Source organism: Lutibacter oricola (assembly GCF_900106565.1).
Lineage (GTDB): Bacteria > Bacteroidota > Bacteroidia > Flavobacteriales > Flavobacteriaceae > Lutibacter > Lutibacter oricola.
Genome location: NZ_FNNJ01000003.1, coordinates 115,343 through 173,013 on the forward strand (window position 1 = coordinate 115,343; position 57,671 = coordinate 173,013).

Consider the following 57,671-nt stretch of genomic DNA (forward strand, 5'->3'; position numbering starts at 1 on the left):
TCCTTTAGCGCCATGCCTTCCTTCCATAGCAAACATAGGTTCAGTTCTATCCCAAATAAATGGTCCGTACAACATATTTGCATTAATATCTGTTAAACCAGAAGTTTGCCAACCTGTCCAACGTGCTCCTTGCGATGCTGTTAATCTAGTTGGATCTTCTTGTTTAATTGTGTTATGAACTCTAGGCACATAACCTCTATGGTTTACACCTGCTCCCCACATTACAATTGAAGGGTGGTTTCTATGATTTCTAACTAAAATTCTAGCAGCTTCTTCTAGATTATCCCACCAAGCACCATCTTGCGACATTGACACCCAAGTTGGAGCTTCTTCATAAGCCAAAATACCTAATTCATCACAAGCATCAAGTAAAGCATTATCATGTGGATAATGTGCTGTTCTAACAATATTAAAGCCGAATTCTTTAAACTGTAACATATCTTTATAATGAAGTGCATTTGGAACAGCATCGCCAATATAAGGAAACTGTTGGTGACGATTTGCCCCAATAAGTTTAATTGGTTTATTGTTTAATACAAAACCTCTAACAGGATCCAATTCAAACTTTCTAAGTCCAATTTTGTTTTCAACAAAATCAATTTCTTGATTATTAATTTTTACAACACTATTTACTCTGTATAAGTAAGGATTATCAATGTCCCAAAAATGTACATTGTCTTCAATACTTCCAATTTGGTTGAATTGAAACTCTTGTCCGCTTTTTATTTCAGAAGTATTTACTAATTTTAAAACTACCAATCCTTCTTTATCAATTAATCGAGTAACTAATTCACAATTAACAGCTGTAGAATTTTCATTTTTTACTGAAGTTTTTATATCAATTACAGCATTTTTATTAACTACATCAATTGTTGGTGTAGTTATGTTTACACCAGAATTTAAGGTTTCCCAATTAAAAGTTACGTGTACTGGATTTGTTTCAACTAAGTAAACATCTCTATATAAACCACTAAATTTTACATAATCAAAAGGTCCTGGATCTGGAGGAATAATTTCATTTCTTCTGTTATCAACCAATAATGTTACTTGGTTTGTTCCTTTTTTTACAAAATTTGAAATATCGAAATGAAAAGGAGAATAACCACCAACAGCAAACTGTCCAACATGTTTTCCATTTACCCATAAGTCTGTAACTTGATGAGCGCCTTCAAACTCTAAAAATATTTTTTTTGAAGTATTATTAACTTCAATATTTCTTCTGTACCAACCTACTTCTCTATGAAAAACTAATTGTGTTTTTTCATCTTGTAAACCATCTAATGTAAGTGATGTTAGTTTTAGAGTGTGAGGTACTGTAACAGATTCCCATTTAGAATCATCTACCGAAATCTCATAATTTTTAGCTTCTGGATTTCCTAAGTGAAATTTCCAATCTTGATTTAAGTTTAACTTTGTTCTATCGGTTTTAGGAAAACCATAGGGCAAATCTTGAGCTGACATTTTTAAAGTTAATGAAACCAAAAAAACGATTAATACAGATATTTTAATCTTGTAATTCATAAGTTAATGTTTAAACTTTTATGTTTTATTTGAGCCTCAAAAATAATTCTCTTTGATACAATTTAGCTACCACAAATGTTTTATTGTTTAAGTGTATTGGTTTATTAAATGAAAAAAGACTATTTCAAATGAAATAGCCTTTTTATAAATGGTTATGGTATGTTGTTTTGAAAATCGTTATTCTGAATGATATTGACGAATTTCAAGTATTAATGAGCACAAAGATTCTTCATTTCCGTTACACTTCGTTCAGAATAACAAGTACCGAATGTCATTCTGAGCGAAAGTGAAGAATCTCACATTGTATTCTTTGTTTAGATTCTTAATCTTATAAAGAAACCACTGTAGAAATTGTTTTTGAAGCTCCTAAATCTTCACTTCTTTGAGAAGGCAAAGAACCACCAACATAAACTTTATAATCTCCTTTTCTTAATACCTTTTTTCCTTCAGTATTAAATTGGTTGAAAGTTTCTTTTGTTAAATTAAATGTAACTTTTTTAGTTTCTCCAGCTTTAATAAACTCACGTTTAAACGATTTTAAATCGTAAATAGGATCTTTTGTTCCAGCAAAAGGAGAACTAATATATAATTGAATTACTTCTTCAGAATCTATTTTTCCAGTGTTTGTAATATCTGCAGTTACTTTGAAATTGTCATCAATTACTAAATTTTTATATTCAAATGAAGTATATGATAGTCCAAATCCAAATGGATATAAAGGCTCTTTACTCATATACTTGTATGTTCTACCTGTCATATTATAATCAATAAATGGAGGTAATTGATCTACAGATTTAGGGAACGTAATTGGTAATTTTCCTGAAGGAGGAACATCTCCAAATAATACATCTGCAACGGCATTTCCACCTTCTTCACCCGGATACCAAACAAAAAGAATTGCATCTACTAAATCGTGTAATTCTGGAATTGCAATTGGGCTCCCACCAGTTAACACCAATACAATTGGATTTTTTGTTTTGGCTCTAATTTTTTTAACGTAATCAATTTGATTTTGAGGTAACTTTATATGTTCTCTATCTCCACGAGCATCAGAAGCAATTGCTTCACCTTCTTCACCTTCTAATAAACCAGAAATTCCCATTACTGCAATACAAACTTCTGATTGCCCTGCCTCTCCAGTAGACCAGTCAATTGGGTTTACATTATCTCTAAATGGTAAAACACCAGATTTATAATTTATTGTTGTTCCTGGGCTCACATGGCTTACAATTCCATCTAAAATTGTTTGAGTACTACTAGTTAATCCATAATAGTTACCTAATAAAACCTCTTCGTTTGAAGCATTTGGACCAACTACGTACATAGTTCTTGCATCCTTTTTTAATGGTAATATGTTGTTCTTGTTTTTTAATAACACAATCGATTTTTGAGCAACTTCTTTCGCAAGTTGTCTGTGTTTATCAGAATCAATTACTTCGGCAGAAATATTGTCGTAAGGATTTGTTCCAATTGGATCGAACATTCCAAGCTTAAATCTAGTTAATAAACTTTCCTTTAATCTTTGATTGATTAATTCTACAGTTATTAATTTTTGATCCAGAGCACTTTTTAAAACTTTATAAACATTTCCACAGTTAATTGTTGTTCCACTTTTTAAAGCTAGCGCAGCAGATTCTTCTGGAGTTTGAGTTACTTTATGAAAAGCATGAAAATCGTTAATAGCTCCACAATCAGAAACTATGTAACCACCAAATCCCCAATCTTTTCTCAATACTTCTTGCAATAAAAATGGACTACCACAACAAGGAACTCCTAAGGTTCTATTATAAGCCCCCATAACACCTTCCACCTTAGCTTCTTTTACTAAAGCTTCAAAAGCAGGTAAATATGTTTCGAATAAATCTTTATTGTTTACTACTGCGTCGAATTCGTGTCTAAATTCTTCAGGACCAGAATGCACAGCATAATGTTTAGCACAAGCAGCAGCTTTCATGTATTTTGAATCTGTGCCTTGTAATCCTTTTACAAAGTTTACACCAATTCTACTAGTAAGATATGGATCTTCACCATAAGTTTCTTGTCCACGACCCCAACGAGCATCTCTAAAAATGTTTACATTAGGAGACCAAAAAGTTAAGCCAGCATATCGAGCTCTATTTCCTATTTTTATAGACTCATTATATTTTGCTCTAGCTTCATCTGAAATTGCAGTTCCAACCCTTAAAATTAACTCTTCGTCGAAAGTAGCACCAAATGCAATTGCTTGTGGAAATACTGTTGCTCTACCATTTCTGGCAACTCCGTGTAAGGCTTCGTTCCACCAATTGTATTCAGGAATATCTAAACGCTCAATAGGAGGGCAGACATCTAATAATTGAGATGTTTTTTCTTCTAAAGTCATTTCTGCAATTAGTAAATCAACTCTTTCTTCATTTGAAAGTGAGAGATTATCCCATTTGTGTTTTAGCTCTTGGGCAACTTGTTTAGAAGCTTCATTGTTTTGATCGTTCTTACAGCTGTAAAAAGAAATAGTTGCAATAAATGCAACCATAAAGTAACTAGTAATTTGTTTAAATTTCATATCTAATTTATAAAAAATAAGGGGTACATTAATAAAGCATAAATGTACCCCTTTTATATTAATTCAAAAAATATTATTCAAGTAATATACTAACTGTATACGCGTGTTCACAAGGCTTAACTGAAGGCATTGTAACTATTAATCCTTCATTTGTTTGTTCCCATTTTATTTTTTCTTCACTACCTAAAACACTAATATCTTTAATTGAGATATTTTTAGCATATTTAGATTCTTTAGCTAATGTTGTAATATTAACTTTTCCATCTTCTGGCCAAGCTAAAGCAATTGCATATAAGTTTTTACCTTTATGAGTAAAACGAATATCTTTTGCAGATAAATCTTGATTGTTTCCTTCTGAATGATGCCCTTTCTTTACTTCAGTTGGTCCTTCACCAAAAGTCTCCCAATATTTAGTATCATAAATAGCCTCTCCATTAGTTTCTAACCAATCTCCCATCTCTAATAATATTTCTTTTTGATCTTCTGGAATTGTTCCATCGGCTTTAGGCCCTACGTTTAGTAATAAACATCCATTTTTAGAAACAATATCTACTAAGTCATCTACTAATTGATTTGTTGTTTTAGATTCCCAGTTTGTAACATGACTCCATGAGTTTTTACCAATTGAAGTATCTGTTTGCCAAGGTAATTTTCTAATACCAGGTAATTTTCCTCTTTCTAAATCATAAATTACAGTTCCTTCTGGAAATGCCTCGTGTGAAAAGTTTTTGTCTTGTAACACAACTTCTTTATTCCACTCTATACCTTTATTGTAATAATAAGCAGCTAATTTTGGGCGCATATCTGCAAAGTCTGGAATGTCTAAATAAAAGTCGAACCATAAAATATCTGGTTGGTAATTGTCAATTACATCCTTAGTTCTTTCCCACCAACGTTTTTTAAACTTTTCAGAAACAGGTTCTCTTAAATCTTTTCCTTTTGAAGAATATAAATCTGCGTATTCTGGATCCGTTGTATCGAAATGATCTTTTTTATTATAGAAAGACCAGTTAAATGCAAAATGAGAAGATGTTCCCATTATCATACCTTTTTCTCTACCTGCTTTAAATAATTCTCCTAACACATCACGTTTTGGACCCATGTCATAGGCATTCCAACGAGTTGTATTTGATTTATACATTGCAAAACCATCATGGTGATCAGCTACAGGAATTACATATTTAGCTCCAGCTTCTTTAAATAGATCAATCCATTCGTTAGCATTAAATTTTTCAGCTTTAAACATTGGAATAAAATCTTTGTAACCAAATGTTTTATGATCTCCCCAGTTTTTTTTATGATGCTTAAACTCTTTTGTTGGACCAGGATGTCCAGTTCCAAGCTGAGCATTGAAATTTGCTGTATCCATATACATTTGTCTTGGATACCATTCAGAACCATATGCAGGAACGGTGTATGCGCCCCAATGAATGAAAATTCCGAATTTTGTTTTATTAAACCATTCTGGGTCTTTATAATTCTCTTTTATAGATTTCCAGTTGGCTTCGTATTTTGGTTTTTGAGTTACTGGTTCTTTTTTACTTGTGTTGCAAGAAACAAGAAGTGTAAGAATGGTTATTGCACTTAGCACTATAGCTCTAGTTACTTTCATTTGATCAATTTTAAAGTTTTAGTTTATGATAGTGTAAATATCGTGATATTTAGTAATTGAAATTGAAACGATTGAATTAAAAATTGTAACAATTGTGTTATTATGTTGTTTTTTGTAGTAATTAAAATAAAAAGCCTAAAACTTGTGTTTTAGGCTTTTATCTAATAAATAGCATAGCTATTTACTATCCTTAAATCAAAATAAACTTAGTTTTTGATAATTTTACGTCTTAAACCATTATCTGTTTGTAAAAAATAGACACCTTTTGAAAGATTTGAAATATCAATAGATTTTTGAGCTTTTACACTTAATACTTGTTTTCCTAAAATGTTAGAAACTGTAATAGTATTAATATTAGTTAAATCTGAAATGTAAATTTTATCTGCAGTTGGATTTGGGTAAACTTTAATGTGGCTTAACGCTTCGTCTTCTACAGAGGCTGTATTTGCTGTAATAACTGCGGGTGTTAAAATTTGAGTTATAGAATAATCATCACTAGTATCTGCATCAAGTATTCTAAATTGCCAATAATGAATAGATCCAGCGCCAGGGTAGTCTGCTTCACCACTATTTACCTGATTAGCGTTAATTTCATCAGTTGTCATTATAGTCCCACCAGTAGTTCCTTCATTAGTAATGGCTGAATTAAAATTACCAATTGTTATTGATCCAGACAAGTTTTCTCCAGCTGGAAGTGTTTCTGAGGTTACCGCAGTTCCTCTCCATTGATCACAGAAAGAAGGTACATCAATAGTAGTCCAATATGTTATTCTAATTCCTCCAGCAGGAATTTCAGTATCGGAAGTATAAATAAAGTTAATTGTTAAAGATGTATCAGCAGAATAACTTGGGTTTGCAGGATCAAAAGCGATACTGTCTGCAACAGGTGCAGGAGTTAGGTCAATAACTTGTTCGAAAGGAGTGCCAAACCAAGAACCATCTGAATGTGTATAAGTTACACGAATAAACCAGTCTAAAGTGTCATCTACAGTGGTAGGTATTGTAAAATTTGTTACTGTAACAGTACCTGAGGTAGCATTCGGTTCAATTAAAGGTTGTTTCCCATAGGTCCAAGCTGGTGCTGGGTCTGTTACACCTGGAGTTCCTTGATACAATGTTATATAAGCTTTGTTAGCTTCTTTAACCCCATCAGTAGTAAAATCAAAGGAAATAGTTATTGTTTCACCAAGTTCGGCTGTAGCAGGTACAACAGCATTTGTTAAAGTTTGCCCAAAAGTTATACTTGTAGCAAAAAATGTAATAAGTAAAAGTAATTTTTTCATCATAATATTATTTTTAAATGTTAAACAATATTACTCACAAACAGTTATTTTTTTATAAACGATTGGTTTAAAAAGTAGTACAATTATGTTTTTAATGGTTTAAGAATTTTTTATTTTAAAAAAAGCCCAATTGGAATATTCCAATTGGGCTTTTAAATAAACTCAATTTACTGATTAAGGTCTTTCTTCTTTTTCTTGAAGTTTAAAGTTGTCATAATAAACTGTCACATTAGTATTTAAATTGTTATCTAATATTCTTAAATACAATCCTGTTACATTAGATGCACTATATTCACCAGTAACGGTTACCCACTCTCCTTTAGGTTTATTAGCTAAGCTTACCCAAGTTTGAGCCCAAGAAGGGAATCTAAATAATCCCATAGCTTTTCCTGCAGTATCAGAATCTGGAGTAATATACATTTCCCAACTAACAACAAACTTTTCTCCTGTTATATTTTTGATTTCAGGGAATTGGTACGTTCCTGAAGTAGGAGTGCTAATCGCAGCCTCTTTTTGTCCTGGAACTAATCCTAGTTTTATACTATAGTCACCTTCATATGCCATTTCGGTTGTAAATTCAACAGTACCATTTGCACTCCAATGTTTTGCCCACCAAGATCCACCGCCATCTTCAAATCCGAATAGTTCATCGTTTAATAGGTTAACATCGTGCATAATTACAGGCTCATCTGCAAAAGAAACAGGTGTACGTGTATCAGTAGATTCAATTCCACTACCTTCTAATAACGTTACTGTTAATACATCTGGTCGATAAATAGGTTCAGCTAATACAATATCTAATATAGTACTATCAGTACTGTTAATTGTTACTGATTCAATTGCCAATTCTGTTGGTGTACCATTATCATCTAAAATAACTTTAAAGAAAGCTTCCTTATTTAGGAAAGAAGCAAACTCACCATTGAATGGCACTTGTATTGTTTCATTTTCTAATTCTTTGATAGTACCAGTAAGTACGAAAGGTTTCGATGAAGGAACTACTTTAAACGGTGCAGGTATAATATATGTGTCAGAATCTGCAGGAATATTTTGCCCTGATCTGTTTGCAGTAATTCTTGCAGTAAAGTTTCCTAGTTTTTTAAATACTAAATCTGCTGTTTGGTTACCACTTGAAGCAACTACATCATCATCAGAAGCAACAGCTCCTTCAGCTAATGTTTTACGAACAGACCAATATCTACCAGTTGGTTCACCAATAGTTGTTTTGTCAATAAATTGAACAACATCTCCAGCTTCAACATATACAGTATCTAAACTTGTATGGTCAATAACATCACCGAACTGTCTAACTTCAATATCTGCTATAATTGTATCATAAACTTTTACAACAAAAGTTGTATCTATTACCCAATAATCACCTTCTTTAACAGACGGTAAAATATAATCACCTAAATCATATGAATTTCCTCTAAAAGCAACAGAGTCTTTAAATAGATTGCGAAGTCTAACCTCTTGATTACCAGATTTATTGAATTGTACGTGGATAGTTTTATCTTGCACAATTGTTTGACCTGGATAAATTTGAGTAAATACAGAGTCTCTACTTGCAATTGGTCCATCTAAAAAGAAGTTACCTTCTCCAATTGACCAAGTATGTTCAACTTCTCCTTGAGATACGTCTACAAAAGTTATATAATCATATATATTCAGTAGCATTTCATCTTGCTGAGCTGTGCTGGAATAGAAACCAACATCAGAGAATGTATTAGGTTCATCATAGTCGTTATCATCACATCCTACAAAGATCCCAACTATTGCTAATATTAATAAAAATTTGTTTTTCATTTTTTAAAATTTTATTTAATTTACTTTTTAATAAATAAATCTAATCACCTAGATTACTCATCTCCACCGCCTACAGAAGGGTTTGTAATTAACTCACTAGTTGGTATTTTCCAATAAGCATGTTCACTTTCTTGGTAGTTTAATGCTGCACTTTCAAATTCAGTAACATTAGGGTCAGCATCAGGACTACTTGGATCAACTTCTACAAAAATAGAACTCCATTTTGTTTTATTTACACCTTCTGAATCAGTAAATGTATAATGTGTTGCATCATATCTTCTTTCAGATAACTCTTGAAAACGTTGTTTTTTAACACCCCATCTTCTTAAGTCAATACTTCTACCATTACCATTTCCTTCACAAGATAATTCTAAAGGATATTCTTTGTAACGTAAATGTTCCATTAAACTTGAAGCATCATATGTAAGGTTATCATGGTCATTTAAAGGATACTCACCAGAACCTACAGGTCCTAATAATTGTAATGCAGAACGTCTACGAACTTTATTTATATATAATAAAGCTTCATCAACATCTCCCATTTCAATTTTACACTCAGCATATTGTAAGTATATCTCAGCTAAACGAAGTAATCTATCATTTACACCACTTCTTACTTTACCTGGAGAAAGTGCTTCTTCACTTTCAAATCCTAGATCCCAGTTAGTGTGTTTTCTCCAAAAACATGTCATTAATACATTAAAGTTTGCTGCTTCTGCAGGATTAACGTGTCCGTAGTATTCTAAATCTCTATCATCTACAATGGCAACAGAGTAAGAAGTACGTAAGCTAAAATCACGGTATCTTTCAAAATTACCATCTTCATCGTAGACTTCATTTCTTGGATCTGAATAATCAATTGCGTCATTTCTATATTCTTGAATTAACCAGTTAGCTGCAACAGCTCCCCACCAACCACCGATCGGTGTTAATCTTTTTTGAATTGATGTAGCACCAGTATCTCTCCAGTCCCATTGATTTAAATCACTATTAAAATCTGTAGAACGTACAACTTCTAAAATAGATTCTTCATTTAGTTCATCCATAGTAGTAAAGTTACTACCTATGTTAGGTGTTAGTGAATATCCGTAGTTGTTAATTACATTTTCAAAGTAACCAGCAGCAACTTCAAAGTTGTTATCATATAAATAAGATTGTCCTAAAATAGCTTCAGCCGCTCCAGAAGTAGCTCTACCTTTTTCAGTAGCTTCCCAAGTTGCAGGAAGATTAGCCATTGCAAATTCTAAATCTGCACGGTAGTAAGCTTTTACGTCTTCAGAAGAAGAAACATTATTATAAAATTCTGATTCTTCAACTGGAATACCATCCATTATAATTACATCTCCGTTATTGAAACTTGTATTTAAAATAAAATACATATATGCTCTTAAAAATTTAGCCTGAGCATAAATTTCTAAAGCTTCTTCTTCATTATTAGGGCTTAGTGAACCTGTTAATCGTTCGTAAGCATCTATAACCTGATTGGCATAGAAAATAGTTGTATATAATTGCGCCCATTTTTTTGATGGGGTAGAACTAGCCTCGTTAAAAGTTTGTAAATAATACTCGTTGGTATTAAATGGTCTTTGATAACCACTACTCCAAGCTAAGTCAGTTCTTGCAAGTTCATCAACAATGCTAAAGTTATTAGAATTGCTAAACGCTTTATAGGTAGCAACTAATCCAAGATTTAAATCTGTAACATTTGTCCAGAAGCTATCTGTTGAAAGTTCATTCGGATTGGTTTCTTCTAAAAAATCTTCCGAGCAACTCATCACTGTTAATGCTAGTAGCAAGAACAATGTAAATTTTCCTATTAATAAGTTTTTCATATTTAAATATTTTTCTGAATTTTTATATCTAATTTTCATAATATAAGCATTTTAGATTAAAATTCCAATTGAACACCAGCTCTAACTTGAGATGTAACAGGGTAAGTTCCTTTGTCAATACCTCTAGTACTAAATCCGTTATTACCAACCTCAGGGTCATACCCAGTATAATCTGTTATCGTGATTAAGTTTTGTCCAGCAACATATAATCTAAGTTTAGATAAGCTTAATTTTTCTAAAACTTTTTTAGGTAAACTGTACCCTAATGTTATGTTTCTTAATCTTACGTAATCTCCATCTTCCATATAGTAATCATTTCTACCTCTCACGTTGTTATGTGTAGCGATACCTCTAAATACTGGAATTTCAGATGTTGGATTTTGTGGAGACCATTGGTATGCAAAATCTTGGTGATTTCCATACTGGTAAGCATATGCTTTACTACCATTCATAATTTTTCCTCCAAAAGCACCAAATACTTGTGCTGATAAGTCAAAATTACTGTAACGTACAGATGCATTGAAACCTAATTCCCATTCTGGAGTACCACTACCCATATATTGTCTATCATTAATGTCAATAACACCATCACCAGCATCAGCAACACCATCACCATCAGTATCTTCAGTTAATGCGTCTAGTAATCTTAAATCACCTAAAGCAGCACCACTAGTTGGGTATTCAGCTAAATAAGAGTCTAATTCTTCTTGAGTTTGAATAACACCGTCTGTTTTAATTAAGAAGAAAGAACCAACACCGTAACCTTCAGCTAAAACTGATACATCATCTTGATCATTATTATGTCCTGATATTTCACTATCAAAATAAATAATATCGTTAGTACCACTCATTTTAGTAACTTCATTTGTGTTTTTAGAGAAGTTTAAACCAGCATTCCATTTAACTTTTCCTTTTCTATCTTTATAGTTAACAGCTAATTCCATACCTTTATTTTCCATATTTCCAACATTCAATACGATATCGGAATTATTTCCAAGTCCTACACCAGTTGATGGAGGTAGGAATACAGAAAATAACATATCTTCTTTTTCAGTACTATATAAATCTCCAGATATTGTTAAGCTGTTATTTAATAAGCTTAAATCAAAACCAACGTTTTGAGAGATTGATGTTTCCCACTTTACTAACTCATTTGCATAATCAATTTGAGTAGCCCCTAAATTATAAGTTTGATTTCCTTCTGCTCCAAAAACATAATCATGTTCTAAAACAATTGTAGAAGAATAAAAATAATCTTCAATACCTTGGTTACCTGTAGTACCATAACTACCTCTTAATTTAAATGAAGAAACTACATTTTTAATAGGCTCCCAGAAAGGTTCGTCACTAACATTCCAACCTGCAGAGAATGAAGGGAAGTTACCCCATTTATTTCCATCTCCAAATCTAGAAGATCCATCACGACGAACACTTGCACTTAATAAGTATTTTCCTTTATAGTTGTACTGTAAACGAGCTAACATACCAATTAAAGTATTAACTCTGTCTTGTCCCCATTGTCCAGTTCCAGAACCAGCTTGAGCATCACCAGTAGCACCATTTAATGTTGTAATATCATTATTAAAGATATCAAACTTTGCTCCGTAGAAAGAAGAATAACTATATTTTTCTGCAGAATAAACACCCGTTAAATTCACATTATGATCTCCAAATGATTTTTTCCAGTTTATAATGTTCTCCCAAGAATACTTTTCACTAGTTGTACTTTGGTTGTATATTTTAGATTGCTCTGTTGGAATAGGATCTCCTTCCCAGTCATACGCAACAAATTCTGGATTGATAGTAATTCTTCCTCCATCAGTCCAACCTGCAGATGCACGAGTTGTTAACCTTAAGTTTGGATTTACTTCATATGCAATACTTATTCTACCATCAAAGAAATGTCCAGTACCAGTATCATTTTGAATTAATTTTCGTCCTACGTTAGAAAGGTTATTAAAAGCACTATCAGTTGCACCATTACCAGCATCAGCAATATCTTCTAAGCTTTCTGATAAATCAGTTTGTAATGCAGAGTATCTATAAGCGTCTCTTAAAATTCCCCAAGGAGCATATTTTCTGTCTTCAACTCTAAATGAAATACCAGAATCAATAGTCCAGTTATCTTTTTTCATTCTAGTGTTTGCTCTTACATTAAATCTCTCATAATTTGAGTTTAATACCGTACCTTCTTGTTTGAAGAAGTTACCTGCAACACTGTATGTTAAACCTGCTTTACCACCTGATAACATTAAGTTGTAGTTTTCAACTGGAGCACCATCATTTAAGATGTAGTTCATCAAATTAGTGTCATTTGTTAATTGTGTTGGGTTTTGCTCAGCACTGTGCCATGTGTTACCATAATAAGTTGGAGAAGAATCATTAGCAGCCATTAAAAAGTGAAGGTATATTTTATCTTCTCTATTTAATAAATAAGTGCTAGAAGTAATGTTTTGAACACCATAATATCCGTTTGCACTTACTTTTAATGAACCTTCTTTACCTTTTTTAGTAGTAATTAAAATTACCCCGGCAGAACCACGCGTACCATAAATTGCAGCAGAAGCGGCATCTTTTAATACATCAATACTTTCAATTTCATTTACACTTAATTTAGGGTCATCCTCAAAAGGAATTCCATCAACTACGTATAATGGTTTGTTAGAACCGTAAACAGAAGATACACCACGAATTAAAATATTCGCTTCAGCTCCAGGTTCACCTGAACTTGCTACTACACTTACCCCGGCAACTTGACCTTGTAATGCAGAACCAACATCTGATGTTGCTGTTTTTGCTAATTCATCAGCTTCAACTTTAACAACAGCACCTGTAACTTCTTTCTTTCTTTGAGTACCATAACCAATTACAACTACTTCGTCTAGAGCAGCTACATCAGTTTTTAATACAACATTTAACGTTGTTTTTCCGTTAATTTTAATTTCTCTGGCAGCAAAACCAATATAGCTAAATAATAGCACATCTGTTGATTTTGCTTTAATTTCGTAGTTACCATCAAAATCGGTAACTGTACCATTGGAAGTTCCTTTAACAAGAACACTAACACCTGGTAGAGGTTGATCTTCACCAGTAACTGTACCTTTAACGGTAACCGTTTGCGCTTGCATTGTACTAAAACCAAATACTAGCATTATTGCTAATAAAAATGTTTTGAGTTTCCAATTAACAAGTAAATTGAATTTCATATTATTATTGTTTTAAGTTTAGATGCTACAAATTTTAACTTTATTTAACATATTAAGGGAAACAATCGTCCTAATAAAAGTAACATTTGGATGATTTTAGTAAATCAATAGTATATAAGTAGTTGATATTATATTTTTTATGTTGTAAGTGTTGTGGTATGTGGTTATTTACTTAGTATGCTGTTGAAAAAGTTAATTTTAGTTAAAAATTGTATGAATTCAGTTATAATCTAGTTTTTTAAAGTGGCTTTTTACTCTATATTTGACAAAAAGTTATGGAAAAAGAAAATCAATTTTCAATAAAATCTTGGGCTGAAGATGATAGACCAAGAGAAAAATTAATGAGGAAAGGAAAAAGTGCTTTATCGGATTCGGAACTTATTGCAATTTTAATAGGTTCTGGAAATAGAACTGAAACTGCTGTAGACTTAGCAAAACGAATTTTAATTTCTGTAGATAATAATTTAAATAAACTTAGTAAATTAACTTTAATAGATCTTCAAAAATTTAAAGGTATTGGAGAAGCTAAAGCTATTTCAATAATTACTGCTTTAGAATTAGGTAGACGAAGAAGACTTGAAGAAGCCTTAATTGTGCCAAAAATAACAAGTAGTAAAGCAGTTTTTGAAATAATGCAACCAATTTTAGGTGAATTACAACATGAAGAGTTTTGGATTATTTATTTAAATAATTCAAATAAGGTTATTTATAAAGAGCAATCTAGTAAAGGTGGTTTAACAGGTACATTAGTAGATGTTAGATTGGTATTTAAAAAAGCTATTGAAGTTTCTGCAACTGCTATTATTTTATGTCATAATCATCCATCAGGAAAACTACAACCAAGTAATGCTGATAAAAATATTACTAAAAAAATTAGTTTGGCAGGAGAAACCATAGACATTAAAGTTCTAGACCATGTAATTATTACTGAAAATGCTTACTTTAGCTTTGCAGATGAAAGTTTGCTATAAAAAATGTTAATATGCTTCTGGTTTTTACCAATAAAATTACCCCTAGATTAAATTTTATATTCAAACATTATTTTGTTAGAATATTAAACATACCTGTTAGTTTTACTACTAAGGTAGAAGAATTTGTAGCGCATAATGGGCCAAAAATAACCTATGCTAAAAACCCTTTAGGAACTGAGTTTTTTATTAGGAGTAATGATTTACTTTTTGAGCAAGGTATAAATGATATTGATATTAATGTGAGTAAATGGGATGATGTGCCTTGTTTTTTTTCTACTGGAGAAACTTCAACAATACCTTTTGATATTTTTGCTGCTGGATTTTATTTAATAAGTAGGTACGAAGAGTATTTACCTCACGTACAAGATAAGCATGAAAGGTTTCCAGCAACTGAAAGTATTGCATTTAAAAACAATTTTTTAGAAAAGCCAGTTGTAGATATATGGGCTTATAAGTTTTTAAATTTGTTGAAAGAAAAATTTCCAAATTACAAATACACTAAAAGAGAATTTAAATTAATATCAACTTTTGATATAGATAATGCTTTTGCTTTTAAGCATAAAGGTTTGGTTCGAAATTTTGGAGGTTTAATAAAAGACATTGCAAACTTACGTTTTTTAAATATTTGGGCTCGGTTTAGAACAATTTTAAATTTTCAGAAGGATCCATATGATACTTATCAAAAAATTTTAGATTTCAAAAAAAATAAAAATGTAGAAACTTTAATTTTTATATTAATAGGTGATTATACTACATTTGATAAAAACATATCTTCAACTAATAGCAAGTTTATATCGTTAATAAAATCGTTAGGCGATTATGTAAAAATAGGATTACATCCATCTTACTTTACATTAAAAAATGATGAAATGTTGAAAAAGGAGAAATCTAGATTGGAAAATATAACCAATACTCCGGTATTATTTTCTCGTCAACATTATTTGAGATTTACAATTCCAGAAACCTTTCATAATTTAATTGATTTGGATATTGAAGAAGATCATTCAATGGGTTATGCTAATAATATTGGTTTTAGAGCAAGTACTTGTACTCCTTTTTATTTTTACGATTTAGATTTTGAGATTCAAACACCTTTAAAAATTTATCCGTTTGCTTTTATGGACACTACTTTAAATGTTCATTTAAAACTTGACACTAAAAAAAGTTTGAATAAAATATTAGAATTAAAAGAAGAAGTTAAAAAAGTAGATGGTACATTTATTTCTTTAATGCATAATGAAGTGTTAAGTGAAACTGGTAATTGGAGAGGTTGGAGTAATGTTTATGCTGAAATGATAAAGGATTAGCATGATTAAGTATTATAAATACTCGGAAATAGATTTCGAAAAGTATGATAACTGTATCTCTAATGCAATTAATAATAGAGTTTATGCTTACAGTTGGTATTTAAATTCTGTTGCAGACAATTGGGATGTATTGGTGTTGAATGATTATGAAGCTGTAATGCCATTACCTTGGCGAAGTAAATATTTTATAAAGTACGTGTATTTACCTATTTGGACCCAACAATTAGGTCTTTTTTCATGTAGTGCAGTTTCTGAAGAGCTAATTCAGAAATTTAGAAGAGCTATTCCAAAGAAGTTTAAAAAGCTTACAATTCAATTTAATTCTAATAATAAGTTTAACTCTAAAAATTCTTCAGAAAAAATAAATTATATTTTACCTTTAAATAAAAGCTATGTTGAAATTTTAGCAGGGTTTAACTCTAATAGAAAAAGAGCATTAAAAAAAGCTAAAAATGATAAAGTAATTGTAGATGAACACCTATCTGTAATTGATTTTTTGAATTTTTATTCTGAATATTCCAAATTTCCACCAAGTGACCACAAAACAATAAAATTGAAAAAATTATTGGAATTAAAACAAAGTCGGTTAATTGGAATTAGGTACAAAGGTAAGTTAGAGAGTATTCTATTATATTTTATTTCTAATGATCGAATAATCTACCTACTACCAGTTTCATCTGAAAAAGGGAAGTTAAATGGATTGCCAACATTGGTTATTACTCATTTAATAGAACAAAATCAGAATACAAATTTAATTTTTGATTTTGAAGGTTCTATGGTAGATGGAGTTGCAAAATTTTATAAAAGTTTTGGTAGCTTAAAAGAAACATATCCTTTATTTACAAGCAACTTTCTTTATTTCTTTTAAAGAATAAAAAAGTAAACTTAAATAACCGATACAACCAAAAAAGGTTATTAAAATAAGCGATATATTAATTGAGTTATAAAGGTGCCCTATATAAAATCCAAAAAAGTTAATTATAAATAAGTAACAATTAAAGATTAAATGCATGTGATTCTTTTTAAGAACAATAATTATATCACTAATTGGTATAAAAGCTGATTTAGCTAAAATTAAAAAGGATAAAATTAATGTGTAAGTTTTTAAATTCTCCCAACTTTTATTTAAAAAAAGCTCTAAAAAATAAATTCCTATAGTATTAATTAAAATTAAAAAAAACAGCATTAAACCTATATTGGAGTAGACTATTTTTTTGGTAGTTTCAAAAAGTTCAGAACTATTTTTAGTTAACAAATTGTTGGCTTTTTTATAATAAACTTGAGCAACAGATGAATTTATTAGAAAGAAAGGAGTTGAAAGAATTTTCCAACTTAAAAAATAAACTCCGTAAACTTCAAGTCCAAAATAAAGAGTAATTAATATAGGTAATATATTAATAGCAACAGAACTAATTAATGTAGCAGGCAATACATGAACTACAATTGTTTTATTGTTTATTAATGTTTTTTTTAACAAGGAAGAGTTAATTGAACTAAACGAGGGTTTATTAATAGTAAAGTAATAAATAGAAATTAATATGATAGAAATTAAGTTTCCATAAACTAATCCTTTTAATTTAAATTGTTGAAATAGAATTAGTTGTAGGGCAAGGTTAAATGCGATTGTTAGAACTTTTATTTCTGATATTTTTTTAAAATTTTCTTTAAATGTTAAATAATATTCATGAATTTTATTAAATGATGAAGCTATTGAAAATAAAATAGATAATAATATAATAAAAAATTTATCCGTTTGATTTTGAAAAAAAAATGAAATAACAAAAACAAAAAAAGCAACTATTAAAGAAGAAATTAGGGTAATTAGAAATAGAGAATTAAATAAGTTTTTTCTTTCACCTTTATGATTAGTGATAACTAAACATTGCTCTAGTTGAAAAGTATTTAGAATTGAAAAAAATCCCGAAAAACTTATAAAAACACCAAAAATACCATAAGCAGATTCTCCATATAGTTTTGCTAATACTAGAGTACCTAAAAACCCAATAATTTGTGCAATTAGCGCACCTTTAAACATTATTAGAATTTGTTTCTGAAAAATAGATAGGGTAGTTTTTCTAAAATTCATTGTAGTATAACAAAAGGTTTAAAAGGTATATTGTTAAAGTAAGATAGTTTAGTTCGGTACTTCAAATATAGTTATTAATTAAAAAGTAAAACTATAAAAGTTTAAACATGCGTTTTTTTATATCTACTATTTTGTTAAAGAAGGTAAGTAGTAATCTTTAAAACCTTTTAATTAAAAGTGTTTTTAATTTAATTATTCGATTTAATTTATATATTTAAAGAATGAAAATTAAGCACATTTTTTTTGACTTAGATCATACACTTTGGGATTTTGAAAAAAATTCTGATTTAGCTTTTGAAACTGTTTTTACAAACAATAACCTTTCTGTGAGTGTTACAAAATTCTTAACATATTATAAGAGTATCAATCAAAAATATTGGAAATTGTATAGAGATGAGCGAGTTACAAAAGAACAATTAAGATTTGGTAGACTAAATGATACATTTGCAAAAATAAATTACAAAGTAAATAAAGAGTTAATTAATAAGTTGGCTATTGAATATATAGAAGAGTTACCTAAAAACAATTACCTTTTTGATGGAACTCATGAAATACTAGAGTATTTACAACCAAATTACCAAATGCATATTATTACTAATGGTTTTAATGAGGTTCAACATGAAAAATTATTAAATTCTGGTATAAATATTTATTTCGATCAAATTATTACATCAGAAGCTGTTGGTGTAAAAAAACCTAATCCTAAAATATTTAATTATGCGCTAGAACAAGCAAAGGCAATACCTAGCGAATCTATAATGATAGGTGATAATTGGGAAGCAGATATAATGGGCGCTAAAAATGTAGGATTTGATGTAATTTTTTGTAATTTTAACTCAAATCCTGTTGGAGAAAATATTAAATCAATAAACAATTTATTTGAAATAAAACAGTTTTTAAAATAGAACTTAATTAATAATAATCCCTAAATTAAAATGAAAACCCCAAAAATTTTAGTTTTAATAATTTGTATTTTACTTTTTCAAAGTTGTGCTAAAGAAGTAGATTTTGATCAAATTGATGATGCAAGTGTTGAAACATCTTATATACTTACCTTTGTAAATACAAGTTTTACGGCACCAGAATTTTTAAATGATTTAAACCAAGAAATTGAATATACATCAGATTTTGTTCAAACAAAAGTAGACGATTCTAGTCAAGATTATTTAGAAAAGATTGAATTAACAGCAATCATTGAAAATTCATTTTCTAGAAATTTTATTTTTGGTTTACAAATGTTTAATGCAGCAGGTGAACTAATTTATACATTAGAGCCAGTAATACAAATTTTACCAAACTCAGTTGAAACTACAATTTTAGAAATACCAAAAGAAGATCTACATTTTTTATATGAAGCAGAGCAATTTGGGTTTATATTTATAATGCCACCAGCTACTAATGGAGATGTTGTAAATGCTGGTACACCAGGATTATTATCTATTAAATCATCGCTTGAACTATTTTTTAATTTTAGAGAAATATGAGAAAACTTGCACTGTTGAGTTTTCTTATATGTTTTCTAAGCACAGCTCAAAATAAACAATTATTATATGGTTTTGATGAATTACCACAAACCTTACTTTTAAACCCAGGAGCCGAAGTTTCAAACAAATTTCATGTTGGAGTTCCTTTGCTATCAGGTATGCATTTAAATGGTGGATTTTCTGGTTTTTCTGCTTACGACATATTTAAAGATGATGGCGTAGCTATAAACACAAAAATTAGAAATGCAATAGATGGTTTAGGTAATACCGAGGTTTTAAACTTAAATCAACAATTAGAAATTCTTAGTGGAGGTTTTAAACTAAGAGATAACAGTTATTTAAGTTTTGGTTATTATCAAGAGTTAGATATGCTATTAAAAGTGCCAAAAGATCCTATAGAACTTTTTTATGATGGTAATAAAGAAATTGGTAGAGTTTATTCTTTTGAAAATTTAGCTGCTAGAGCAGAGGTTTTAGGTGTTTTTCATATAGGAATTTCAAAAAAAATAAATGATAAATGGACTATAGGTGCAAGAGCAAAATTATACTCAGGAGTTGCAAATGCAAGAGCAAAAATAAAATCAGGAACATTTCATACAAGTTATGGAACAAATAATATATATCGTCATCATTTAGATTTTGTAAATGGGTATTTACAAACATCAGGAATAATTATGGATGATTATGATGATGTATCATCTTCATTTTATACTAAAAAATTATTGTTAGGCGGTAATTTAGGGTTAGGAGTAGATTTTGGTTTTACACATCATATAAATAAACAGTGGACTGTTACTGGAAGTGCCTTAGATATTGGATTTATGAATAATTCCAAAGAAACCGAATCGTATAAGTTAAAAGGGAATTATGATATAGAGGGAATTAATTTGTTTTTTAATGAAGATGCCCCTGAGGATTATTGGGATGATTTAAAAGATGATTTTGAAGAGCGTATTGTTTTAGATACAATTTATAAAAGTTATATATCTATGCGGCCTGTTAAGTTAAACAGTTCTTTAAGTTATGCTTTTGGTAAACCAGCCTTAGACAATTGTAGATTTCAAACAGGTCCAGATGTTTATACCAATAAATTAGGTATGCAATTGTATGCAACTATTGGCACCATACATAGTCAAGTTGCAGCTACGTTATTTTACGAAAGAAGAATTAATAGGTATTTACAAAGTAAGGTAACTTATACGGTAGATTCATATTCATTTAAAAACTTAGGAGTTGGTGTATCTACAAAACTTGGTTCAATAAACTCTTATTTTTTAGTAGACAATTTATTAAATTTAAGCAATATTTATAATGCCAAAAGCGTTAGTTTACAAGCTGGGATTAATTATGTTTTTCGAAATAAAAATTAGTACATTTACATAATTGGTTTAATGCCAAATAAAATATTAAATTAAATATATGCGTAAAATTATAGCAGCATTATGTATAATGCTAATTTCAAGTTCGTTGTTTGCACAAAAAACAGTAAACAATTATAAATACATTATTGTACCAAATCAATTCGATTTTCTAAGATCTCAAGATCAATATCAATTAAATTCATTAACAAAATTTTTATTTAACAGAGCAGGTATGGTTGCTTTTTTATCTTCAGATGAAAAGCCGCAAGAATTGTTAAATAATAACTGTATGGCTTTAACTGGTAAATTAGTTGAAGAATCTGGAATGTTTAGTACAAAAATTAAAGTTCAATTGTTAGATTGTTATAATAAAGTTGTTTTTGAATCTAAAGTAGGTATTTCTAAAGAAAAAGAATTCAAAAAATCTTACCACGAATCTACAAGAAGAGCATTTGTAGATATTGAAGAGTTAAATTATTCTTATGTTCCAACTCAAAATACTATAGAAAAAAAGGTGGTTAATGAAGTAATTGCACCGAAACAAATAAAAAAACCAAAGCAAGTAATTTCAAAAGAAATTACCGAGATTAAGCGAGAGCCAAGAGTAAAAAAAGTAACTAAAGATGAGATTAAAGCAATTAAAAATAAAAAGAAGATAAAAGCGTTACCAAAAAATAATCTTATTGGCACTTTAGAAGGAAAGTATAATTTTGGACAATGGGGTACAAGTGCTGTAACCAAAACTTCTAATGGAAATTACAAAGTAATTGGTGGCGATGAAAACTTTAATTTTGCAGATATTTACAAAACTTCAAAACCAAACATTTATATTATTAAATGGGTTACAAATAAGCAGCCTCAATTATTACAAATAGATAGGCAAGGAAATTTAAAGGTAGATGCTACAGAAGGGGTAAAAGTTTATAATAAAATAAACTAAAGCCAAAAAATATTAATAACAAAAAAAAGCGCAAATTTTAATTTGCGCTTTTTTTTGTACCTAATAATTGTACTTGTCTTTCCAGCGGTTTTTTAAAAAATCTCTCATTCCATTTTCTCTTGCATTTGGTCCTGGCTCAAAAAATTTTGTGTTTGTTATTTCATTAGGTAAAAATTCTTGTTCGGCAAAATTGTTTTCAAAGCTATGTGCATATTTATAATTTTTACCGTAATCTAATTCTTTCATTAGTTTTGTAGGTGCATTTCTTAAATGTAACGGCACCGATAAATCTCCAGTTTCTCTAACAAGAGCCTGTGCTTTTCCAATGGCTTCATAACTAGCATTGCTTTTGGCCGATGTTGCTAAATAGACTGCACACTGACTTAATATAATTCTAGACTCAGGAAAACCAATAGTATTTACAGCCTGAAACGTATTATTAGCCATTATAAGTGCCGTTGGGTTTGCATTGCCAATATCTTCACTAGCAAGTATTAAAAGTCTTCTAGCAATAAATTTAGCATCCTCACCACCTTCAATCATTCTTGCCAACCAATAAACAGCTCCGTTAGGGTCACTTCCTCTAATAGATTTTATAAAAGCAGAAATAATATCATAATGCTGTTCGCCAGTTTTATCATAGCGTACAATGTTTTTTTGAACTTTAGCTAAAACTAAATCGTTCGTAATTTCAATAGGCTCCTCAGAGCTATTAACCAATAATTCAAAAATATTTAAAAGTTTTCTGGCATCACCTCCAGAAATTCTTAGCAAAGCCTCCGTTTCTTTAATTTCAATATTTTTTTTAGAAATAAATTCATCTTTAGTAAGTGCACGTTCTAGTAGTAATTCTAAATCAGTTTTACTAAAAGAATTTAAAATATAAACTTGGCATCGAGAGAGTAGGGCAGGTATAACTTCAAAACTAGGATTCTCGGTTGTAGCTCCAATTAAAGTAACCCAACCTTTTTCCACAGCACCTAATAAAGAGTCTTGCTGAGATTTACTAAACCTATGAATTTCATCAATAAACAAAATCGGGTTTTTTGTAGTAAATAATCCTCCACTTTGTTTTGCTTTGGTAATAACATCTCTAACATCTTTAACGCCAGAACTTATGGCGCTTAAAGTATAAAAAGGTCTACCAGAATCCTTAGCAATTATATTTGCAAGGGTGGTTTTACCTATACCTGGAGGTCCCCAAAGTATTAAGCTAGGTATTAAACCTTGTTTTATTTGTTTAGTTAACGAGCCTTCTTTACCAACTAAATGTTGCTGACTTATATAGTCTTCTAGACTTTTAGGTCTAATACGTTCCGCTAATGGTTCATTCATAGTGTAAAAATACTAATAAAAATAAGTTTTTTGGCGTTGCACTGCATTACATTTGTGCCGGGCTATCCGCTATATCTTTTTTAAAAATAAAAAAGGATGCCGCTACTATCCCTAACGTATTTAATAAAAGTAATTCTATTCAAATTTTAAAATATTCTAACTGTATTAATTTTAATAGTGAGCAATTTTTTTTATTAGTTAAGCGATAAGATTAAAAAGTCGGGCAACTTTTAAAATAAGTCGCTCGACTTTTGAAATAAGTTGCCCGACTTTTTTAGCGTTTAAATTTAAGTACCTAAAACTAAAAACTGTTTAGTATATTTATCAAGTGGAAGAAAATCAATTTAAATATAAAACCAATGTTATTTTAATACCGTTTTTTATGGTGTTTAGTATATGGTTTGTGTACTGGATTGAGTACTATTTTCAAATAAATTTTAATAAATATGGTATATACCCTAAAACAATAACTGGTTTACGAGGTGTTTTATTTTCTCCATTTATTCATGGCGATACCTCACACTTGTTTAATAATTCCGTTCCATTATTTGTAATGCTCTGGTCGCTGTTTTACTTTTATTCAAAAACAGCTATTAAAATATTATTATTTGGTACGCTATTTACAGGGTTACTAACTTGGGCAATTGCACGGCCATCCTATCATATAGGGGCTAGTGGAGTAGTTTATTTATTAGTAAGCTTTATTTTTTTTAGTGGAATATTTAGTAAATATTACCGCTTGGTAGCACTTTCCTTAGCAGTAGTTTTTATGTATGGTAGTATGATCTGGTATATTTTTCCCGTAGAAGATAAAATTTCTTGGGAAGGCCATTTATCAGGTTTTATTACCGGATTATTTCTAGCAATATTTTATCGCAAGCAAAGCCCTAAGCCAGATGTATTTACATTCACTGAAAACGAAGAATTCGACAATCTTTTTGATGAAAACGGAAATTTTAACCCTCCTAAAGAAGAAGACGAAAGTTTTGAAATAGAATAAGAAAAAAACTATAATCGTTGTCTAGTTGCTTCATATAAAAAAGCACCACAAGCAACAGAAACATTTAACGATTCTATTTCTCCCAATAAAGGTAGTTTAGCTTTAGCATTAACCATTTTTAGTACAGATGGGTTTACACCACGTTCTTCTGAACCCATAATAATAGCAGTAGGTATTTTCAGATCTATAGTATAAATTAAGTTGTCAGTTTTTTCAGTTGCAGCAACTGTTTGTATTTCAGCTGCCTGAAATTGAAATAAAGCATCTTTAATATGATCTACTTTACAAATAGGGATTTTAAAGGCGGCACCGGCAGAGGTTTTAATGGCATCTGCATTAACAGGCGCACTTCCGTGTTTAGATATTACTATTGCGTCTACACCAGCACATTCTGCAGTTCTAATTATAGCTCCAAAATTACGAACGTCAGATACTCCGTCTAGAAGTAGAAATAGAGGAGCTTTATCCTTCTCAACACTAGTAGAAATAATAGCATCCAGATCCGCAAATTCGATAGGAGAAATTTCAGCAACAACACCTTGATGGTTATTGTTTTTAGAAAGTTTGTTTAGTTTTTCTATAGGAACATAACTTCTAGAAATATTATGTTGGGCAATTAAGCCATTAAGCTCATTAGATATAGCACCCGTTAAATCTTTTTGTAAAAAAACTTTACTAATAGTTTCTCCAGAATTAATTGCTTCAATAACGGATCTTAAACCAAATATTTTAGATGTTTTTGTTTCCATTGTGCAAATGTATGCAAAATAAAAAAACCACCTCATACGAGGTGGTTTTTATTTTTTAATATAAATTTAAGTATTAGTAAGCTAATACAGCATTTTTATATTCTTTTGATTTTCCGTTCAAGATATCTTGTTTACGTTTAGCACTTTTAGCTTTTAACTCTTGTAATGAAGTTGATTTTTTCTTATCCCAAGTTCCAATTCTTGTATAGTTATAATCAATATCATCAATAGCACTACCACTATCTGCACCGTATAAAGTATTCCAGTGTTCGATAGTACCTGCATCAAAGTCCCAGAATCCTGGATACATAGTCCCAAAGAAACTCCAGTGTCCCCATTCAGTTGGTTCACCAGCAGTAATAGCAGATGCTTGATTGTCAATTTCAGCTAATTCGCCATCAGTTGATACTTTTAATTTTAAAAATTCTGGTTCACCAATAGAAGCAAAACCTTTAAATAAGTTAAAACCTAATAAAGTTGTTCCTTCTGCATCTTCAGGATCCAAAACTAATTCAATTTCACCTGTAGATTCAGGGAAGTCTAAAGCAGGGTTAGTATATAATCCGTTGTAGAATCCTTCTAAAGCACCCCAAAATACAGTTTCATAGTTATAGTTACCCTGCATTAAGTATGCTTGCTCAGCTAAAGTAAATAGTCTTGTTTTAAAGTAATAATTGAAACCTGTTAAAGCAGCAACACTTTTTCCAGAATTATCTTTAAATGTACCTTCATCCCAGCTAACAATCATAAAATCATCTTGAGCAAAAGTACCATGTTCAGTAATAGTTTGTGATAAAGCACCCATAGTTAAAGCTGCAGGATCATTAACAACAATTGTTCTTCCTGTAAAGTAACCAGTAAAAGTAATATCTCCACCTTGGTAAAATACAGGTTCAGAAAACATTAAAGAAACATCACCAAAAGGATTGTTATCACCAGTTTCAAATGCAGGACTAGATGCATCACGTAAAAATTCTGGATCCATAGTATCAGGAGTCACAACATTAGCCATAACTACATTTCCTGGAACACCATCTACACTTGTCATAACAGCATAAACTGTATAGTCGTAAGCACCATAAATAGCTTCTGTTACTTCTCTAGTAAATGTAACAGCTTCAGTTAAATCAGCTTTTTCATTAAGCATACTACCTGAATCTCTTCTAATAATAGATTCAGCATCTGGTGCAGAATCATCTGATAATTGTAAAGCATAATAAACTACACCTTCTTCAGCAGCTGTAAAGTTAACATTGAACGCATTATCTGTTGCATCCGTTATTGTAACTTCTAAGCTTGAAGCATTAGCATACACCTTTGGAGTGTAGTTAACGTCAATTTCTTCACCAGTATTACAGGCAGTCATAAACACCAGTAATAATGATGGTAATAATATATATTTTAATAAGTTTTTCATCGTAATTTAGTTTTTAGTTAGAGTTTCTGAAAATGATCTAAGTACCCCTCCATTTTGTATTAAGTCATAGTCAATTACAAGAGTTTCAGAACAAGCTAAATATTGACCACTACCTTGCACAGAGTATGGTGCTTGAGGATCACCAAGCCAAGTAGTAGTACATAAATCTTGTAAAGCAATTGTAACCACACCTGTAATTGGGTCAACTTCAGCAATTACTTGATAGCTGTCTACAATAACTTCCTCCCAATATGCTGTATCAGTAAGCCAAGCATAGCCAATACCTTCAAGTAATAAATTAGTACCATCAAATGAAGTAACTATTTGACTTTCGTTTGGTCCTGCTTGAGAAGATGGTACGTTATCTACACCTGACCAAGAAGCGTTTCCTAATTCTTGAGTAGTAAATGCACAATCATCATCTTGTAACGTAAGTTCAAAAGTTTTTCCTAAAGCATCTGGTCCAGGGAAACCTAAAATATAGGCTCCAGAACCTGATAATTCTAAAGTTATCATTTTATCACCATCTTCGTCGTAATTATCAATGGCCATAATTTTTACTGAATCAGTATATTTTCCTGGTCCAAATGTAAAGCTAGATTTTCCATCAACAATCTCGTAGTTACTAGCTGTAGCATTATCTAATAGAACATTAAAGTCAACAGTAATTGTTTCACTTAAGTTAGGAATAGAAGCATAAGCTGTAATTTCAACTATATCAGTAGAACTTTCTAGCGTAGAAGTTGAAGTTTCAGATCCGAAAGAGATATAGCTATCTCCTGTATATACATTTTGACCACTTTCTTCACAACTTACCATAAAGGCAATTGTTAGCGAAAAGATTAGTATTTTAAATAAATTATTTTTCATTTTTTTAGTTTTTAGTAACCTGTATTGTTCTCGTTAATACTATCGTTAACATCTATTTCTAGTTGAGGAATAGGTAAAATCATTCTATAATCAGGGTAAGTTAATTCGCTTAGCGTTGAAGCTGTTGCTAAATCAGTTCTTACCATGTCATTTTCGTTTCTTACAATATCGTATAGTCTATGTCCTTCAAAAGCTAACTCTTTTCTTCTTTCAAGTAATACTTCATCTAAAAATGGTTGACCTGTAGAAGTTGTTGGAGTAGCAGAAGGATCTGCTCTTAATATAATTTCATTTAAAGCATCTTGACCAGCTTCAATTGTACCAGCTCCATTTGCAGCAGCTTCTGCAACTGTTAAATACATTTCAGAAATTCTAATTAATGGAATATCATTAGTCCAACTATTAGGAAATTTAAAGTTATAAGTAACATCAGCAATATCTCTAAACCAAGTTTTTCTTACATCATTATCAGAGTAAAGAGCTAAAATATCAGTTGTTGGAATTAAATCTCCATATCCTTTATTTCCATCATCTCCATCTGGAACATAAATTGAAGCTAAAGCATCAAAACCATTATGGTCATTTTGGAAAGCAGGTAATTGTAATATTGCTTCAGAAGAACTTACAGAACCAGCCCAATCACTTGCATAGTTAGCGTTAGATGTTAAGCTATATTGAGAGTCTGCAATTACACTTTGTGCAGTTGTAAAAGCTTTTGGATAATCTCCTTTGTATAAATAAACTCTAGATAATAAAGCTTTAGCAGCTGTTGAATTAAATTTAGATGAAGCAGAATAAGCAGAAGTAGGTAATAAACTACTTGCTTTTGTTAAATCACTAATTATCATAGCATATACTTCTGCTACAGTTGCTCTTGCCGCATCTTCTTCTTGTCCATACGTACTTAATAAAGGAACACCTAAATGCCCTCCAGTACCATTAGCTCCAGGTGCTACAGAAGCATCTGTTGTTGTGTATGGAAAAGCATATGTTTTTACCAAATCAAAATGCGCCATACCTCTTATTGCATAAGCATGTCCTAAAATTTCATTTAATTGCTCTGTAGTTAAACTAGTTACATTTGGAGCAAAAAACATTATTGCATTTGCAGCATTAATATTTTTATACATATTAGTCCAAAGACCTTCAACATCTCCATTAGTTGTAGTTATTGCATATGTATAATTACTAATAAATCTACCAGAATTTGATGGGCTAACTAGTATGTTATCCGCACTCACTTCAGGAATAACCATTAATTCTCTACCGTAATAATCTACTCTATATAGTAAATCATACATCCCATCTACAGCAGCAGTGGCTGATGTTAAATCTTGTATCGCAGAATTAGAGTCTACAGCATCTTGTTGAACTGGGTCTAGTTCAATATCATTACATGCTATTATTGAAACCATTATGCTGAATAGTCCAATAATATATTTTATATTTTTTATTTTCATAATCTTAAATTGTTATTAATTAGAATGATAAATTTAATCCTAATGAAAGTGTTTTAGAATTTGGATATACAAACCAATGTTGACCATTTAAAGCTTGTTCAGGGTCTCCGTTAAAATCTGTGAAAGTTAATAAGTTACTACCTTGAACATATACTTTTCCATTTGTTAAGAAAGAGTTGTCTAATACAGACTTAGGTAAATTATAACCAAATTTAAGCTCTTTTAACCTAATATATGAACCGTCTTCTAACCATCTTGTAGATCTTTGGTTACTACTAGTAGGGTTACCCGTAATTCGTTTAGGATTTGCACTTACATCTCCTGGTTGTTGCCAACGATCTAATTGTTCTCTTGATTGATTAAATCCAGAAAAAGCACCATCAGAATTAGTAATTCTTGATGTATTGTTATAGATATCATTACCAGACTGGAATGCTACATTAGCATTAAAAAACCAGTTTTTATATGTAAGGTCTGTGTTTACAGCTCCAAAAAAGTCAGGAGTTGCTTTACCAACTTTTTGTCTTGCAGCTGAATTGTAATCAAAAGTAATATTACCATTTGCATCATACCACATAGCATTACCAGTAGCAACATCAACTCCAGCCCATTCTTCTAAGAAGAATGTATTCCAATCATCACCAACTTCTCTGTTATAAAAGCTATCAGGACCTTGATTACCTTCAACTAATCTAGTTACTTCATTCTCAATAAATGTAATATTACCTCCAATATTCCAATTCAAATTGTCATTTTTAAGAACGTTGTAAGATAATTCAATTTCAAATCCTGAGTTTTTAAAATCTCCATTATTAGACCAGAAACCTGTAAAACCATTTGATGGTTCTAAATCAAAGAAGAAAATTAAATCTTCAGTTTTTCTGTTGAAATAAGTAATTTCACCAGATAATTTATTAAATAATCCAAATTCTAAACCAACATTAAACATATGTTGTTCTTCCCATTTTAAATCTAAATTTTGTTTTGTAGACGATGGGTAAGAAGCAGGAGCTTCATTATATGTGTCATTTAAATATACTCCTTGCCAAGCATATCTATCACTTGGTAAATTTCCTTGAACACCATAGCTAGATTTTAGTTTTAATACATCTACCCAATCAGCTGAACTCATAAATTCTTCGTTAGAAATTACCCAGTTACCACCTACAGACCAGAAGTTACCCCATTTGTTATCTGGACCAAATCTTGATGATGCATCTCTACGGAAAGTTCCGTTTAAGTGATATGTTTTGTTGTAATCATAGTTTGCATTAAAGAAGTAAGATTGTATACTTGAATCTTCTGTATTACTTGAGTGTCCTGTAACAGTTGCTGCAGACCCAACATTTTGTAAAATTCCATTAGGAAAATCTTCAGTGTCTACCCAAAATCCGTCTTCACCTTCTTTATTAATTTCTTGACCTAATAATAAGTCTAAGTGGTGACTTTCATTTAAATCCTTATTCCATCTAACAGTATTAGTTAAAGTCCAGTTGTATGCTTCTTGGTATACTCTTGTTGCGCTACCTCCAGATGGGTTTGAAGAATTGGCAGAACTACCATAAGATTTATAATTAAAGAATGATTTATCCATACCAAATTTTGTTTGGAAAGTAAAATCTGGGTAGAAATCCCAAGCAAAATTAACACCACCAATAATTCTATCAGTAATTGAACCTTCGTCATCGTAGTATAAATCTTGAATAAAAGAAGTACCTCCAGTAACAGGGTTTACCTGATTTGGTGTTCCATCTTCGTTATAAGGATAAGAAGTAGGTCTAAATAAATATGTTGCTGTAACTGGACTAGCAAAATAAGCAGATTCAGCTAAAGATGTAGCTTGATCTGTTCTACTATAACTAAAATTCATTCCAACTCTAGTCGTTTCAGATGTAGTAGCATTTATATTTAATGTAGCATTTAACCTTTCGATTCCTGAATTTACAGCAATACCTTCTTGTGCTAAGTGACCTACAGATGCAAAATAATTAAAATTATCAGATCCTCCATTTACAGATAAATTATGTCTTTTAGTAACTGCTTGCCAGTCTCTATAAGCATATTCACTCCAATCTGTATCAACATCAGAATCTGGCCAATCTAATAGAGCAAGAGCAGGCTCTTTACCAGCGTTAATATCAGCTTCTCTATGTAATTCTAAAAATTCTTGAGTATTTAACATTTCAAGCTTATCTACTGATCTAGCAGAAATACCAACTTGAGAAGTAAAGTTAAATTTAGCTTTTCCTGATTTACCACGTTTTGTTGTAATCATAATTACCCCATTTGCAGCTCTAGAACCATAAATAGAAGTAGAAGATGCATCTTTTAATATAGTAACACTTTCAATGTCTGAAGGGTTAATGTTTGATAATGGGTCTCTATTTCCACTATCTAATCCTCCTGATCCTAAATCAGTATTTGCGTTTGCAGTGATAGGAATACCATCTACTATATATAATGGTTCTGTTAAACCATTAATAGATGCAGTACCTCTAATTCTAACTGCACTATTAGATCCAGGTTGTCCAGAAGCACTTACAGATTGTAAACCTGTTGCTTTACCTTGTAAAGATTCAGCAAAGTTAGCTGCAGGTGACTCTTCTATAACTTCAGATTTAAGTGTAGTAATTGAACCAGTAGTTGCTCTTTTGGCTTTTGTTCCGTACCCAACAACAACAACTTCTTCTAGTACATTAGTACCTTTAAGAATTGCATTAATTGTGTTTGAAGCTCCAACAGTTTTTTCAACTGTTTCCATACCAACATAACTAAATACAAATACATCACCTGCATTTGCTTTAAGGCTATACTTACCGTCAAAGTCGGTTTGAGTACCATTTGAGGTACCTTTAATAATAACATTAACTCCAGGAAGAGGACCGCTATCGTCAGTCACAGTACCTGAAATCGTTTTTTCTTGTGCGAAAGTTAATTGCACTAGTAACGCAAATAAAAGCGTCAAAATTCCATTAAACTTTGTTTTCATTATAAATTTGTTTGAATTAAATTATTTCAAAAATCTTAAAATTATCTTAATTTACCTAATTATTTGTTAAAATAATTACGAATACGTTAGAGAATTACAACGTTTTTGGGGATATTTTGGTTAGATGTATTCTTTATTAATTAGTTTGTTTATTCTTTGTTTATTATTGTTTTACTTGTAATTATTTGGATTATAATTGATTAACTTTATTGTTGAAAATATTATTTAATTTTGTTTCTCTATAGCATTTTGATGAATAAAATGTTAAATTTTAATTAATTTTATTAAGAAAAATATTTGTTTTATTACATAGATAGTGTAATTTATTGCTTTATAACAATCAATTATTTAGTATTCATTATTAGATAAATAAAAAAAGCCTAGGGAAATTCCCTAGGCTTTTAAATTGTATTATTAAAACAAGTAATTAGTTACCCGCTCCATTTATGTCCCAAAATACTCTTGAGTCTAAAGCATCACCTCCCATTGCAGAAGATGCAGCTTCGTAGTTTGCACCGTTAATATCTGGGTCGTCATTACCATATAAATAACGTCTTGGTACTGGTAAGTTAGAAACAGCAGGTCTATTCATAGCAGGGTAATCTAACATTCTCCAGCTACTCCAAGCTTCAAAACCTTTACCAAATAAAGCGATCCATTTTTGAACCCCAATACTTTGTTCCCAATTAGCAGCATCGTAAGCTACTGAAGTCTGTGCTAAATATGTAGCAGCATCAGCATCACTTCCTGTCCAATATTTAATAGAAGCAGTAACACCATTGTTGTAATGAGTTTCAGCATCTCCACTTATTAAATTACGTTCAATAGCTTCAGCTTGTAAAAATTCAACTTCTTCGTAACTAAGGATGATTCCTTCTAAGTCAGCCTCATGAAATTTATCACCTAAGTGCGTGTAATTTGAGTAAGGGTTGTTTTGTCCGTAAGGTCCACCTACGTATGGATCTAAATTATCATCCATAAATACAGAAGCTCTTGGATCGTTTAATGGTGAAATTACATCAACAAATGTGTTTGCTACAATAATATCTGAACGACCAGATTCTACAATAGCACTCCATATTGGATTTGCATTTGGTGGTCCACTTTCAAAAGGGAAAGATGCGTTATCATCTTCAGAGGTAAATACACCACTATTAATAGCAGCTTGTGCGTAAGTCTTAGCGCTTGCAGCATCATAATCTGAAATACGTACGGCCATTCTTAATTTTAAAGAATTTCCAAATTTCTTCCAGTTATCCATATTTCCACCGTAAATTAAATCACTACCTCCAAAAGAGTCGTTAGAAGTAATTTTAGCTAAAGCAGCATCAATTCTAGAAAAAATGTCCATGTAAATTTCAGCATCATCATCATATTTAGGTAGTAAATTTTCACTTCCTAATAAAGCTTCGCTGTAAGGAGCATCACCATAAGTATCTACAATTACATGCCATGCGTATGCTTCCATTAATTCAATAATGGCTAATTTATTATTTTTAATAGGTTGTTCAAAAACACTAACTTCTTCAGCAGAAACTATTTTTTTTGATTCTTGTAAGTCACTTAAAACATCTCTATACATATAAGTGTAGAAAGTTCCACTAACATCTCTTTGTCTTAAATCGTAGTTAGCTTCATCTGTATAAGTAGTTGCTGTCCAGTGTTGAGAAAACATTTTAAAAATGTTGTAATTTACACTTGGACTTGTCATCCTAAGGAAAATGGTTCTTTGCGCACTAGTCATTAAAAAACTAGCCGGTACTTCGCTTGGGTTCTTGGTGTCAACATTCCAGCCTTCAAAATCTTCACAAGAAATTGTTGTACCAATAAGTAAGGCGATTAATATTAATTTTTTCATTATTTTCATTTTTTAAAATTCTAATTTAATGTTAAACCCATAGTCTTTTGTAGACGGATATGCACCTGATTGGTACCCTTGAACATTTCCTGAACTTAAACCAGCTTCTGGATCAGTATAAGGAGTGTTTTTGTCAATAATCCATAAGTTTCTACCTGTTGCAGTAACAGTTAAGTTTTCAATAAAACTATTTTTGAATAGATTTTTAGGGAAAGTATAAGCTAAACTAACTTCTCTTAATTTAACATAACTAGCATCGTATACATGCATTGCATTTGGTGCTCTTGTATAACCTTCACCGTGTGCATAATAATCGTATCTAGATCTTACTTCGTTAGCTGTTCCGTCAGGAGCAACACCTGGTAAAATAATTCCACCACCATCAGCAATAGAAATACGTTTTTCATTTCCTAGGTCGTTTGTTCCAGCTTGGAAATCATACAATCCTGTTGCGTATCCATACCAAGTATCTAAAGAGAATATGTTACCTCCTTTTTGAACATCAATTAAAAAGCTAAAAGATAGGTTTTTATATCTGAAAGAGTTGTTAATACCACCTTTCCAGTCAGCTTGGAAGCTTCCTAAGTTTTCTGAAGTACTAGCAGTTTTTTCGTAGTAACCAGTATCTTGGTTTACAACTTTTTCTCCATCAACATAAACAAAATCAGAACCTTTAATTTGTCCGTATGCTTCACCAATAGTTGCGTTTATTGAAACACCACCTTGTAATGACGTTAATTGTAGGTTATCTAAACCATCAGGTAAAGATAATACCTCACTCTTGTTTTGTCCCCAGTTAACGTTAACTTTCCATTCAAAATCATCTGTTTTAACAGGAGAACCGTATAAAGATAATTCAACACCTTTATTTTCAATTTCACCAGCATTAATCCACTGACGTGTATAACCTGTTGCTCCTGTAATAGAAGCTGGAGTAATTAAATCTTCAGAAGTTTTATTGTAAACTGATAAGTCGAATCCTAATCTATTTTTTAAGAAAGCCATTTCTAAACCAACTTCAATTTCGTTAGAAATCTCGTTCTTTAAATTGTTATTGTTTTTAGTAGAAGGTAATGAAGCAATTGGTTGACCTCCAACATTATCACCTAATACATAAGTGTCATAAACAGATAGCGGTCTTGCAGAGTTACCAGTTTTAGCATAACCAACTCTTAATTTACCTAATTGAATTGCATTAGATTCTAATAAGCTTGAGAATAAGAAACTACCTGAAGCACCATAGTATGAGTATGCATTATTATCAGTAGGTAGTGTTGATGCTGTATCGTAACGGTAAGAACCTTCAACAAAAATAAGGTTGTCGAAATCTAAAGATACGTTAGCATAGTAACCGTCAGTTCTTCTATGGTATTCGTATTCGTCTGGAGCTAATAAAGTTCCTGCAGAGTTTGATAAAGCGTATAAACGAGCAATACTTAAACCACCATTTGTTGAAGAAAGGATGTTAGAGTATCTTGTTGTTTGAATGTTAGAACCTAAAACAGCTCTTAAGTTAATTTTTTCACTTAAGTCTTTATTGAAGTTTAACATAAAGTCAAAGTTGTTTTCTGTAAAACTTTCGTTAAAACGAGAGTATTTTGAAATATCTACAGAACCAACGTTAATTCTTTCTTCTTGAATACCACTGTAAGTATCTAGAGTAACTCTACCCATTGCACTTAACCAGTCATTTATTTCATAATTTAAAGTGAAATTACCAAAAACACGATTTCTTGAATCTGTTTCGTAGTTTTCGTATCTAGTCCAATATGGGTTATCAGAATAAATAGGAGATAAATCAGTTAAAGGATCGTTTGAATTCCAAGTAATGTTGTCTCTTGTTGCAAAATATGCAGCTCTTTGTTCTTTGACATCAACATTAGTTTGCCACCATTGTCTCATTGCTTGCATAGGGTTGTTAGAATCATAACCAGTTCCGTAACGTCCTTTACCTTTTGTTTTAACGTAAGTTGCTTTAGCACTTGCTGTTAATTTATCTGTTAATTTATAACTACCACCAAAATCAACATTATCTCTAATAATACTACTGTTTTCAAGGATACCTTCTTGATTTAATTTAGTGTAACCTAATCTAAAGTTACCTTCTTCATTTGCACCATCAAGGGCAACACTTTTAAAAATTGTACTACCAACTTTAAAATATGAGTTTGGGTCATTTTTTGCAGCTTCCCAAGGTGTTGCTTGTAAATAAGTATCACCTAATTGTGGGTACCAAGAATCCCATTGGTAAACAGATAAACTTGGGTCAAAAGCAGCTCCAAATGAAGCATCTTCAGTTGAAGGAGTTGTTAAATCATCAATACCATCACCATCTAAATCTCTAACAAAGAATCCACCACCTCTAGGTCCACCAGCATCATAGTAGTAGTCAGAGTAACCAGCACCATATTCTTTTTGGTACTGAGCCATAGTTTCGCTGTTATATTTGTTAAAAGTAACAGAAGTGTTAATTGTTACTCCTATTCCTTTGTTATCACGGTTTTTACCTTTTTTAGTTGTAATAACAATTACACCATTTGCAGCTCTAGAACCGTAAAGTGCAGTTGCAGCACCACCTTTTAAAACGTTTACAGATTCAATATCATCTGGATTGATATCTTGTGCTGCATTACCAAAATCATAACCACCACGACCAGTTGATTGGTCAGAAGAGTTTGAGTTAATATTACTAACAGGAACCCCGTCCACTACAAATAAAGCTTGGTTACTGTTATATAAAGATGAGTATCCACGCATTACTACGTTGGTAGAACCACCCATAGTACCACTAGATTTCACATCGATACCTGCAATTTTACCTGATAAAGAGTTTACGAAGTTTGGATCTTTAGCTGTACTTACAGCGTCTCCTTTTATTTCTTGCGTAGCATAACCTAAACTCTTTTTATCACGTTTAATACCTAAGGCTGTTACAACAACTTCGTCTAGTGCTTCTGCACTTTCAATCATTGTTACATCTATTTTGTTAGAAGCTCCAACTGTTTTCTCAACTGTAGTCATACCAATAAAGCTGAATTGAAGTACAGCTCCTGGTTTTGCTTTGATTGAGTAATTACCGTCAAAATCTGATTGAGTACCAGTATTGGTACCTTTTACAACTACTGTTACACCAGGTAATGGGCCGCTAGCATCAGCAACCTTACCGGTAACAGTCTTTTCTTGTGCAAACGAAATTTGCACGAATAACACTAAAAGAAGTGTTAAAAAACCATTTAACTTTGTTTTCATTATATAATTATTTGAATTAATCGAGGCAAAAATCTTAATAATATGTTAATATTCCAAGTTAAATTGTGTTTAATATCTAAATTATGTTAAAAAAAGATTAAGATAAGATTGTGTTTGTGAATATTTTAAGAGAATATGTTAAATTTTGCTAATAGTTAAATTGTTAAAATAAATAAGAAATTTTTAGTAAAAGTTTTGAATTTTGAAGTTTTAATTGAGAATGTTTTGATTTTCCCAGAGCGTAACCAATATTAAAAATTGAATTTTTATTTTTGATGTTGTAACCAATGCCTAAGCCTAAAAATGAATTACTTTCAGGTTTTTGTATAAATGCTATATCTATAAAGGTGTATAGATAATTAAAACTAGTTGTTAAATAATGGTGTTCTATTGTGTTAGTAGAATATTTGTAAGTTAATATACTTTCTTCGTTAAAACCTCTAATTGTGTTAAATCCTCCAATTCTAAACCTATCATTTTCTATAGGTGATTTTGAATTTAAATATTCGTTTTGTGATTTTAAAAAAATGAAGTTTTTTGAATTTATACTAAATAGGTAGCTTATGTAAAAATTATATTTTAGCTGGCTGCTTTTAGTGTTGCTTATTTCATTATTTCCAGTTAGGAAATTGGATTTAATGTTAGGTGAGTTTGTGTTTGTAATGTGAGTTTGTTTGTGGTTGTTAAAACTTAGTGATATTCCATAAAGCTTTTTGTTGAAGTTTTCAAAATTAAATATGTTGTTATTGTTTGTAATGTTAGACTTGTTAAAAAGGATTATAGAGCTAACTTCTATATTTCTTGAAAGGTTGTATCCTAGCTTGAATTGAGAAAGGGTGTTTGTGTATGTTGAATCTTTTCTTATAATTTCAAAACTTCCACCTAAATTAAAATTAGATCCAAAAATATAGGGTGTAAAGTAATTAAGATTTAAAGTAGAAGTATTAGAGTTGCTTAGCCATTTGATTTTTATTTCTTCGTTCTTGTTAAAGGTGTTGTTAAGTTCTAAGTTTAAAAAACCGTTTACCTTTATTTTTTTACCATCTTCATTTGAAAATCCAATTAGACCATCAATTTTGCTGCTAGATTTTTTTCTTAAGTATAGATAGAGTTCTGTGGAATCTTTAGTGAATAAAACTTGTGGTTTTTTTATTGTAGTAGCAAAATTTAAGTTGGTTAATTTATTGTTTATGATTTTGAGTTTTTCTTTGTTGAATGTTGTTTTGTTGTTTAGTTGTAAAATTTTCAAAAGTTTTTTCTTCGGAAATTCATCATATCCTTCGATAGTAATATTGTTTATATTTCTTTCTTTATTAAAATTAATTTTAAGATTAGACTCTATAAGGCCATTATTAATTAATGTGTTTTTTAAGTTTACTGTTGTAAACGAATATCCGTTACTTACGTAATAATCTAATATTTGATTTAAAATTTCATCAGTTTTAACTATTGGTATAGTGATGTGGGTTTTATTTTGAGCTTTTTTTAATATAAATTCTGGTAGGTTGGAAGTTTCAAAATGTATTTTTAAAGAGTCAATTTTTTCATTTAACTTAAAGTTTAATTTGATAATTGAATCGTTGTCTATAGTGGTTTGTTGGTAGTTTATGTACCCGTTTAATAGTAATTGATCTGTAAAGATTTTTATTTCGTTAGATACACTTTTTTTAGTATTGTGAAATTTTTTATATGGTATAGTGTTGAATAGTGTGTCGTTAGAGTATACTACAAGTTCTTTTTTTTGAGAAAAAGAGTTGTTTACGTATATAAGTAATATAATAAGGTGTAATATGTTTTTAAGTTTCAAGCCCAAAAAGTTAATTTAAGCAAAAATACGGTAAATTATTTCTTAAAAAATATAATTCGTAGATGTTTGAATTACAATAAATTATTTGTACATTTGCACACTCTTAAAAAAGAGCATTTATAAAATAAAAGTAATTATAACAAAAATTTAGTATGCCAACAATTTCGCAATTAGTACGAAAAGGAAGAACCAAAATAACTAAGAAGAGTAAATCGGCTGCTTTAAATTCTTGTCCTCAACGTAGAGGTGTATGTACTCGTGTATATACTACTACGCCTAAAAAACCAAACTCAGCAATGCGTAAAGTTGCAAGGGTAAGGTTAACAAATGGAAATGAAGTTAATGCTTACATTCCAGGTGAAGGACATAATTTACAAGAGCACTCGATAGTATTAGTTAGAGGTGGAAGGGTTAAAGATTTACCAGGTGTTAGATACCACATTGTACGTGGAGCATTAGACACAGCCGGTGTTGACGGAAGAACTCAGCGTCGTTCAAAATATGGTACAAAAGCCCCAAAGAAGTAATTTAAAAACTTTAATGTAAAGACATGAGAAAAAGAAGAGCGAAAAAAAGAGTTCTTTTACCGGATCCAAAATTTAACGATCAGTTAGTAACACGTTTTGTAAACAACTTAATGTGGGATGGTAAAAAATCTGTAGCTTTCAAAGTATTTTATGATGCATTGGCAATCGTAGAAGAAAAGAATCAAGAAGAAGAAAAAACATCATTAGAATTATGGAAAGATGCTTTAACTAATGTTATGCCTCACGTAGAAGTACGTAGTCGTAGAGTTGGTGGTGCTACATTCCAAATTCCAATGCAAATTAGACCTGACCGTAAAGTGTCAATGGCTATCAAGTGGTTAATTTCAGCTGCTAGAAAGCGTAATGAAAAATCAATGGCTCAGCGTTTAGCTGGTGAAGTATTAGCTGCTGCAAAAGAAGAAGGTGCTGCTGTTAAGAAAAGAGTTGATGTACATAAAATGGCTGATGCGAATAAAGCATTCTCTCACCTTAGATTTTAAATATAGTTAGAAATGTCAAGAGATTTAAAATACACAAGAAATATTGGAATTGCAGCTCATATTGATGCAGGTAAAACTACTTGTACAGAGCGTATTCTTTATTACACAGGAGTTTCTCATAAAATTGGTGAAGTACATGATGGTGCTGCAACAATGGACTGGATGGAGCAAGAGCAAGAAAGAGGTATTACAATTACTTCTGCTGCTACAACATGTACATGGCAATTTCCAACAGAAAATGGAGTTCCAACAAAAGAAGCTAAAGGTTACCACTTTAATATTATTGATACACCAGGTCACGTTGATTTTACAGTTGAGGTGAATCGTTCATTAAGAGTTTTAGATGGTTTAGTTTTCTTATTTAGTGCTGTAGATGGTGTTGAGCCTCAATCAGAAACTAACTGGAGATTAGCAGATAACTATAAAGTTCCAAGAATTGGGTTTGTTAATAAAATGGACCGTCAAGGAGCTAACTTTTTAGCCGTTTGTCAGCAAGTAAAAGAAATGCTAGGTTCTAATGCAGTGCCTATTGTTATGAATATTGGTGATGAGGATAACTTTAAAGGTGTGGTTGATTTAGTGAAAAATAGAGCAATTATTTGGCACGATCAAACACAAGGATCAACTTTTGATGTAGTAGATATTCCTGAAGAATTAAAAGAAGAAGCTCATGAGTTACGTGGTAAACTTATTGAAGAAGTTGCTGCTTATGATGATACTCTTTTAGAAAAATATATGGAAGATGAAAATTCTATTACAGAAGATGAGGTTCATGCTGCTTTGCGTGCCGCTGTAATGGATATGTCTATAATTCCTATGGTTTGTGGTTCTGCATTCAAAAATAAAGGTGTTCAGTTTTTATTAGATGCTGTATGTCGTTATTTACCTTCTCCAACAGATAAAGAGGGTATTATTGGAACGAACCCAAAAACTGAAGAAGAAGAAATTCGTAAGCCAGATGTTAAGGAGCCGTTTGCTGCTTTAGCTTTTAAAATTGCTACAGATCCTTTTGTAGGTCGTTTAGCTTTCTTTAGAGCGTATTCTGGTCGTTTAGATGCAGGTTCTTACATATACAATAGTCGTTCTGGTAAAAAAGAACGTATTTCAAGAATCTATCAAATGCACTCTAATAAACAAAATGCTATCGACTATATCGAAGCAGGTGATATTGGTGCAGGTGTAGGTTTTAAAGATATTAAAACAGGAGATACTATGTGTGATGAAAAAGCACCGATAGTATTAGAGTCAATGGACTTTCCAGATCCTGTAATTGGTATTGCAGTAGAGCCAAAAACAAAATCTGATGTAGATAAGTTAGGTATGGCTTTAGGTAAATTAGCTGAAGAAGATCCAACGTTTACAGTTAAAACAGATGATGCTTCTGGTCAAACAATTATTTCAGGAATGGGTGAATTACACTTAGAAGTAATTGTAGATCGTTTAAAGCGTGAATTTAAAGTTGAAGTTAACGAAGGTCAACCTCAGGTAGAATATAAAGAAGCTGTTACAGCAAAAGCGGATCACCGTGAAGTTTATAAAAAACAATCTGGTGGACGTGGTAAATTCGCAGATATTAAATTTATTATGGAGCCTGCTCCAGAAGGAGAAGTTGGATTAATATTTGAAAACACTATTAAAGGTGGTAATATTCCTAAAGAATTTGTTCCTTCAGTAGAAAAAGGATTTAAAGAAGCTATGAAAGCTGGACCTTTAGCTGGATACGAAGTAGATAGTTTAAAAGTAACTTTATATGATGGTTCATTCCACGCGGTAGATTCAGATCAATTATCGTTCGAATTAGCTGCGAAAATGGGATTCAAAGCTGCGGCAAAATCTGCTAAAGCTGTAATTTTAGAACCTATTATGAAGATTGACGTTGTTACTCCAGAAGAAAACATGGGTGATATTGTTGGTGATTTAAATAGACGTAGAGGTCAGGTTAATTCAATGGATGATAGAGCTGGTGCAAAAGTTGTTAAAGCTAACGTACCATTATCAGAAATGTTTGGATATGTAACTACATTAAGAACGTTATCATCTGGTAGAGCATCTTCTTCAATGGAATTTTCACACTTCGAGCAATGTCCAAACAATATTGCTGAAGATGTAATCGAAAAAGCAAAAGGTTAATCTCTAAATTAGAAACTATGAGTCAAAAAATTAGAATAAAATTAAAATCATACGATTACAATTTAGTAGATAAATCTGCTGAGAAAATCGTAAAAACAGTAAAAAATACTGGAGCTGTTGTAAATGGGCCAATTCCATTACCAACACATAAAAAGATTTTTACAGTATTACGTTCACCACACGTAAACAAAAAATCTCGTGAACAATTCCAATTAAGTTCTTATAAAAGATTATTAGATATTTATAGTTCTTCATCTAAGACTATTGATGCGCTAATGAAATTAGAACTTCCAAGTGGAGTAGAAGTAGAAATTAAAGTATAATTACTACTGCCAATTAATTTTGGTAACATGTCCTGAGCGGTTGTCGAAGGAAAAACGAAAAAAATACATCAGGGTTGAAGTATTTCGACCCTGTTTTTTTAAAATAGAAAATAAATTAATAATTAATAAATAATTAAAAATGTCTGGGTTAATAGGTAGAAAAATCGGAATGACCAGCTTATTTGATGAAAACGGGAAAAATATTCCTTGTACAGTAATCGAAGCAGGTCCTTGTGTAGTTACCCAAGTCAGAACCGAAGAGGTTGACGGGTATAATGCCCTTCAAATAGGTTTCGATGACAAGAAGGCAAAAAGCTCTAATAAAGCTTTAGACGGTCACTTTAGTAAAGCTGGTACCGTTGCCAAAAAGAAAGTCGTTGAGTTCCAAGATTTTGAAGATGAGCATAAATTAGGAGATGAATTAACAGTTGAATTATTTACTGAAGGAGAGTTTGTTGATGTTTCAGCAACTTCTAAAGGTAAAGGTTTTCAAGGGGTTGTAAAACGTCACGGTTTTGCTGGTGTAGGTCAAGCTACTCACGGTCAACATAACCGTTTAAGAGCGCCAGGTTCAATTGGAGCAGCATCTTACCCTGCGCGTGTATTCAAAGGAATGCGTATGGCAGGAAGAATGGGAGGAAAAAAAGTTACAGTTCAAAATTTAAGAGTTTTAAAAGTAGTTTCTGAAAAGAATTTACTTGTTGTTAAAGGAGCAGTTCCTGGGCACAAAAACGCTTACGTAATCATTCAGAAATAATGAAAGTATCAGTTTTAGACATAACAGGAAAAGATACAGGAAGAAAAGTTGAACTTTCTGATGCTGTATTTGGAATTGAGCCAAATAACCATGCTGTTTACTTAGATGTAAAACAGTTTTTGGCTAATAAAAGACAAGGAACTAGCAAAGCTAAAGAACGTGCTGAAATTTCTGGTAGTACTAGAAAGATTAAGAAGCAAAAAGGTACTGGTACCGCTCGTGCAGGTAGTATAAAATCTCCTGTATTTAGAGGTGGTGGTCGTATTTTTGGTCCTAGACCTCAAGATCATTCTTTTAAATTAAACAAAAATTTAAAAAAATTAGCACGTAAATCTGCATTTAGTATTCAAGCAAAAGACCAAAATATTGTGGTTGTTGAAGACTTTAATTTTGAAAAACCAAACACAAAACAATTTAAGCAAGTACTTGCTGCATTGGGAGTTGAGAACAAAAAATCTCTATTTGTGTTGGCTGAACAAAATAAAAATGTATATTTGTCATCGCGCAATTTGAAACGTTCAAAAACCGTAACTAATTCAGGTTTAAGTACTTATGAATTATTACATGCGAAGAAGGTAATCCTTTCAGAAGGATCATTAGAAGGAATTGAATCTAATTTAAGCAAATAGGTAGTAGATATGAGTATTTTAATTAAACCTATTATAACGGAAAAAGCTACAAATGACAGTGAATTATTTAATCGCTATGCATTTGTTGTAGATAAGAAAGCTAACAAAGTTGAAATTAAAAATGCTGTAGAACAAGCTTACGGTGTTACAATTGAAAATGTTAGAACAATGAATTATCCAGTTCAGCGTAATACAAAATACACTAAAAGTGGAATTGTACAAGCGATGAAAGGAGCTTATAAAAAAGCAATTGTTCAGTTAGCTGAAGGAGAAAATATTGATTTTTATAGCAATATCTAAGATAAGATAAAAAAATGTCAGTTAGAAAATTAAAACCAATAACACCAGGTCAGCGTTTTAGAGTAGTAAATGGGTTCGACGCCATAACTACTGATAAGCCGGAGAAAAGTTTATTAGCTCCGAAAAAAAGATCTGGAGGTCGAAACAACAAAGGTAAAATGACTATGCGCTACATTGGTGGTGGTCATAAAAAACACTATCGTATTATTGATTTCAAAAGAAATAAGCATGGTGTACCTGCAACAGTAAAATCTATTGAGTACGATCCAAATAGAACTGCTTTTATCGCATTATTAAATTATGCTGATGGAGAGAAGAGATATGTGATTGCTCAAAATGGTTTAAAAGCTGGTCAAACTGTAATTTCTGGTGAAGGAGCTACTCCTGATGTTGGAAATACAATGTTGTTAAGTGAAATTCCATTAGGAACTACAATCTCTTGTATTGAATTACATCCAGGTCAAGGAGCTGTTATTGCTCGTAGTGCTGGATCTTTTGCACAGTTAATGGCAAGAGAAGGTAAATATGCAACAATTAAATTGCCTTCAGGTGAAACAAGATTAATCTTGTTAACTTGTAGTGCAACTATTGGTGTTGTATCTAATTCAGATCATCAATTATTAGTTTCAGGTAAGGCCGGAAGAACTCGTTGGTTAGGTAGAAGACCTAGAACGAGACCAGTTGTAATGAACCCTGTTGATCACCCAATGGGTGGTGGAGAAGGTAAATCTTCTGGAGGTCATCCAAGATCAAGAAATGGTATCCCTGCAAAAGGATTCAAAACTAGATCTAAGACTAAGGCGAGTAATAAATATATTATCGAACGCAGAAAAAAATAATTGAGATATGGCACGTTCATTAAAAAAAGGACCTTACGTTTTTCATAAGCTTGAAAAGAAAGTTCAAGTTAGTTTAGAATCAGGAAAGAAATCGGTAATCAAAACTTGGTCAAGATCTTCAATGATCACTCCAGATTTTGTAGGACAAACAATTGCAGTTCACAACGGACGTCAATTTGTTCCTGTATATGTAACTGAAAACATGGTAGGGCATAAGTTAGGAGAATTTTCACCAACACGTTCATTTAGAGGACACGCTGGTGCAAAGAATAAAGGAAAAAAATAGTAGGTAATCATGGGAGTTCGTAAAAAATTAAGAGCACAGCAGATAAAAGAGGAGAAGAAGCAATTAGCTTTCGCTAAGCTTACTGGTTGTCCTACATCACCAAGAAAAATGCGCTTGGTTGCTGATTTAGTTAGAGGAGTTGAAGTTGAAAAAGCACTTCAAATTTTAAAATTTAACTCAAAAGAAGCATCAATCAATTTAGAAAAATTATTGTTAAGTGCAATTGCAAACTGGCAAGCTAAAAACGAAGAAGCAAGTATCGAAGATGCAGGTTTATTTGTTAAAGAAATTTTTGTAGATAGCGCAAGTATGTTAAAAAGATTAAGACCTGCACCACAAGGGCGCGCACATAGAATTAGAAAACGTTCTAATCACGTGACTTTAGTGTTAGGTAGTAAAAATCAAAGCAATTAATCATAAGTAGAAATGGGACAAAAAACAAATCCAATTGGAAATAGAATCGGAATTATCAGAGGATGGGAGTCTAACTGGTATGGAGGAAAAAACTACGGAGATAAAATTGCCGAAGATGACAAAATAAGAAGGTATGTACATGCCCGATTAGCAAAAGCAAGTGTATCTAGTGTTATTATTGAGCGTACGCTTAAACTTGTAACCGTTACTATCACTACTGCAAGACCTGGTATTATTATTGGGAAAGGTGGACAAGAGGTAGACAAGTTAAAAGAAGAGCTTAAGAAAATTACTGGGAAAGAAGTACAAATTAATATTTTCGAAATCAAGCGTCCAGAATTAGATGCTCGTTTGGTTGCTGCAAGTATTGCTCGTCAAATTGAGAATAGAATTTCTTATAGAAGAGCTATAAAAATGGCAATTGCAGCTACTATGCGTATGAATGCAGAAGGTATTAAAGTTCAAATTTCTGGTCGTTTAAATGGTGCTGAAATGGCACGATCTGAACATTATAAAGATGGAAGAATCCCTCTTTCTACTTTTAGAGCAGATATTGACTATGCACTTGTAGAATCTCATACAACTTATGGCCGTATTGGTGTAAAAGTATGGATTATGAAAGGCGAAGTTTATGGAAAAAGAGAATTATCACCGCTTGTTGGTTTGTCAAAAAAACAACAAGGTAAAGGAGGAAATTCAAAACGTCCACAAAATCGTAGAAGAAAATAATTTTTTTTAAAATTAAGAAAGAACTATGTTACAGCCAAAGAGAGTAAAATATAGAAAAGTTCAGAAAGGGAAAGGGAACATGAGTGGAAATGCTGGTAGAGGACATCAGTTGTCTAACGGTATGTTTGGAATAAAAGCCCTTGAACAGGACTTACTAACGTCTCGACAAATAGAAGCAGCTCGTATTGCGGCAACGCGTTATATGAAAAGAGAAGGACAATTATGGATTAAAATATTTCCAGACAAACCGATTACTAAAAAACCATTAGAAGTACGTATGGGTAAAGGTAAAGGTGCACCGGAATATTTTGTTGCTGTAGTTAAGCCTGGTAGAATTATGTTTGAAATAGGTGGAGTACCTATGGAAATTGCAAAAGAAGCTTTACGTTTAGCTGCACAAAAGTTGCCAGTTAAAACTAAGTTTATTGTTGCAAGAGATTTTGATAACGCTTAATAAGTTAATAAAATGAAACAATCAGAAATTAAAGAATTATCGACTGTTGAGTTACAAGAACAACTTGTTAGCTTAAAAAAGAGTTATACTGATCTAAAAATGGCTCACGCAATTACACCATTGGAAACTCCAATGCAATTGAGAGCCCTTAGAAGAACTGTTGCACGTGTGGCTACAGAATTAACTAAAAGAGAAGTACAATAATTGTATTCATAAGAAAAGATGGAAAAAAGAAATCTTAGAAAAGAAAGAATAGGAGTAGTTTCAAGTAACAAAATGGAAAAGTCTATTGTTGTTGCTGAAGTGAAAAAAGTGAAACACCCTATGTACGGAAAATTCGTATTGAGCACTAAGAAATATGTTGCTCATGACGAAACAAATGATTGCAATATTGGTGATACTGTAAGAATAATGGAAACACGTCCAATGAGTAAGAACAAACGTTGGAGGTTAGTAGAAATCCTAGAAAGAGCTAAATAATTATGTTACAGACAGAATCAAGATTAAGAGTAGCAGATAACACAGGAGCTAAAGAAGTTCTTGTTATCCGCGTTTTAGGAGGAACTAAGAAGCGTTATGCTTCAATTGGAGATAAAATTGTAGTATCAATAAAAGATGCAACTCCAAATGGAACAGCAAAAAAAGGTCAAGTTTCTAAAGCAGTAGTTGTTAGAACGAAGAAAGAAATTAGAAGAAAAGATGGATCTTATATCCGTTTTGATGACAATGCTTGTGTATTGTTAGATGGAACTTCTGGTGAAATGAGAGGAACTCGTGTTTTCGGACCAGTTGCTAGAGAGCTTCGTGAAAAACAATTTATGAAAATTGTATCATTAGCACCTGAAGTGCTTTAATAAATTATTTAAGAGATGAAATTAAAGATAAAATCAGGAGATACTGTTAGAGTTATGGCAGGAGACCATAAAGGTGAAGAAGGAAAAGTAGTTACTATTTTTCCAAATAAAAATAGAGCAATTGTTGAAGGTGTTAATATGATATCTAAACATACTAAACCTAGCGCACAAAATCCTCAAGGGGGTATTGTAAAAAAGGAAGCTTCTATGGATATTTCTAACTTAATGTTACTAGAAGATGGTGAAGTAACTAAAGTTGGTTTTAGAGTAGAAGGTGATAAAAAAGTTAGGTTCTCTAAAAAATCTGATAAAGCAATATAGTGATGGCTTATATACCAAGACTTAAGGAAGAATATAAGAGCAAAATTATAGCTGCTCTTACAGAAGAATTTAGCTACAAAAATGTAATGCAAGTACCTAAATTACAAAAAATTGTAATTAGTAAAGGTGTTGGTGGTGCAGTAGCAGATAAGAAATTAATTGATTATGCTCTAGAAGAAATTACTAAAATTTCTGGACAGCAAGCAATTTCAACAATTTCTAAAAAAGATGTTGCAACCTTTAAATTACGTAAAGGTATGCCAATTGGTGTTAAAGTAACTTTACGTGGAGATAAAATGTATGAGTTTTTAGATAGACTTGTTACTGCTTCTTTACCACGTGTAAGAGATTTTAACGGAATTAAAGCTAATGGTTTTGATGGAAGAGGAAACTACAATTTAGGTATAACTGAACAAATCATTTTCCCAGAAATAGATATTGATAAAGTTAACAAAATTGGTGGTATGGATATTACATTTGTAACATCTGCTCCAACTGACAAAGAAGCAAAATCATTATTAACAGAACTAGGTTTACCATTCAAAAAGAATTAAGATGGCTAAAGAATCAATGAAAGCCCGTGAGGTTAAGAGACAAAAATTAGTAGATAAGTATGCTGAAAAACGTAAAGCTTTAAAAGAAGCTGGAGATTATGAAGCATTACAAAAACTACCTAAAAATGCTTCTCCTGTTCGTTTACATAATAGATGTAAATTAACTGGAAGACCAAAAGGGTATATGAGACAATTTGGTATTTCTCGTGTTACTTTTCGTGAAATGGCAAACCAAGGTTTAATACCAGGTGTTAAAAAAGCAAGCTGGTAAAATTTTAAATATAAATTGGTTTCAGGTTTAAGCTTATACTAAGATTAAAAACCAAAACCGCAAATTAATATATATGTATACAGATCCAATTGCAGATTATCTTACAAGAATAAGAAATTCTGCAGCAACAGGTCACAGAGTGGTGGAAATTCCAGCATCTAAGATCAAAAAAGCAATGACTGAGATCCTATTCGATCAAGGTTATATCCTTAGCTATAAGTTTGAGGATAACAGCGTTCAAGGAACTATTAAAATAGCTTTAAAGTATGATAAAGCTACAAAAGCTCCTGTTATTAAGAAATTACAACGTGTAAGTACACCAGGTTTACGTAAGTATGTTGGTGCTGACGAAATGCCACGTGTATTGAATGGGTTAGGAATAGCAATAGTTTCTACGTCTAAAGGTGTTATGACAAACAAGCAAGCGCGTCAAGAACATGTAGGTGGAGAGGTTTTATGTTATGTTTATTAATATAAAAGAACGAAACAAAGATGTCAAGAATAGGAAATAACCCAGTAAATTTGCCAGAAGGAATTACAATTGATGTAAAAGACAATGTAGTTACTGTTAAAGGTAAATTAGGAGAGTTAACTCAAGAATTAAAAGATGATATTACTGTAAAGGTAGAAGACGGTTTAATTACTGTTGAAAGACCATCAGATAGTAAGAATCATAAAGCAAAACATGGTTTATACAGATCTTTAATCGCTAATATGATTGATGGTGTGTCTAAAGGATGGACTAAAGAATTAGAACTTGTAGGTGTTGGTTATAGAGCTAGCAACCAAGGTCAAGTTTTAGATTTAGCTTTAGGTTTTTCACATAATATTGTAATAGACCTTGCTCCTGAAATTAAAGTAGAAACTATTTCAGAAAAAGGAAAAAATCCTTTGGTAAAATTAACTTCACATGATAAACAATTAGTTGGTGCAGTTGCGGCAAAGATTCGTTCTTTACGTAAACCAGAACCATACAAAGGTAAAGGAGTTAAGTTTGTAGGAGAAGAATTAAGAAGAAAAGCAGGTAAATCTGCATAATAAAGTATAGTATTATGGCATTATCAAAGCTTGAAAGAAGACAAAGAATTAAGTATAGAATTAGAAAAGTTATTTTTGGTACAGCATCTAAACCTAGATTAAGTGTATTTAGAAGTAATAAAGAAATTTATGCTCAATTAGTAGATGACAACGCAGGTGTTACTTTAGCAGCTGTATCATCAAGAGATAAAGGAATTGAAGCTACAGGTTCTAAATCTGACGTTGCAAAATCAGTAGGTATCGCTATCGCTGAAAAAGCAAAAAGTGTTGGAGTAGAGAATGTTTCGTTTGATAGAAATGGATTTTTGTATCACGGTAGAGTGAAAGCTCTAGCAGACGCTGCAAGAGAAGCAGGTTTAAAATTTTAAGAAATTATGTATCACAAATACAGTAACGTAGAAAGAGTAAAACCTAGTGGGTTAGAACTACAAGATCATTTAGTAGGAGTACAAAGAGTTACCAAAGTAACTAAGGGTGGTAGAGCCTTTGGTTTTTCAGCTATTGTTGTAGTTGGAGACGGTAATGGAGTTGTAGGCCAAGGATTAGGTAAATCTAAAGATGTAGCTTCTGCAATTGCTAAAGCAATTGAAGATGCAAAAAAGAATTTAGTTAGAATTCCAATTATTAACCAAACATTACCTCACGAACAAAAAGGTAAATTTGGTGGAGCAAGAGTATTTTTAAAACCAGCTTCTCATGGTACAGGGGTTATCGCCGGTGGTGCGGTACGTGCGGTACTAGACTCAGTTGGTGTACATGATGTACTTTCAAAGTCTCAAGGATCATCTAACCCTCATAATGTAGTTAAAGCAACTTTTGATGCTTTATTACAATTAAGAAGTGCTAGTATGGTTGCTAAGGAGAGAGGTATTTCTTTAGAAAAAGTATTTAAAGGATAAAAAAGGATACGATGGCAAAAATTAGAGTAACACAAGTTAAAAGTAAAATAAGAAGACCTCAAAATCAGAAAAGAACTTTAGAGGCTCTTGGATTACGTAAAATAGACCAAGTAGTTGAGCATGATGCTACTCCTACTATCCTTGGTATGGTAAATAAAGTTAAACACTTAATTTCTGTTGAAGAAGTTAAATAACATTTTATAAGAGATGACATTAAATAACTTAAGACCAGCAAAAGGTTCAGTTAAGACTCAAGGTAAGCGTATAGGTAGAGGACAAGGTTCAGGAAAAGGAGGTACTGCTACAAGAGGTCATAAAGGTGCTAAATCTCGTTCTGGATATTCTAGAAAAGTAGGTTTTGAAGGTGGTCAAATGCCTTTACAGAGACGTGTTCCAAAATTTGGATTCACTAATATTAACCGTAAAGAATATGCAGGTGTAAACTTGCATAAACTTCAAGAGTTAGTAGATAACAATAAAGTGACTGACACTATAACATTAGACGTTTTAATTGAAAACCGTTTAGCTCGTAGAAATGAACTAGTGAAAATACTAGGTAATGGAGAGTTAAAAGCTAAATTAAATGTAACAGTACATAAATATACTGCTACGGCTAAAGCTGCAATTGAAAACGCTGGAGGAACAGCAGAAACTTTATAATAATTTATAGATGAAAAAGTTTATTCAAACCATAAAAGATATTTGGACAATAGAGGAGCTTAGAAATAAGATTTTATTGACACTTGGTTTTATGGCAATTTATCGTTTTGCGGCACAAGTGCCTCTTCCAGGTATTGATATTACTGCAGCTCAAGCTGCATTAAAAAGTCAAACTGGTGAAGGTGGTATTTTGGGCTTATTAGATATGTTTACAGGTGGTGCTTTTGCTAAAGCATCAGTTGTAGCATTAGGTATTATGCCTTATATATCTGCATCAATTGTTGTTCAATTAATGACAATTGCTGTACCTTATTTGCAAAAACTGCAAAAAGAAGGGGAAAGCGGTAGAAAAAGAATCACACAAATAACGCGTTGGTTAACAATTGCAATTACTATGGTTCAAGGACCTGCTTATATTACTAACATTTATCAAATAATTCCTACTTCTGCATTTTACATTAGTGGAACAATGTTTTGGATAACATCTATGGTAATTTTAACAGCAGGTACAATATTTGCTATGTGGTTAGGTGAAAAAATAACTGATAAAGGAATTGGTAATGGTATTTCATTATTAATTATGATTGGTATTATTGCACGTTTCCCGTCATCATTTTTACAAGAACTTGCTGCAAAGCTTGAATCTTCGAATGGTGGACTGTTTATGATTTTAGTAGAAATTATTTTATGGTTATTAGTAATATTGGTATGTGTTTATTTAGTAACGGCTGTAAGAAAAATTGCTGTACAATACGCTAGAAAAACTGTTGCAGGTAACATTAAAAATGTTACAGGTGTAAGAGATTACCTTCCTTTGAAATTAAATTCATCAGGTGTAATGCCAATTATATTTGCTCAAGCAATTATGTTTGCACCTGCTTTATTAGCTAGATCTAATAATGACACTATTAAAACAATAGGAATTGAGTTTCAAGATATGTTTGGTTTATGGTATAATGTATTATTTGCATTTTTAATCATAGTTTTTAGCTATTTTTACACGGCAATTACAATACCTACCAATAAAATGGCAGATGATTTAAAAAGAAGCGGTGGATTTGTTCCTGGAATTAGACCAGGAAAAGATACAGCGGATATGTTAGATAGAGTTTTATCTCTTATAACTTTCCCAGGGTCGTTATTTTTAGCACTAGTAGCAATTTTACCAGCATTTGTAGTTAAACTTGGTTTAACTCAATCTTGGGCATTATTTTACGGTGGTACATCATTGTTGATTATGGTTGGAGTTGCAATCGATACTATACAACAGATAAATTCACACTTGTTAAATCGTCATTACGATGGTTTAATGAAAAAAGGAACTAAAAGAAAATCAATAGCGTAATGGCAAAACAACCAGCAATACAACAAGATGGAACTATTACAGAAGCTTTGTCTAATGCAATGTTTCGAGTAGAGTTGGAGAACGGACATATTGTAACGGCTCATATCTCAGGAAAAATGCGTATGCATTATATTAAATTATTACCTGGTGATAAAGTAAAGTTAGAAATGAGTCCGTACGATTTAACAAAAGCAAGAATTACTTACAGATATTAAAGTATAAACGGATGAAAGTTAGAGCATCAGTAAAAAAGAGAAGTGCCGAGTGCAAAATTGTGCGTAGAAAAGGCAGATTATATGTAATCAATAAAAAGAATCCTAGATTTAAACAAAGACAAGGATAATTATGGCAAGAATAGCAGGTATTGATATTCCTAAAAATAAACGAGGTGTTATTGCCTTAACATATATTTTTGGAATTGGAAAAAGCAGAGCTAAAGAAGTTTTAGCTGCAGCGAAAGTTGAGGAAAGCACTAAAGTTCAAGACTGGACTGACCAAGAGATTCACGATATTCGTGAACAAGTAGGTGAGTTTACTATTGAAGGTGAATTACGTTCAGAAATTCAATTAAACGTTAAACGTTTAATGGATATTGGATGTTACCGTGGAATTCGTCACAGATCAGGATTGCCTTTAAGAGGTCAGAGAACTAAAAATAACTCTAGAACTAGAAAAGGTAAACGTAAAACTGTAGCTAACAAGAAAAAAGCAACTAAATAATAACTAAGATTATGGCGAAAGCAAGTTCAAAAAAACGTAAAGTTATTGTTGAGGCAGTTGGTGAAGCACACATCACAGCTTCATTCAACAATATTATTATATCACTAACAAATAAAAAAGGTGATGTTATTTCTTGGTCTTCAGCTGGGAAAATGGGATTTAGAGGTTCTAAAAAGAATACTCCTTATGCTGCTCAATTAGCTGCAGAAGATTGTGCAAGAGTTGCACATGAAGCAGGTATGAGAAAAGTAAAGGTTTATGTAAAAGGACCTGGAAACGGTAGAGAATCAGCAATTAGATCAATTCATAATATTGGAATTGAAGTTACTGAAATTATCGATGTTACTCCATTACCACATAATGGATGTAGACCTCCAAAAAGAAGAAGAGTATAATTAAATAAATTTTAAACAGATAGGAATTTGATTATCGAAGGATTAAGCCTTAATTCATAATCCCTATCATTAATTAAAACAAAATGGCAAGATATACAGGACCACAAACTAAAATTGCTCGTAAATTTGGTGAAGCAATTTTTGGAGATGATAAGTCTTTCGAAAAAAGAAATTATCCTCCAGGACAACATGGTAACAACAGACGTAGAGGAAAAAAATCTGAATACGCTGTTCAATTACAAGAAAAGCAAAAAGCTAAATATACTTATGGTATTTTAGAAAAGCAGTTCTCAAACTTATTTAAAAAAGCATCTGCTTCAACTGGAGTAACTGGTGAGATTTTATTACAACTTTGTGAATCTAGATTAGACAATGTAGTTTTTAGAATGGGTATTGCACCTAGTCGTAGAGCTGCGCGTCAGTTAGTTTCTCACCGTCATATTACTGTAAATGGAGAGTTAGTTAACATACCATCTTACTCTTTAAAAGCTGGTGATGTTGTTGCTGTAAGAGAAAAATCTAAATCTTTATCTACTATTGAAGATTCTTTAGCAAATAGAAGTGAAGTTTATGAATGGATTTCTTGGAATTCAGATAAATTAGAAGGAAACTTTGTAAGTGTTCCAGAAAGACTTCAAATTCCAGAAAATATTAAGGAGCAATTAATTGTAGAATTATACTCTAAATAATAAATAATCATATTGTTATTTGGCCAAAGGATTTTTAAGACATCTTCAAACTTAAATTTCGCGCAACCAAATAACAATTAAAACGAAGAAAACAAAATGGCAATTTTAAATTTTCAAAAACCCGATAAGGTAATAATGATTGACTCTACTGATTTTGAGGGTAGATTCGAATTTAGACCTTTAGAACCAGGATTTGGTTTAACTATTGGTAATGCTTTAAGAAGAGTATTATTATCTTCTCTTGAAGGGTTCGCAATAACATCACTTCGTATCGAAGGTATAGAACATGAGTTCTCTACTGTTGAAGGTGTTGTAGAAGATGTTACTGAAATTATTTTAAATTTAAAACAAGTACGTTTTAAAAAACAAATAGAGGATTCAGACAGAGAAACAGTAAATATTTCTATTTCAAATCAAGAGCAACTAACTGCTGGTGATTTACAAAAGTTTATTTCTGGTTTTCAAGTTTTAAACCACGACCTTGTAATTTGTAATATGGAAAAATCTGTTTCATTAGATTTCGAAATTACAATTGAAAAAGGAAGAGGGTTTGTTCCTGCTGAAGAAAATAAAAAATCTGGAGTAGCTTTAGGTACAATTTTTACAGATTCAATTTTTACACCTATTAAGAATGTAAAATACGCTGTTGAAAATTTCCGTGTAGAACAAAAAACAGATTATGAAAAACTTGTGTTTGACATAGTTAGTGATGGTTCTATTTCGCCTAAAGATGCGTTAACAGAAGCTGCTAAAATATTAATTCACCACTTTATGTTATTCTCTGACGAGCGTATTACGCTAGAAGCAGACGAAATAGCACAAACTGAAACTTATGATGAAGAATCTTTACATATGCGTCAGTTACTTAAAACTAAGTTAGTGGATATGGATTTATCTGTAAGAGCACTTAATTGTTTAAAAGCAGCAGAAGTTGATACTTTAGGAGACTTAGTATCATTTAATAAAAATGATTTAATGAAGTTTAGAAACTTTGGTAAAAAATCTTTAACTGAATTAGATGAGCTAGTTCACAACAAAGGATTAAGTTTTGGAATGGATTTAAGTAAGTATAAATTAGATAAAGATTAATAAACTTTCATTTTTGCTCCTCAAAATGGGTTGATGCAAGATGAAAGATAAAAACGAAGGTCATGAGACACGGAAAAAAATTCAATCACTTAGGTAGACAAACAGCACATAGAAAAGCTATGTTAGCTAATATGGCTTGTTCTTTAATCGAGCACAAGCGTATTAATACAACTGTTGCAAAAGCAAAAGCTTTACGTCAGTTTGTTGAGCCTTTAATTACTAAATCTAAAAACGATACAACTCATAACCGTAGAGTAGTATTTAGTTATTTAAGAAACAAATATTCTGTTACAGAATTATTTAAAGAAGTTTCTGTAAAAGTAGCAGATAGACCAGGTGGTTATGTTCGTATAATTAAATTAGGTAACCGTCAAGGAGATAATGCTCCTATGGCTATGGTTGAATTAGTTGATTACAACGAGATATACAACCCTAACAGTAAGAAGAAAAAGAAATCTACTCGTAGAGGTAGATCTAAGAAAGCTGAAGCTGTTGCTGAAACTGTAGAAGCAGTTGAAGAAAAAAAAGAAGATAATTAATGATAACTCGTTAATAATATTAAAAGGATAAACTATTTTTAGTTTATCCTTTTTTTTATATTTGAATTTTAGAAAAAAGTCAATTACAACTAATGAAATACAATCAACGTAAAAAAGCTATATTATTATTAGCTGATGGAACGATTTTCGAAGGAAAATCAATAGGAAGAGACGGAACTGCATTTGGAGAAATTTGTTATAATACTGGTATGACAGGATATCAGGAAGTTTTTACAGATCCTTCTTACTTTGGACAATTAATGTTAACAACTAATGCACACATTGGTAATTATGGTGTTAATGATAACGAAGTAGAATCTGATTCAATAAAAATATCAGGTCTAGTATGTAAAAATTTCAGTTTTAATTATTCTAGAGAAGATTCAAGTGGTTCTTTAGAAAATTATTTTGAAAAGGAAAATGTAATGGCAATTTCTGATATTGATACACGTGCTGTTGTACGTTATATTAGAGATAAAGGAGCTATGAATGCTGTAATTTCTACAAATACAGATATTGAAGATTTAAAGAAGCAATTAAGTGAAGTTCCACAAATGGAAGGGTTAGAATTAGCTTCTAAAGTTTCTACCAAAGAACCTTATTTCTTTGGAGAAGAAACAGCTCAATATAAAATATCTGCTTTAGATATTGGTATTAAGAAAAATATTTTAAGAAACTTAGCCAAAAGAGGTTGTTATATAAAGGTGTTCCCTTATAATACAAGTTTTGAAACAATGAATGAGTTTAAACCTGATGGTTTTTTCTTATCTAATGGTCCTGGAGATCCAACACCATTAAAAGAAGCTCAAGAAGTTGCAAAAAAAGTATTGCAAAATAATATACCTATGTTTGGAATTTGTTTAGGGCATCAAGTAATTGCTTTAGCTAATGGTATTTCAACATATAAAATGCATAATGGGCATAGAGGAATTAATCATCCAGTAAAAAACTTAATTTCTGGTAAAGGTGAAGTAACATCGCAAAATCATGGTTTTGTTGTAAAACGTGAAGATGTTGAGAATCATCCAGAATTAGAAATGACACATGTACACTTAAATGATGATACATTAGCAGGTATGCGTATAAAAAACAAGAATTGTTTCTCAGTACAATACCACCCAGAAGCTAGTCCAGGACCACATGATTCATCATATCTTTTTGATCAATTCATAGAGAATATAGCAAAGTCTAAAAAATAATATAAGAACCACTAATTCATTGAGTTAGTGGTTTTTTATTTGAAGAATTAAAGCGAAAACGTTATCGCATTATTTAGCAATTATTTAATACTAATTTGTGCTTTAATTCGTAAATTTGAGGAAGAAAATTAACAATAAAAAACATAGAAATATGAGTATGATTTTAGGTGTTCACGCACGTCAAATATTCGATTCAAGAGGAAATCCAACTGTAGAAGTGGATGTAGTAACAGAAAATGGTGTTATGGGTAGAGCTGCTGTACCATCAGGAGCTTCAACTGGAGAGCACGAAGCTGTAGAGTTACGTGATGGAGGAAGTGATTATATGGGTAAAGGTGTTTTAACTGCTGTTAAAAACGTTAACGAAATTATCGCTGAAGAATTAGTTGGAATGTCTGTTTTTGAACAAAATTTAATCGATCAAACTATGATTGAATTAGATGGTACTAAAAACAAATCTAAATTAGGTGCTAACGCAATTTTAGGTGTTTCTTTAGCTGCTGCAAAAGCTGCTGCTAACGAATT

Annotated in this window: 59 protein-coding genes (2 of these 59 running past the window's edge); 42 read left to right on the plus strand and 17 right to left on the minus strand. The window is 31.4% G+C overall.

Features of this window, described 5'->3' with window-relative positions:
* The 7 genes from BLU40_RS08180 to BLU40_RS08210 form a co-directional block, all read right to left on the minus strand.
* Nucleotides 1-1,521, minus strand: partial view of a glycoside hydrolase family 2 protein gene (locus BLU40_RS08180; protein WP_090122192.1) — the 5' portion only. The gene continues 1,389 nt to the left of window position 1, outside the view; only the first 1,521 of its 2,910 coding nucleotides appear in the window; it begins with the start codon at nt 1,519-1,521; the stop codon falls past the left edge of the window.
* A gap of 328 nt (nt 1,522-1,849) precedes the next feature.
* Nucleotides 1,850-4,063, minus strand: coding sequence for a glycoside hydrolase family 3 C-terminal domain-containing protein (locus tag BLU40_RS08185; RefSeq protein ID WP_245729917.1), 2,214 nt, complete (start codon nt 4,061-4,063; stop codon nt 1,850-1,852).
* Nucleotides 4,064-4,136: 73 nt separating this feature from the next.
* Nucleotides 4,137-5,675 (minus strand): alpha-L-fucosidase, encoded by a 1,539-nt coding sequence (locus BLU40_RS08190; RefSeq protein ID WP_090122195.1) that lies wholly within the window; start codon nt 5,673-5,675, stop codon nt 4,137-4,139.
* Nucleotides 5,676-5,881: 206 nt separating this feature from the next.
* Complete coding sequence (locus BLU40_RS08195; RefSeq protein ID WP_090122198.1) at nt 5,882-6,961, minus strand: T9SS type A sorting domain-containing protein; 1,080 nt, start codon at nt 6,959-6,961, stop codon at nt 5,882-5,884.
* A 171-nt stretch (nt 6,962-7,132) separates the two neighbouring features.
* Nucleotides 7,133-8,764, minus strand: coding sequence for a hypothetical protein (locus BLU40_RS08200; RefSeq protein ID WP_090122201.1), 1,632 nt, complete (start codon nt 8,762-8,764; stop codon nt 7,133-7,135).
* 53 nt (nt 8,765-8,817) lie between these two features.
* Nucleotides 8,818-10,635: a RagB/SusD family nutrient uptake outer membrane protein gene (locus BLU40_RS08205; RefSeq protein ID WP_090122204.1), complete on the minus strand. Its 1,818-nt coding sequence runs from the start codon at nt 10,633-10,635 to the stop codon at nt 8,818-8,820.
* Nucleotides 10,636-10,652: 17 nt separating this feature from the next.
* On the minus strand, nt 10,653-13,802 hold the full coding sequence (locus tag BLU40_RS08210) for a SusC/RagA family TonB-linked outer membrane protein (protein ID WP_090122208.1): 3,150 nt from the start codon (nt 13,800-13,802) through the stop codon (nt 10,653-10,655).
* Nucleotides 13,803-14,077: 275 nt separating this feature from the next.
* Between BLU40_RS08210 and radC the strand changes: the two genes are divergently transcribed.
* Genes radC through BLU40_RS08225 form a run of 3 tightly spaced genes read left to right on the plus strand, consistent with a single transcriptional unit; the run spans nt 14,078 to nt 16,948 of the window.
* Nucleotides 14,078-14,773 carry a RadC family protein gene (gene radC / locus BLU40_RS08215; RefSeq protein ID WP_090122212.1) on the plus strand — a complete coding sequence of 232 codons (696 nt, stop codon included), beginning with the start codon at nt 14,078-14,080 and terminating at the stop codon, nt 14,771-14,773.
* A gap of 11 nt (nt 14,774-14,784) precedes the next feature.
* Nucleotides 14,785-16,080: a polysaccharide deacetylase family protein gene (locus BLU40_RS08220; protein ID WP_090122215.1), complete on the plus strand. Its 1,296-nt coding sequence runs from the start codon at nt 14,785-14,787 to the stop codon at nt 16,078-16,080.
* Nucleotide 16,081: 1 nt separating this feature from the next.
* Entirely contained in the window at nt 16,082-16,948 is an 867-nt protein-coding gene (locus BLU40_RS08225; protein ID WP_090122218.1) for a hypothetical protein, read from the plus strand.
* Here the strand turns inward: BLU40_RS08225 and BLU40_RS08230 are convergent.
* Nucleotides 16,916-18,166, minus strand: a complete 1,251-nt coding sequence (locus BLU40_RS08230; RefSeq protein ID WP_090122221.1) for a lipopolysaccharide biosynthesis protein — start codon at nt 18,164-18,166, stop codon at nt 16,916-16,918. The two genes, BLU40_RS08225 and BLU40_RS08230, sit on opposite strands and share 33 nt — an antisense overlap.
* A gap of 221 nt (nt 18,167-18,387) precedes the next feature.
* Between BLU40_RS08230 and BLU40_RS08235 the strand changes: the two genes are divergently transcribed.
* Genes BLU40_RS08235 through BLU40_RS08250 form a run of 4 tightly spaced genes read left to right on the plus strand, consistent with a single transcriptional unit; the run spans nt 18,388 to nt 21,951 of the window.
* Nucleotides 18,388-19,071 (plus strand): YjjG family noncanonical pyrimidine nucleotidase, encoded by a 684-nt coding sequence (locus BLU40_RS08235; protein ID WP_090122226.1) that lies wholly within the window; start codon nt 18,388-18,390, stop codon nt 19,069-19,071.
* A gap of 30 nt (nt 19,072-19,101) precedes the next feature.
* Nucleotides 19,102-19,650: a hypothetical protein gene (locus BLU40_RS08240; protein WP_090122230.1), complete on the plus strand. Its 549-nt coding sequence runs from the start codon at nt 19,102-19,104 to the stop codon at nt 19,648-19,650.
* Nucleotides 19,647-21,020 carry a DUF5723 family protein gene (locus BLU40_RS08245; protein WP_090122232.1) on the plus strand — a complete coding sequence of 458 codons (1,374 nt, stop codon included), beginning with the start codon at nt 19,647-19,649 and terminating at the stop codon, nt 21,018-21,020. Before BLU40_RS08240 ends, BLU40_RS08245 begins: the two co-directional genes overlap by 4 nt.
* Before the next feature lie 49 nt (nt 21,021-21,069).
* Nucleotides 21,070-21,951: a hypothetical protein gene (locus BLU40_RS08250; RefSeq protein WP_090122235.1), complete on the plus strand. Its 882-nt coding sequence runs from the start codon at nt 21,070-21,072 to the stop codon at nt 21,949-21,951.
* A 60-nt stretch (nt 21,952-22,011) separates the two neighbouring features.
* Here BLU40_RS08250 and BLU40_RS08255 read toward each other — a convergent pair whose 3' ends face one another.
* Entirely contained in the window at nt 22,012-23,286 is a 1,275-nt protein-coding gene (locus BLU40_RS08255) for a replication-associated recombination protein A (RefSeq protein WP_090122237.1), read from the minus strand.
* Nucleotides 23,287-23,668: 382 nt separating this feature from the next.
* Here BLU40_RS08255 and BLU40_RS08260 point away from each other — a divergent pair, with 382 nt between their 5' ends.
* Nucleotides 23,669-24,286, plus strand: a complete 618-nt coding sequence (locus tag BLU40_RS08260) for a rhomboid family intramembrane serine protease (protein WP_090122711.1) — start codon at nt 23,669-23,671, stop codon at nt 24,284-24,286.
* 8 nt (nt 24,287-24,294) lie between these two features.
* Here the strand turns inward: BLU40_RS08260 and rlmB are convergent, their stop codons facing one another.
* From rlmB to BLU40_RS08300, 8 genes are all read right to left on the minus strand, one after another.
* Entirely contained in the window at nt 24,295-25,035 is a 741-nt protein-coding gene (gene rlmB, locus BLU40_RS08265; protein ID WP_090122239.1) for a 23S rRNA (guanosine(2251)-2'-O)-methyltransferase RlmB, read from the minus strand.
* Between the two features lie 73 nt (nt 25,036-25,108).
* The gene (locus BLU40_RS08270; protein WP_090122241.1) at nt 25,109-26,452 is read right to left on the minus strand and encodes a hypothetical protein; all 1,344 of its coding nucleotides are present in this window, start codon (nt 26,450-26,452) and stop codon (nt 25,109-25,111) included.
* 6 nt (nt 26,453-26,458) lie between these two features.
* Complete coding sequence (locus BLU40_RS08275) at nt 26,459-27,322, minus strand: hypothetical protein (protein ID WP_139170935.1); 864 nt, start codon at nt 27,320-27,322, stop codon at nt 26,459-26,461.
* An 11-nt stretch (nt 27,323-27,333) separates the two neighbouring features.
* Entirely contained in the window at nt 27,334-28,782 is a 1,449-nt protein-coding gene (locus BLU40_RS08280; protein ID WP_090122246.1) for a RagB/SusD family nutrient uptake outer membrane protein, read from the minus strand.
* Nucleotides 28,783-28,801: 19 nt separating this feature from the next.
* The gene (locus BLU40_RS08285; RefSeq protein WP_090122247.1) at nt 28,802-31,771 is read right to left on the minus strand and encodes a SusC/RagA family TonB-linked outer membrane protein; all 2,970 of its coding nucleotides are present in this window, start codon (nt 31,769-31,771) and stop codon (nt 28,802-28,804) included.
* A 427-nt stretch (nt 31,772-32,198) separates the two neighbouring features.
* Nucleotides 32,199-33,629 (minus strand): SusD/RagB family nutrient-binding outer membrane lipoprotein, encoded by a 1,431-nt coding sequence (locus tag BLU40_RS08290; protein ID WP_175454760.1) that lies wholly within the window; start codon nt 33,627-33,629, stop codon nt 32,199-32,201.
* A gap of 12 nt (nt 33,630-33,641) precedes the next feature.
* A complete protein-coding gene (locus BLU40_RS08295; RefSeq protein ID WP_090122252.1) occupies nt 33,642-36,878 on the minus strand; it encodes a SusC/RagA family TonB-linked outer membrane protein in 3,237 nt (1,078 codons plus the stop codon).
* Between the two features lie 163 nt (nt 36,879-37,041).
* Complete coding sequence (locus tag BLU40_RS08300; RefSeq protein WP_090122254.1) at nt 37,042-38,685, minus strand: POTRA domain-containing protein; 1,644 nt, start codon at nt 38,683-38,685, stop codon at nt 37,042-37,044.
* 152 nt (nt 38,686-38,837) lie between these two features.
* On the opposite strand from BLU40_RS08300, the gene rpsL reads away from it, so the two are divergent.
* The 34 genes from rpsL to eno form a co-directional block, all read left to right on the plus strand.
* Nucleotides 38,838-39,212: a 30S ribosomal protein S12 gene (gene rpsL / locus BLU40_RS08305; protein WP_068206887.1), complete on the plus strand. Its 375-nt coding sequence runs from the start codon at nt 38,838-38,840 to the stop codon at nt 39,210-39,212.
* Nucleotides 39,213-39,235: 23 nt separating this feature from the next.
* Complete coding sequence (gene rpsG / locus BLU40_RS08310) at nt 39,236-39,712, plus strand: 30S ribosomal protein S7 (RefSeq protein WP_090122257.1); 477 nt, start codon at nt 39,236-39,238, stop codon at nt 39,710-39,712.
* A gap of 12 nt (nt 39,713-39,724) precedes the next feature.
* Nucleotides 39,725-41,842 (plus strand): elongation factor G, encoded by a 2,118-nt coding sequence (gene fusA / locus BLU40_RS08315; protein ID WP_090122260.1) that lies wholly within the window; start codon nt 39,725-39,727, stop codon nt 41,840-41,842.
* A gap of 17 nt (nt 41,843-41,859) precedes the next feature.
* Nucleotides 41,860-42,165 (plus strand): 30S ribosomal protein S10, encoded by a 306-nt coding sequence (rpsJ, locus tag BLU40_RS08320; RefSeq protein WP_070237956.1) that lies wholly within the window; start codon nt 41,860-41,862, stop codon nt 42,163-42,165.
* A 139-nt stretch (nt 42,166-42,304) separates the two neighbouring features.
* The gene (gene rplC / locus BLU40_RS08325; RefSeq protein WP_090122263.1) at nt 42,305-42,922 is read left to right on the plus strand and encodes a 50S ribosomal protein L3; all 618 of its coding nucleotides are present in this window, start codon (nt 42,305-42,307) and stop codon (nt 42,920-42,922) included.
* Entirely contained in the window at nt 42,922-43,551 is a 630-nt protein-coding gene (gene rplD / locus BLU40_RS08330; RefSeq protein ID WP_090122266.1) for a 50S ribosomal protein L4, read from the plus strand. The genes rplC and rplD overlap by 1 nt, the downstream gene beginning before the upstream one ends.
* A gap of 9 nt (nt 43,552-43,560) precedes the next feature.
* Nucleotides 43,561-43,851 carry a 50S ribosomal protein L23 gene (gene rplW, locus BLU40_RS08335; protein ID WP_090122269.1) on the plus strand — a complete coding sequence of 97 codons (291 nt, stop codon included), beginning with the start codon at nt 43,561-43,563 and terminating at the stop codon, nt 43,849-43,851.
* Nucleotides 43,852-43,865: 14 nt separating this feature from the next.
* A complete protein-coding gene (rplB, locus tag BLU40_RS08340; protein WP_090122272.1) occupies nt 43,866-44,690 on the plus strand; it encodes a 50S ribosomal protein L2 in 825 nt (274 codons plus the stop codon).
* A 7-nt stretch (nt 44,691-44,697) separates the two neighbouring features.
* Nucleotides 44,698-44,976 (plus strand): 30S ribosomal protein S19, encoded by a 279-nt coding sequence (gene rpsS / locus BLU40_RS08345; protein WP_090122274.1) that lies wholly within the window; start codon nt 44,698-44,700, stop codon nt 44,974-44,976.
* A 9-nt stretch (nt 44,977-44,985) separates the two neighbouring features.
* Nucleotides 44,986-45,390, plus strand: coding sequence for a 50S ribosomal protein L22 (gene rplV, locus BLU40_RS08350; RefSeq protein WP_090122276.1), 405 nt, complete (start codon nt 44,986-44,988; stop codon nt 45,388-45,390).
* A gap of 12 nt (nt 45,391-45,402) precedes the next feature.
* On the plus strand, nt 45,403-46,119 hold the full coding sequence (rpsC, locus tag BLU40_RS08355; protein WP_090122278.1) for a 30S ribosomal protein S3: 717 nt from the start codon (nt 45,403-45,405) through the stop codon (nt 46,117-46,119).
* 25 nt (nt 46,120-46,144) lie between these two features.
* On the plus strand, nt 46,145-46,573 hold the full coding sequence (rplP, locus tag BLU40_RS08360; protein ID WP_090122280.1) for a 50S ribosomal protein L16: 429 nt from the start codon (nt 46,145-46,147) through the stop codon (nt 46,571-46,573).
* Between the two features lie 12 nt (nt 46,574-46,585).
* A complete protein-coding gene (rpmC, locus tag BLU40_RS08365; protein WP_090122282.1) occupies nt 46,586-46,777 on the plus strand; it encodes a 50S ribosomal protein L29 in 192 nt (63 codons plus the stop codon).
* Nucleotides 46,778-46,795: 18 nt separating this feature from the next.
* Nucleotides 46,796-47,053 (plus strand): 30S ribosomal protein S17, encoded by a 258-nt coding sequence (gene rpsQ, locus BLU40_RS08370; protein ID WP_090122284.1) that lies wholly within the window; start codon nt 46,796-46,798, stop codon nt 47,051-47,053.
* A gap of 2 nt (nt 47,054-47,055) precedes the next feature.
* Nucleotides 47,056-47,427, plus strand: a complete 372-nt coding sequence (gene rplN, locus BLU40_RS08375; protein ID WP_090122285.1) for a 50S ribosomal protein L14 — start codon at nt 47,056-47,058, stop codon at nt 47,425-47,427.
* A gap of 15 nt (nt 47,428-47,442) precedes the next feature.
* On the plus strand, nt 47,443-47,748 hold the full coding sequence (rplX, locus tag BLU40_RS08380; protein ID WP_090122287.1) for a 50S ribosomal protein L24: 306 nt from the start codon (nt 47,443-47,445) through the stop codon (nt 47,746-47,748).
* 2 nt (nt 47,749-47,750) lie between these two features.
* Nucleotides 47,751-48,302 (plus strand): 50S ribosomal protein L5, encoded by a 552-nt coding sequence (gene rplE, locus BLU40_RS08385; RefSeq protein WP_090122288.1) that lies wholly within the window; start codon nt 47,751-47,753, stop codon nt 48,300-48,302.
* A gap of 1 nt (nt 48,303) precedes the next feature.
* Nucleotides 48,304-48,573, plus strand: coding sequence for a 30S ribosomal protein S14 (gene rpsN / locus BLU40_RS08390; RefSeq protein WP_090122290.1), 270 nt, complete (start codon nt 48,304-48,306; stop codon nt 48,571-48,573).
* A gap of 73 nt (nt 48,574-48,646) precedes the next feature.
* A complete protein-coding gene (rpsH, locus tag BLU40_RS08395) occupies nt 48,647-49,045 on the plus strand; it encodes a 30S ribosomal protein S8 (protein ID WP_090122294.1) in 399 nt (132 codons plus the stop codon).
* 20 nt (nt 49,046-49,065) lie between these two features.
* Complete coding sequence (gene rplF / locus BLU40_RS08400; protein ID WP_090122297.1) at nt 49,066-49,611, plus strand: 50S ribosomal protein L6; 546 nt, start codon at nt 49,066-49,068, stop codon at nt 49,609-49,611.
* A 14-nt stretch (nt 49,612-49,625) separates the two neighbouring features.
* Complete coding sequence (gene rplR / locus BLU40_RS08405; protein WP_090122300.1) at nt 49,626-49,979, plus strand: 50S ribosomal protein L18; 354 nt, start codon at nt 49,626-49,628, stop codon at nt 49,977-49,979.
* A 6-nt stretch (nt 49,980-49,985) separates the two neighbouring features.
* Nucleotides 49,986-50,510 carry a 30S ribosomal protein S5 gene (gene rpsE / locus BLU40_RS08410; RefSeq protein WP_090122303.1) on the plus strand — a complete coding sequence of 175 codons (525 nt, stop codon included), beginning with the start codon at nt 49,986-49,988 and terminating at the stop codon, nt 50,508-50,510.
* Nucleotides 50,511-50,521: 11 nt separating this feature from the next.
* Nucleotides 50,522-50,704, plus strand: coding sequence for a 50S ribosomal protein L30 (gene rpmD / locus BLU40_RS08415; RefSeq protein WP_090122305.1), 183 nt, complete (start codon nt 50,522-50,524; stop codon nt 50,702-50,704).
* A gap of 13 nt (nt 50,705-50,717) precedes the next feature.
* Complete coding sequence (rplO, locus tag BLU40_RS08420) at nt 50,718-51,170, plus strand: 50S ribosomal protein L15 (RefSeq protein WP_090122308.1); 453 nt, start codon at nt 50,718-50,720, stop codon at nt 51,168-51,170.
* A 10-nt stretch (nt 51,171-51,180) separates the two neighbouring features.
* The gene (gene secY / locus BLU40_RS08425) at nt 51,181-52,515 is read left to right on the plus strand and encodes a preprotein translocase subunit SecY (protein WP_090122311.1); all 1,335 of its coding nucleotides are present in this window, start codon (nt 51,181-51,183) and stop codon (nt 52,513-52,515) included.
* Nucleotides 52,515-52,730: a translation initiation factor IF-1 gene (gene infA / locus BLU40_RS08430; RefSeq protein WP_068206835.1), complete on the plus strand. Its 216-nt coding sequence runs from the start codon at nt 52,515-52,517 to the stop codon at nt 52,728-52,730. The genes secY and infA overlap by 1 nt, the downstream gene beginning before the upstream one ends.
* Nucleotides 52,731-52,741: 11 nt before the next feature.
* A complete protein-coding gene (gene ykgO / locus BLU40_RS08435; protein ID WP_073370549.1) occupies nt 52,742-52,858 on the plus strand; it encodes a type B 50S ribosomal protein L36 in 117 nt (38 codons plus the stop codon).
* Between the two features lie 2 nt (nt 52,859-52,860).
* Nucleotides 52,861-53,235, plus strand: coding sequence for a 30S ribosomal protein S13 (gene rpsM, locus BLU40_RS08440; protein ID WP_090122314.1), 375 nt, complete (start codon nt 52,861-52,863; stop codon nt 53,233-53,235).
* A gap of 11 nt (nt 53,236-53,246) precedes the next feature.
* Nucleotides 53,247-53,630: a 30S ribosomal protein S11 gene (rpsK, locus tag BLU40_RS08445; RefSeq protein WP_090122318.1), complete on the plus strand. Its 384-nt coding sequence runs from the start codon at nt 53,247-53,249 to the stop codon at nt 53,628-53,630.
* Between the two features lie 83 nt (nt 53,631-53,713).
* The gene (rpsD, locus tag BLU40_RS08450; RefSeq protein WP_090122320.1) at nt 53,714-54,319 is read left to right on the plus strand and encodes a 30S ribosomal protein S4; all 606 of its coding nucleotides are present in this window, start codon (nt 53,714-53,716) and stop codon (nt 54,317-54,319) included.
* A 96-nt stretch (nt 54,320-54,415) separates the two neighbouring features.
* Nucleotides 54,416-55,408, plus strand: a complete 993-nt coding sequence (locus tag BLU40_RS08455; protein ID WP_090122324.1) for a DNA-directed RNA polymerase subunit alpha — start codon at nt 54,416-54,418, stop codon at nt 55,406-55,408.
* Between the two features lie 62 nt (nt 55,409-55,470).
* Nucleotides 55,471-55,947 (plus strand): 50S ribosomal protein L17, encoded by a 477-nt coding sequence (gene rplQ, locus BLU40_RS08460; RefSeq protein WP_090122327.1) that lies wholly within the window; start codon nt 55,471-55,473, stop codon nt 55,945-55,947.
* Nucleotides 55,948-56,039: 92 nt separating this feature from the next.
* Entirely contained in the window at nt 56,040-57,146 is a 1,107-nt protein-coding gene (carA, locus tag BLU40_RS08465) for a glutamine-hydrolyzing carbamoyl-phosphate synthase small subunit (RefSeq protein ID WP_090122331.1), read from the plus strand.
* 151 nt (nt 57,147-57,297) lie between these two features.
* Nucleotides 57,298-57,671: the 5' portion of a phosphopyruvate hydratase gene (gene eno / locus BLU40_RS08470; protein ID WP_090122335.1), read on the plus strand. It continues 916 nt past the right edge of the window; the window shows 374 of its 1,290 coding nt (coding positions 1-374); its start codon is at nt 57,298-57,300; its stop codon lies off the right edge, out of view.

What these genes read in the sequence shown, in the direction of transcription:
- BLU40_RS08185 (WP_245729917.1), bottom strand. Translation starts at nt 4,063, where the DNA reads ATGAAATTTAAACAAATTACTAGTTACTTTATGGTTGCATTTATTGCA.
- BLU40_RS08190 (WP_090122195.1), bottom strand. Translation starts at nt 5,675, where the DNA reads ATGAAAGTAACTAGAGCTATAGTGCTAAGTGCAATAACCATTCTTACA.
- BLU40_RS08195 (WP_090122198.1), bottom strand. Translation starts at nt 6,961, where the DNA reads ATGATGAAAAAATTACTTTTACTTATTACATTTTTTGCTACAAGTATA.
- BLU40_RS08200 (WP_090122201.1), bottom strand. Translation starts at nt 8,764, where the DNA reads ATGAAAAACAAATTTTTATTAATATTAGCAATAGTTGGGATCTTTGTA.
- BLU40_RS08205 (WP_090122204.1), bottom strand. Translation starts at nt 10,635, where the DNA reads ATGAAAATTAGATATAAAAATTCAGAAAAATATTTAAATATGAAAAAC.
- BLU40_RS08210 (WP_090122208.1), bottom strand. Translation starts at nt 13,802, where the DNA reads ATGAAATTCAATTTACTTGTTAATTGGAAACTCAAAACATTTTTATTA.
- radC (WP_090122212.1), top strand. Translation starts at nt 14,078, where the DNA reads ATGGAAAAAGAAAATCAATTTTCAATAAAATCTTGGGCTGAAGATGAT.
- BLU40_RS08220 (WP_090122215.1), top strand. Translation starts at nt 14,785, where the DNA reads ATGCTTCTGGTTTTTACCAATAAAATTACCCCTAGATTAAATTTTATA.
- BLU40_RS08225 (WP_090122218.1), top strand. Translation starts at nt 16,082, where the DNA reads ATGATTAAGTATTATAAATACTCGGAAATAGATTTCGAAAAGTATGAT.
- BLU40_RS08230 (WP_090122221.1), bottom strand. Translation starts at nt 18,166, where the DNA reads ATGAATTTTAGAAAAACTACCCTATCTATTTTTCAGAAACAAATTCTA.
- BLU40_RS08235 (WP_090122226.1), top strand. Translation starts at nt 18,388, where the DNA reads ATGAAAATTAAGCACATTTTTTTTGACTTAGATCATACACTTTGGGAT.
- BLU40_RS08240 (WP_090122230.1), top strand. Translation starts at nt 19,102, where the DNA reads ATGAAAACCCCAAAAATTTTAGTTTTAATAATTTGTATTTTACTTTTT.
- BLU40_RS08245 (WP_090122232.1), top strand. Translation starts at nt 19,647, where the DNA reads ATGAGAAAACTTGCACTGTTGAGTTTTCTTATATGTTTTCTAAGCACA.
- BLU40_RS08250 (WP_090122235.1), top strand. Translation starts at nt 21,070, where the DNA reads ATGCGTAAAATTATAGCAGCATTATGTATAATGCTAATTTCAAGTTCG.
- BLU40_RS08255 (WP_090122237.1), bottom strand. Translation starts at nt 23,286, where the DNA reads ATGAATGAACCATTAGCGGAACGTATTAGACCTAAAAGTCTAGAAGAC.
- BLU40_RS08260 (WP_090122711.1), top strand. Translation starts at nt 23,669, where the DNA reads ATGGTGTTTAGTATATGGTTTGTGTACTGGATTGAGTACTATTTTCAA.
- rlmB (WP_090122239.1), bottom strand. Translation starts at nt 25,035, where the DNA reads ATGGAAACAAAAACATCTAAAATATTTGGTTTAAGATCCGTTATTGAA.
- BLU40_RS08270 (WP_090122241.1), bottom strand. Translation starts at nt 26,452, where the DNA reads ATGAAAAACTTATTAAAATATATATTATTACCATCATTATTACTGGTG.
- BLU40_RS08275 (WP_139170935.1), bottom strand. Translation starts at nt 27,322, where the DNA reads ATGAAAAATAATTTATTTAAAATACTAATCTTTTCGCTAACAATTGCC.
- BLU40_RS08280 (WP_090122246.1), bottom strand. Translation starts at nt 28,782, where the DNA reads ATGAAAATAAAAAATATAAAATATATTATTGGACTATTCAGCATAATG.
- BLU40_RS08285 (WP_090122247.1), bottom strand. Translation starts at nt 31,771, where the DNA reads ATGAAAACAAAGTTTAATGGAATTTTGACGCTTTTATTTGCGTTACTA.
- BLU40_RS08290 (WP_175454760.1), bottom strand. Translation starts at nt 33,629, where the DNA reads ATGAAAAAATTAATATTAATCGCCTTACTTATTGGTACAACAATTTCT.
- BLU40_RS08295 (WP_090122252.1), bottom strand. Translation starts at nt 36,878, where the DNA reads ATGAAAACAAAGTTAAATGGTTTTTTAACACTTCTTTTAGTGTTATTC.
- rpsL (WP_068206887.1), top strand. Translation starts at nt 38,838, where the DNA reads ATGCCAACAATTTCGCAATTAGTACGAAAAGGAAGAACCAAAATAACT.
- rpsG (WP_090122257.1), top strand. Translation starts at nt 39,236, where the DNA reads ATGAGAAAAAGAAGAGCGAAAAAAAGAGTTCTTTTACCGGATCCAAAA.
- fusA (WP_090122260.1), top strand. Translation starts at nt 39,725, where the DNA reads ATGTCAAGAGATTTAAAATACACAAGAAATATTGGAATTGCAGCTCAT.
- rpsJ (WP_070237956.1), top strand. Translation starts at nt 41,860, where the DNA reads ATGAGTCAAAAAATTAGAATAAAATTAAAATCATACGATTACAATTTA.
- rplC (WP_090122263.1), top strand. Translation starts at nt 42,305, where the DNA reads ATGTCTGGGTTAATAGGTAGAAAAATCGGAATGACCAGCTTATTTGAT.
- rplD (WP_090122266.1), top strand. Translation starts at nt 42,922, where the DNA reads ATGAAAGTATCAGTTTTAGACATAACAGGAAAAGATACAGGAAGAAAA.
- rplW (WP_090122269.1), top strand. Translation starts at nt 43,561, where the DNA reads ATGAGTATTTTAATTAAACCTATTATAACGGAAAAAGCTACAAATGAC.
- rplB (WP_090122272.1), top strand. Translation starts at nt 43,866, where the DNA reads ATGTCAGTTAGAAAATTAAAACCAATAACACCAGGTCAGCGTTTTAGA.
- rpsS (WP_090122274.1), top strand. Translation starts at nt 44,698, where the DNA reads ATGGCACGTTCATTAAAAAAAGGACCTTACGTTTTTCATAAGCTTGAA.
- rplV (WP_090122276.1), top strand. Translation starts at nt 44,986, where the DNA reads ATGGGAGTTCGTAAAAAATTAAGAGCACAGCAGATAAAAGAGGAGAAG.
- rpsC (WP_090122278.1), top strand. Translation starts at nt 45,403, where the DNA reads ATGGGACAAAAAACAAATCCAATTGGAAATAGAATCGGAATTATCAGA.
- rplP (WP_090122280.1), top strand. Translation starts at nt 46,145, where the DNA reads ATGTTACAGCCAAAGAGAGTAAAATATAGAAAAGTTCAGAAAGGGAAA.
- rpmC (WP_090122282.1), top strand. Translation starts at nt 46,586, where the DNA reads ATGAAACAATCAGAAATTAAAGAATTATCGACTGTTGAGTTACAAGAA.
- rpsQ (WP_090122284.1), top strand. Translation starts at nt 46,796, where the DNA reads ATGGAAAAAAGAAATCTTAGAAAAGAAAGAATAGGAGTAGTTTCAAGT.
- rplN (WP_090122285.1), top strand. Translation starts at nt 47,056, where the DNA reads ATGTTACAGACAGAATCAAGATTAAGAGTAGCAGATAACACAGGAGCT.
- rplX (WP_090122287.1), top strand. Translation starts at nt 47,443, where the DNA reads ATGAAATTAAAGATAAAATCAGGAGATACTGTTAGAGTTATGGCAGGA.
- rplE (WP_090122288.1), top strand. Translation starts at nt 47,751, where the DNA reads ATGGCTTATATACCAAGACTTAAGGAAGAATATAAGAGCAAAATTATA.
- rpsN (WP_090122290.1), top strand. Translation starts at nt 48,304, where the DNA reads ATGGCTAAAGAATCAATGAAAGCCCGTGAGGTTAAGAGACAAAAATTA.
- rpsH (WP_090122294.1), top strand. Translation starts at nt 48,647, where the DNA reads ATGTATACAGATCCAATTGCAGATTATCTTACAAGAATAAGAAATTCT.
- rplF (WP_090122297.1), top strand. Translation starts at nt 49,066, where the DNA reads ATGTCAAGAATAGGAAATAACCCAGTAAATTTGCCAGAAGGAATTACA.
- rplR (WP_090122300.1), top strand. Translation starts at nt 49,626, where the DNA reads ATGGCATTATCAAAGCTTGAAAGAAGACAAAGAATTAAGTATAGAATT.
- rpsE (WP_090122303.1), top strand. Translation starts at nt 49,986, where the DNA reads ATGTATCACAAATACAGTAACGTAGAAAGAGTAAAACCTAGTGGGTTA.
- rpmD (WP_090122305.1), top strand. Translation starts at nt 50,522, where the DNA reads ATGGCAAAAATTAGAGTAACACAAGTTAAAAGTAAAATAAGAAGACCT.
- rplO (WP_090122308.1), top strand. Translation starts at nt 50,718, where the DNA reads ATGACATTAAATAACTTAAGACCAGCAAAAGGTTCAGTTAAGACTCAA.
- secY (WP_090122311.1), top strand. Translation starts at nt 51,181, where the DNA reads ATGAAAAAGTTTATTCAAACCATAAAAGATATTTGGACAATAGAGGAG.
- infA (WP_068206835.1), top strand. Translation starts at nt 52,515, where the DNA reads ATGGCAAAACAACCAGCAATACAACAAGATGGAACTATTACAGAAGCT.
- ykgO (WP_073370549.1), top strand. Translation starts at nt 52,742, where the DNA reads ATGAAAGTTAGAGCATCAGTAAAAAAGAGAAGTGCCGAGTGCAAAATT.
- rpsM (WP_090122314.1), top strand. Translation starts at nt 52,861, where the DNA reads ATGGCAAGAATAGCAGGTATTGATATTCCTAAAAATAAACGAGGTGTT.
- rpsK (WP_090122318.1), top strand. Translation starts at nt 53,247, where the DNA reads ATGGCGAAAGCAAGTTCAAAAAAACGTAAAGTTATTGTTGAGGCAGTT.
- rpsD (WP_090122320.1), top strand. Translation starts at nt 53,714, where the DNA reads ATGGCAAGATATACAGGACCACAAACTAAAATTGCTCGTAAATTTGGT.
- BLU40_RS08455 (WP_090122324.1), top strand. Translation starts at nt 54,416, where the DNA reads ATGGCAATTTTAAATTTTCAAAAACCCGATAAGGTAATAATGATTGAC.
- rplQ (WP_090122327.1), top strand. Translation starts at nt 55,471, where the DNA reads ATGAGACACGGAAAAAAATTCAATCACTTAGGTAGACAAACAGCACAT.
- carA (WP_090122331.1), top strand. Translation starts at nt 56,040, where the DNA reads ATGAAATACAATCAACGTAAAAAAGCTATATTATTATTAGCTGATGGA.